39 protein-coding genes and 8 tRNA genes (1 of these 47 running past the window's edge) are annotated in these 57671 nt (G+C 63.4%); 9 read left to right on the top strand and 38 right to left on the bottom strand.

Annotation, left to right across the window (positions count from 1 at the left end):
* On the bottom strand, window positions 1-13364 hold part of the coding region annotated (locus tag CKW37_RS10680) for a non-ribosomal peptide synthetase (protein WP_095155656.1) (this coding region is incomplete at its 3' end). 6913 nt of the annotated region lie to the left of the window's left edge; 13364 of 20277 annotated nt are visible.
* A gap of 96 nt (window positions 13365-13460) precedes the next feature.
* The gene (locus CKW37_RS10675) at window positions 13461-14228 is read right to left on the bottom strand and encodes a thioesterase II family protein (protein ID WP_095155655.1); all 768 of its coding nucleotides are present in this window, start codon (window positions 14226-14228) and stop codon (window positions 13461-13463) included.
* 279 nt (window positions 14229-14507) lie between these two features.
* On the opposite strand from CKW37_RS10675, the gene CKW37_RS10670 reads away from it, so the two are divergent.
* Window positions 14508-15008 (top strand): hypothetical protein, encoded by a 501-nt coding sequence (locus CKW37_RS10670; protein WP_095155654.1) that lies wholly within the window; start codon window positions 14508-14510, stop codon window positions 15006-15008.
* A 484-nt stretch (window positions 15009-15492) separates the two neighbouring features.
* On the opposite strand, the gene CKW37_RS10665 is transcribed toward CKW37_RS10670, so the two are convergent.
* From CKW37_RS10665 to leuC, 19 genes are all read right to left on the bottom strand, one after another.
* Window positions 15493-15569 (bottom strand) — tRNA-Asp (locus CKW37_RS10665).
* A gap of 99 nt (window positions 15570-15668) precedes the next feature.
* Window positions 15669-15745, bottom strand: a tRNA-Asp gene (locus CKW37_RS10660).
* A gap of 79 nt (window positions 15746-15824) precedes the next feature.
* Window positions 15825-15900 (bottom strand) — tRNA-Val (locus tag CKW37_RS10655).
* A gap of 202 nt (window positions 15901-16102) precedes the next feature.
* The gene (locus tag CKW37_RS10650) at window positions 16103-16876 is read right to left on the bottom strand and encodes an SDR family oxidoreductase (RefSeq protein WP_095155653.1); all 774 of its coding nucleotides are present in this window, start codon (window positions 16874-16876) and stop codon (window positions 16103-16105) included.
* Window positions 16873-18084, bottom strand: a complete 1212-nt coding sequence (locus CKW37_RS10645; RefSeq protein ID WP_095155652.1) for an O-succinylhomoserine sulfhydrylase — start codon at window positions 18082-18084, stop codon at window positions 16873-16875. Before CKW37_RS10645 ends, CKW37_RS10650 begins: the two co-directional genes overlap by 4 nt.
* A gap of 16 nt (window positions 18085-18100) precedes the next feature.
* Entirely contained in the window at window positions 18101-19606 is a 1506-nt protein-coding gene (gene purF / locus CKW37_RS10640; protein WP_095155651.1) for an amidophosphoribosyltransferase, read from the bottom strand.
* Window positions 19607-19647: 41 nt separating this feature from the next.
* Window positions 19648-20202 carry a CvpA family protein gene (locus CKW37_RS10635; protein ID WP_095155650.1) on the bottom strand — a complete coding sequence of 185 codons (555 nt, stop codon included), beginning with the start codon at window positions 20200-20202 and terminating at the stop codon, window positions 19648-19650.
* 98 nt (window positions 20203-20300) lie between these two features.
* On the bottom strand, window positions 20301-20978 hold the full coding sequence (locus CKW37_RS10630) for an SPOR domain-containing protein (protein WP_095155649.1): 678 nt from the start codon (window positions 20976-20978) through the stop codon (window positions 20301-20303).
* Entirely contained in the window at window positions 20962-22269 is a 1308-nt protein-coding gene (gene folC, locus CKW37_RS10625) for a bifunctional tetrahydrofolate synthase/dihydrofolate synthase (RefSeq protein ID WP_095155648.1), read from the bottom strand. The genes CKW37_RS10630 and folC overlap by 17 nt, the downstream gene beginning before the upstream one ends.
* Complete coding sequence (accD, locus tag CKW37_RS10620) at window positions 22266-23186, bottom strand: acetyl-CoA carboxylase, carboxyltransferase subunit beta (protein ID WP_095155647.1); 921 nt, start codon at window positions 23184-23186, stop codon at window positions 22266-22268. Before accD ends, folC begins: the two co-directional genes overlap by 4 nt.
* A gap of 275 nt (window positions 23187-23461) precedes the next feature.
* Entirely contained in the window at window positions 23462-24082 is a 621-nt protein-coding gene (locus tag CKW37_RS10615; RefSeq protein WP_095155646.1) for a phosphoribosylanthranilate isomerase, read from the bottom strand.
* A gap of 38 nt (window positions 24083-24120) precedes the next feature.
* Window positions 24121-24963, bottom strand: a complete 843-nt coding sequence (truA, locus tag CKW37_RS10610; RefSeq protein ID WP_095155726.1) for a tRNA pseudouridine(38-40) synthase TruA — start codon at window positions 24961-24963, stop codon at window positions 24121-24123.
* Window positions 24964-25083: 120 nt separating this feature from the next.
* Window positions 25084-28119, bottom strand: coding sequence for a FimV/HubP family polar landmark protein (locus tag CKW37_RS10605; protein ID WP_095155645.1), 3036 nt, complete (start codon window positions 28117-28119; stop codon window positions 25084-25086).
* Window positions 28120-28287: 168 nt separating this feature from the next.
* Window positions 28288-29298 carry an aspartate-semialdehyde dehydrogenase gene (locus CKW37_RS10600; protein WP_095155644.1) on the bottom strand — a complete coding sequence of 337 codons (1011 nt, stop codon included), beginning with the start codon at window positions 29296-29298 and terminating at the stop codon, window positions 28288-28290.
* 219 nt (window positions 29299-29517) lie between these two features.
* Entirely contained in the window at window positions 29518-30630 is a 1113-nt protein-coding gene (gene asd / locus CKW37_RS10595) for an aspartate-semialdehyde dehydrogenase (protein ID WP_095155643.1), read from the bottom strand.
* A gap of 67 nt (window positions 30631-30697) precedes the next feature.
* Window positions 30698-31780, bottom strand: coding sequence for a 3-isopropylmalate dehydrogenase (gene leuB / locus CKW37_RS10590; protein ID WP_095155642.1), 1083 nt, complete (start codon window positions 31778-31780; stop codon window positions 30698-30700).
* 62 nt (window positions 31781-31842) lie between these two features.
* Window positions 31843-32607 (bottom strand): class I SAM-dependent methyltransferase, encoded by a 765-nt coding sequence (locus CKW37_RS10585; RefSeq protein ID WP_095155641.1) that lies wholly within the window; start codon window positions 32605-32607, stop codon window positions 31843-31845.
* 53 nt (window positions 32608-32660) lie between these two features.
* Entirely contained in the window at window positions 32661-33308 is a 648-nt protein-coding gene (gene leuD, locus CKW37_RS10580; protein WP_095155640.1) for a 3-isopropylmalate dehydratase small subunit, read from the bottom strand.
* Complete coding sequence (leuC, locus tag CKW37_RS10575; RefSeq protein WP_095155639.1) at window positions 33305-34738, bottom strand: 3-isopropylmalate dehydratase large subunit; 1434 nt, start codon at window positions 34736-34738, stop codon at window positions 33305-33307. The genes leuD and leuC overlap by 4 nt, the downstream gene beginning before the upstream one ends.
* 130 nt (window positions 34739-34868) lie before the next feature.
* On the opposite strand from leuC, the gene CKW37_RS10570 reads away from it, so the two are divergent.
* Window positions 34869-35747 (top strand): LysR family transcriptional regulator, encoded by an 879-nt coding sequence (locus CKW37_RS10570; RefSeq protein WP_095155638.1) that lies wholly within the window; start codon window positions 34869-34871, stop codon window positions 35745-35747.
* Between the two features lie 62 nt (window positions 35748-35809).
* A complete protein-coding gene (locus tag CKW37_RS10565) occupies window positions 35810-39103 on the top strand; it encodes a PAS domain S-box protein (RefSeq protein WP_095155637.1) in 3294 nt (1097 codons plus the stop codon).
* A 67-nt stretch (window positions 39104-39170) separates the two neighbouring features.
* Here CKW37_RS10565 and CKW37_RS10560 read toward each other — a convergent pair whose 3' ends face one another.
* Both CKW37_RS10560 and CKW37_RS10555 read right to left on the bottom strand, forming a co-directional pair.
* Window positions 39171-39614, bottom strand: a complete 444-nt coding sequence (locus CKW37_RS10560; protein WP_095155636.1) for an Hsp20 family protein — start codon at window positions 39612-39614, stop codon at window positions 39171-39173.
* Between the two features lie 114 nt (window positions 39615-39728).
* Entirely contained in the window at window positions 39729-40691 is a 963-nt protein-coding gene (locus CKW37_RS10555) for a tRNA-dihydrouridine synthase (RefSeq protein WP_095155635.1), read from the bottom strand.
* A gap of 274 nt (window positions 40692-40965) precedes the next feature.
* On the opposite strand from CKW37_RS10555, the gene CKW37_RS32385 reads away from it, so the two are divergent.
* On the top strand, window positions 40966-41175 hold the full coding sequence (locus CKW37_RS32385; protein WP_143501964.1) for a hypothetical protein: 210 nt from the start codon (window positions 40966-40968) through the stop codon (window positions 41173-41175).
* On the opposite strand, the gene CKW37_RS10550 is transcribed toward CKW37_RS32385, so the two are convergent.
* The 9 genes from CKW37_RS10550 to gltX all read right to left on the bottom strand — a co-directional run bounded on the left by CKW37_RS10550 (window position 41153) and on the right by gltX (window position 45898).
* On the bottom strand, window positions 41153-41596 hold the full coding sequence (locus tag CKW37_RS10550) for an N-acetyltransferase (RefSeq protein ID WP_095155634.1): 444 nt from the start codon (window positions 41594-41596) through the stop codon (window positions 41153-41155). The two genes, CKW37_RS32385 and CKW37_RS10550, sit on opposite strands and share 23 nt — an antisense overlap.
* Window positions 41593-42033 (bottom strand): thioesterase family protein, encoded by a 441-nt coding sequence (locus CKW37_RS10545; RefSeq protein WP_095155633.1) that lies wholly within the window; start codon window positions 42031-42033, stop codon window positions 41593-41595. Before CKW37_RS10545 ends, CKW37_RS10550 begins: the two co-directional genes overlap by 4 nt.
* A gap of 43 nt (window positions 42034-42076) precedes the next feature.
* Window positions 42077-42910 (bottom strand): alpha/beta hydrolase, encoded by an 834-nt coding sequence (locus CKW37_RS10540; protein WP_095155632.1) that lies wholly within the window; start codon window positions 42908-42910, stop codon window positions 42077-42079.
* Window positions 42911-42932: 22 nt separating this feature from the next.
* Window positions 42933-43472 carry a TetR/AcrR family transcriptional regulator gene (locus CKW37_RS10535; protein WP_095155631.1) on the bottom strand — a complete coding sequence of 180 codons (540 nt, stop codon included), beginning with the start codon at window positions 43470-43472 and terminating at the stop codon, window positions 42933-42935.
* Between the two features lie 168 nt (window positions 43473-43640).
* A tRNA-Glu gene (locus CKW37_RS10530) sits at window positions 43641-43716 on the bottom strand.
* A gap of 44 nt (window positions 43717-43760) precedes the next feature.
* A tRNA-Ala gene (locus tag CKW37_RS10525) sits at window positions 43761-43836 on the bottom strand.
* A gap of 53 nt (window positions 43837-43889) precedes the next feature.
* Window positions 43890-43965, bottom strand: a tRNA-Glu gene (locus CKW37_RS10520).
* A gap of 77 nt (window positions 43966-44042) precedes the next feature.
* Window positions 44043-44118, bottom strand: a tRNA-Ala gene (locus tag CKW37_RS10515).
* Between the two features lie 298 nt (window positions 44119-44416).
* The gene (gene gltX / locus CKW37_RS10510) at window positions 44417-45898 is read right to left on the bottom strand and encodes a glutamate--tRNA ligase (protein WP_095155630.1); all 1482 of its coding nucleotides are present in this window, start codon (window positions 45896-45898) and stop codon (window positions 44417-44419) included.
* A gap of 143 nt (window positions 45899-46041) precedes the next feature.
* Here gltX and CKW37_RS10505 point away from each other — a divergent pair, with 143 nt between their 5' ends.
* Together CKW37_RS10505 and CKW37_RS10500 are read left to right on the top strand one after the other, a co-directional pair.
* Entirely contained in the window at window positions 46042-47082 is a 1041-nt protein-coding gene (locus CKW37_RS10505; RefSeq protein WP_095155629.1) for an HlyD family secretion protein, read from the top strand.
* Between the two features lie 49 nt (window positions 47083-47131).
* Complete coding sequence (locus CKW37_RS10500) at window positions 47132-48622, top strand: MDR family MFS transporter (RefSeq protein WP_175653738.1); 1491 nt, start codon at window positions 47132-47134, stop codon at window positions 48620-48622.
* A 63-nt stretch (window positions 48623-48685) separates the two neighbouring features.
* On the opposite strand, the gene uvrB is transcribed toward CKW37_RS10500, so the two are convergent.
* Complete coding sequence (uvrB, locus tag CKW37_RS10495; protein WP_095155627.1) at window positions 48686-50701, bottom strand: excinuclease ABC subunit UvrB; 2016 nt, start codon at window positions 50699-50701, stop codon at window positions 48686-48688.
* Between the two features lie 296 nt (window positions 50702-50997).
* Between uvrB and CKW37_RS10490 the strand changes: the two genes are divergently transcribed.
* On the top strand, window positions 50998-52194 hold the full coding sequence (locus CKW37_RS10490) for an amino acid aminotransferase (protein ID WP_095155626.1): 1197 nt from the start codon (window positions 50998-51000) through the stop codon (window positions 52192-52194).
* Between the two features lie 64 nt (window positions 52195-52258).
* Window positions 52259-52334: transfer RNA gene (locus tag CKW37_RS10485), tRNA-Asn, on the top strand.
* Window positions 52335-52441: 107 nt separating this feature from the next.
* On the opposite strand, the gene CKW37_RS10480 is transcribed toward CKW37_RS10485, so the two are convergent.
* The 4 genes from CKW37_RS10480 to CKW37_RS10465 form a co-directional block, all read right to left on the bottom strand.
* Window positions 52442-53002, bottom strand: coding sequence for a DUF1285 domain-containing protein (locus tag CKW37_RS10480; RefSeq protein ID WP_095155625.1), 561 nt, complete (start codon window positions 53000-53002; stop codon window positions 52442-52444).
* A gap of 12 nt (window positions 53003-53014) precedes the next feature.
* Window positions 53015-53617, bottom strand: coding sequence for a DUF4823 domain-containing protein (locus CKW37_RS10475; RefSeq protein WP_095155624.1), 603 nt, complete (start codon window positions 53615-53617; stop codon window positions 53015-53017).
* 73 nt (window positions 53618-53690) lie between these two features.
* Window positions 53691-54659, bottom strand: coding sequence for a GTP 3',8-cyclase MoaA (locus CKW37_RS10470; RefSeq protein WP_095155623.1), 969 nt, complete (start codon window positions 54657-54659; stop codon window positions 53691-53693).
* A gap of 126 nt (window positions 54660-54785) precedes the next feature.
* On the bottom strand, window positions 54786-55424 hold the full coding sequence (locus tag CKW37_RS10465) for a TetR/AcrR family transcriptional regulator (RefSeq protein ID WP_042122274.1): 639 nt from the start codon (window positions 55422-55424) through the stop codon (window positions 54786-54788).
* A gap of 72 nt (window positions 55425-55496) precedes the next feature.
* On the opposite strand from CKW37_RS10465, the gene CKW37_RS10460 reads away from it, so the two are divergent.
* Window positions 55497-56630 carry an aminotransferase class V-fold PLP-dependent enzyme gene (locus CKW37_RS10460; protein WP_095155622.1) on the top strand — a complete coding sequence of 378 codons (1134 nt, stop codon included), beginning with the start codon at window positions 55497-55499 and terminating at the stop codon, window positions 56628-56630.
* A 223-nt stretch (window positions 56631-56853) separates the two neighbouring features.
* Here the strand turns inward: CKW37_RS10460 and CKW37_RS10455 are convergent, their stop codons facing one another.
* The gene (locus CKW37_RS10455; RefSeq protein WP_095155621.1) at window positions 56854-57642 is read right to left on the bottom strand and encodes a TatD family hydrolase; all 789 of its coding nucleotides are present in this window, start codon (window positions 57640-57642) and stop codon (window positions 56854-56856) included.
* Window positions 57643-57671: the final 29 nt, after the last annotated feature.

Below are 57671 nucleotides of genomic sequence, written 5' to 3'. Positions count from 1 at the left end.
TGGTGCTGAACCAGCACCAGCACATGCTCGTTCTCGCCCAGATGCAGCAGGCGCACCCGCAGCAGTGGGCCCTGTTCCAGGTCGAACGGCCGCAGGGTTTCGTCCTCGATAAACAGGCGCACCTGTTCGTCTCGCGGCAGTGGCGAGTCCGGCAGTTGCTCCAGCGCCAGCACGAACGGCGCCACCCCGTGGATGACCTGCACGGCCTGGCTGCCGTCCTGGCGGAAGGTGGTGCGCAGGGTTTCGTGGCGGCCGATCAGGATTTCGAAGGCCAGTTCCAGCGCGGCGATATCCAGCGCGCCCTTCAGGCGCAGCGCCGCCGGCATGTTGTACGCCGCGCTCTGCGGCTCCAGTTGCCAGAGGAACCACTGCCGTTGCTGGGCGTACGAAAGCGCCAGCGGCTGACCGCGGTCGGCCTTGCCGATGGCCTGCAACTTGCTGCTTTCGCCGTGCTCGACCTGGCGGGCAAAGCCGCGCAGGTCCTTGGCTTCGAACAGGCTGCGCAACGACAGCTCGATCTTCAGGGCCTGGCGCACGCGGGAGATGACCTGGGTCGCCAGCAGCGAATGGCCGCCCAGTTCGAAGAAGCTGTCATCGAGACCGACGCGCTCGATCTTCAGCACCTCGGCCCAGATGGCGGCCAGTTGTTGCTCCAGCTCGGAGACCGGGGCGACGTAGGCGGTTTGCGACAGGGTGGTGTCCGGCTGCGGCAGCGCCTTGCGGTCGAGCTTGCCGTTCGGCGTCAAAGGCATCGCCGCCAGCAGCACGAAGTGGGTCGGCACCATGTAGTCCGGCAGGCTGGCCTTCAGTGCGGTTTTCAGTTCTTCACGCAGGGCCTCGGCATCGCTCGCCACTTTCGTAGTCACGTAGGCCGCAAGCTGCTTGCCCTGCGGGCCGTCGATATCCAGCACCACCGCTTCGCGGATCGCCGGATGCTCTTGCAGCCGGGTTTCGATTTCGCCCAGCTCGATGCGGTAGCCGCGGATCTTCACTTGATGGTCGGCGCGGCCGACGTATTCGAGAACACCATCGGCGCGGCGGCGTGCCAGGTCACCGGTGCGGTACAGGCGCTCGCCCGGTGCGCCGAACGGGTTCGGCACGTACACCGGCGTGGTGCGGCGCGGGTCGGCGACATAGCCGCGACCGACGCCTGTACCCGCCACGCACAACTCGCCGACGGCACCCAGCGGCACCAGTTCCAGCGCGTCGTCCAACAGGTAGATCAGGTTGTTGTCGGTCGGCGTGCCGATCGGCAGGTAAGTGCTTTGGGTGGAATCCAGATCGACGCGGAAGAACGCCACGTCATCCGAGCATTCGGCCGGACCGTAGGCGTTGACCAGGCCAATCTGTGGATAACGCAGCAGCCATTGCTTCGCCAGTTCTGGCGGCATGGCTTCGCCGGTCGGCAGCATCCAGCGCAGGCCGTCGAGGGAAACCCGCTCTTCCGCCAACAGGCCCTGAATCAACGACGGCACGCTTTCCAGCACGCTGATGCCTTGCGCTTGAACGTGGGCCAGCAGCGCCTGCGGATCGCGGGCGATGTCGTTCGGCACGATATCCACGCGGGCCCCGAACAGCGGCGCGGCGAGGAACTGCCAGACGGAAATATCGAAGCTCTGCGAGGCGGTCTGCGCGATTACATCGGCGTCGCTCAGATCGAGGTAAGGCACCTTGCTCAACTGGTTGTTGAGCATGCCGCGCTGCTCGACCATCACGCCTTTCGGCAGGCCGGTGGAACCAGAGGTGAAGATCACGTAGGCGAGGTTGTCCGGGGCGCTGTAGCGGCCCGGGTTATCCACAGCGGCGGTGTTTTGCTGGACTTGTTCCCAGACCAGCAATTGCACCGGGCTGTCCAGACCGGCCAACAGTTCACGCGCCTGCGCCTCGCACGCGGCGCTGCACACCAGCACTGGCGCGCCGCTCTGGGCGATCACACCGCTCAGGCGCTGGTTCGGCAATGCCGGGTCCAGCGGCAGGTAGCCGGCGCCAGCCTTGAAGCTGCCGACGATCATGCCCAGCAGGTCCGAGCCACGCTCGGCCAGCAAAGCAATCGGTTGATCGAAGCCAGCGCCCGCCACGATCAGCGCATGACCGAGGCGGTTGGCGGCGGCGTTCAGTTCGGCGTAAGTGTCCTGACGCTCCAGGCACGACACGGCAATGCGCTCGGGATGCGCGGCGACCTGTTCTTCGAACAGCGCCACATAGCTGCGCTCCAGCGGGTAGTCGTGGGCGCTCTGGTTGCAGCCGTTGACCAGGAATTCGCGCTCAGCCTCGCCCAGCAACGGCAGCTCGGCCATATCGCCATGGAAACCTTCCACCAGCGCCAGCAGCAGGCGCTTGAACTCGGCGAGCATGCCGTTGACGGTGGACTCGTCGAAGTAACGCTGGTCGTAGGACAGGTGCAGGCCGAGGTCATCGCCCGGGTAGCAGACGGCGGTCAGCGGGTAGTTGGTGTGGGTCCGGCCCGAGTCCGAGGTGGCATTGAGGCTTTGCGCACGGTCCAGCACCGAGACTTCCACCGGGGCGTTCTCGAACACGAACAGGCTGTCGAACAGCGGCATGCCCTTGGGCAGTTCGCTGTTTTCCTGGATGTTCACCAGCGGCAGGTATTCGTACTCGCGCAGTTCCATGTTGCTGTCCAGCAAGCCGCTCAGCCACTGGCGCACGCTCTGCCGCTGGCCGTCGCGCGGCAGGCCGACGCGCAGGGCAATGGTGTTGATGAACAGGCCGACGGTGCGCTGCATCTGCGGCATGTCCACCGGACGCCCGGCCACGGTGACGCCGAACAGCACGTCACGGTCGCCGCTCATGCGCCGCAGGGTCAGGGCCCACGCTGCCTGGGCGAAGGTGTTGACGGTCAGTTGATGTTGCTGGGCCAGTTCGCGCAGGCGGGCGCCGTCCTTCACCTCGAGGCGGGTGTAGACGTCGCCGACGATCATGCCGCCGTGCTCGCTGGCGTGCTCGCGCAGGTACGGCCGGTCGCTCGGGATCGGCGTCGGCCGCTCGAAGCCGCGCAGGTTGTCGCGCCACCAGGTGCGCGCCTGTTCCAGGCCGCGCTGCTGCAGCCAGCCGATGTAGTCGCGATAGCGCGGCGGCGGCGACAGTTGCGCGTCGCGGCCCTCGCCGAGGGCCATATAGATATCGAAGAAGTCGTTCATCAGCAGCGAACGGCACCAGGCATCGATCAGGATGTGGTGGTTGCTCATCATGAACCAGTAGTTCGCCTCGCCGACGCGGATCAGGCGCAGGTGGAACGGCGCCTGCCGCAGCAGATCGAAACCGGCCTCGCGCTCGCGCTTGTGCAGCGCTTGCAGGCGCGGCTCCTGTTCATCCGCCGGCACCTCGCGCCAGTCGAGGTATTCGACGGCGGTGTCGCCCGGCTTGTGGATAACCTGCAGCATGGTCTGCCCGACGTCCCAGCAGAACGATGCGCGCAACGCTTCATGACGGGCCACCACGGCCTGCCAGGCGTGGGCGAAACGCTCGGGGTCGAGGTCGCTGTTGATGCGGTAGCGGTCCTGCATGTAGTACAGGCCGGTGCCCGGTTCCAGCAGGGTGTGCAGGAGCATGCCCTCCTGCATCGGGGTCAGCGGGTAGACGTCCTCGATCCGCGCCGCCGGCACCGGCAGCGCGTCGAGTTGTGCCTGGGTCAGGCTGGCCAGCGGGAAGTCCGACGGCGTCAGACCGCCATTGCCCTCGGTGACGCAGTGTTCGACCAGCGCCTGCAACTGCGCCAGGTAGGCAGTGGCCAGGTTGTCGATGGTCGCGACCTGATGGCGCTCGCCACTGAAGGTCCAGCGCAGCACCAGTTCGCCGGCGTAGACCTGGGCATCGATGCTCAGTTCGTTGGGCAATGGCGCGTGCGGGTCATGGGCGGTGCCGGCGGATTCTTCCAGCGGACGGAACAGCGCGTCGCTGGCAAAGCTCTGGTCGAACTGGCCGAGGTAGTTGAAGGTGACCGGCGCCAGCGGCAGCGCCTGCATCGCGGCGCGACTGACGTCGTCGCCGAGGTAGCGCAGCACGCCGTAGCCGAGGCCCTTGTGCGGCACCTGCCGCAGTTGTTCCTTGATCGCCTTGATCGACGCGGCGGCGTCGTTCGCCACCGGGGTCAGGCGCAGCGGATAGGCGCTGGTGAACCAGCCGACGCTGCGGGTCAGGTCGATCTCGTCGAACAGGGTTTCACGGCCATGGCCTTCGAGCTGGACCAGCGCCGACGCCTGCCCGGTCCACTGGCACAGCACACGGGCCAGGGCGGTCAGCAGCAGGTCGTTGATCTGCGTGCGATACGCCGCCGGCGCGTCTTGCAGCAACTGGCGGGTGCGCTGGGCATCCAGGCGCACGCTGACGGTGCTGGCGTGCAGGTTCTGCTGGCCGCCGTCGAGGTTAGTGTCCGGCAGTGGCATGGCCCCGCCAGCCAGTTGCCCTTGCCACCAGTCGCGTTCCTCGCGCAGCGATTCGCTTGCCGCATAGGTGTGCAGGCGCGCCGCCCAGTCGCGCATCGCGCTGGTCTTGGCCGGCAGTTGCACGGCCTCGCCGACTTGCAACTGGCGATAGGCGGTTTGCAGGTCTTCCAGCAGCACGCGCCAGGAAACGCCGTCCACCACCAGGTGATGGATCGCCAGCAGCAGGCGTTGCTGCCCTTGCGGGCCGTCCACCAGCAAGGCGCGCAGCAGCGGGCCGTGCGCGAGGTCGAGGCTGCGCTGGGCGTCATCGAAAAGGTCGGCGCACTGCGCCATGTCGGTGACCTGCGCCACCCGCAACAGGCTATCGCCCGCGTTCTCGCTGAACTGCGCCTGCCACTGTCCGTCACGCTCGCTGAAGCGCAGGCGCAGGGCGTCGTGCTGGTGCTGCACGGCGTTCAGTGCCTGTTCCAGCAGCGCGGCGTGCAGGGTGAGGGTCGGTTCCAGCAGTACCGCCTGGTTCCAGTGCTGACGGTTGGCGATCGGGGTCTCGAAGAACCAGTGCTGGATCGGCGTCAGGCCCGAAGTGCCGCTGAGCAGGCCCTGTTCGGCGCTGACCAGTTCTTGCGTGGTGGCCACCGCAGCGAGGCTCTGCACGGTCTGGTGCTGGAACAGGTCGCGAGGACTGAAGTGAATCCCGGCCGCACGGGCACGGCTGACCACCTGGATCGACAGGATCGAGTCGCCGCCCAGTTCGAAGAAGTTGTCGTTGAGGCCGACCTGGGCGACGTTGAGGACTTCGCCCCAGATCCGCGCCAGGGTCAGTTCCAGCTCGCTGCTCGGCGCCACGTAATGCTGACGGTTCAGCTCCGGGTCCGGCGCAGGCAGGGCGCGGCGGTCGAGCTTGCCGTTGGCGGTCAGCGGCATGGCGTCCAGCAGGATCAGGTGGGTCGGCACCATGTAGTCCGGCAGTTGCGCCTTGAGGGCGGTTTTCAGCGCCTCGCGCAGGTGCGCCTGTTGCGCCTCGTCCTGATGGGCGACGTCGCTGACCAGATAACCGGCCAGTTGCTTGCCCGCCGGCGTTTCCAGCGCCAGCACCACCGCTTCGCGGATGGCCGGGTGGTCCAGCAGGCGGGTTTCGATTTCGCCCAGTTCGATACGGAAACCGCGGATCTTCACCTGATGGTCGACCCGGCCGATGTATTCCACCTGACCATCGGCGCGCTGGCGCACCAGGTCACCGGTGCGGTACAGGCGACCGCCATCGGTGGCGAACGGATCGGCGACAAAGCGCTCGGCGGTCAGCCCCGCCCGTTCGTGATAGCCGACCGCGAGGCCGGCGCCGCCGACATACAGCTCACCGGTGGCGCCTTGCGGCACCAGCGCCAGGTCAGTGTCGAGGATATACGCCACCCGCGCGCCCACCACGCTGCCGATCGGCACGCTGGCCTGGCCCTCGTCCAGCTCGGCCGGTGACAGGCAGGCCAGCGGCATGACCACGGTTTCGGTCGGGCCGTAGGCGTTGAAGAACAATGCCGGGGCGAAGGCCGCGCGAATCCGTTGCAGGTGCTCGCCGGTCAGCGCTTCGCCACCAGTGATGCACATGCGTACCGGCAAGCGTTGCTGCTGGGTCGCCAGCCACTGTGCCAACTGGCCGCCGTAGCTCGGCGTGAAGCCGAGAATGGTCACGCCCTGCTCGCGGATCAGCGTGCAGATTTCCTCGGCATCCCATTGGCCCTGGGCGCGCAGCACCAACCGCGAACCGGTCAGCAATGGCACCAGCAGGCGCTCGGTGGCGGCGTCGAAGTTGATCGAATAGAAATGCAGCTCGCAGTCGTCCGGGCGCATGTCGAAGCGCTTGATCACCGCCTGGCAGTGCATGGCGATTTCGCCATGGCTGACCACCACGCCTTTCGGCAGGCCGGTGGAGCCGGAGGTGTAGATCAGGTACGCCTGATGCTGCGGCAGGCTGATGAACGGCGGCTCGCTGTCCGGGTAGCCGGCCAGTTTCGCCAGGTCCTCTTCCAGGCTCCAGCGCGCCACGCCTTCGGGCAGCTCGCCCAAGGCGTCGAGCAAGGTGGCGTCGCTGAGCAGCAGGCGCACGCCGCTGTCTTTGATCATGTATTGCAGGCGTTCCAGCGGGTATTCCGGGTCCAGCGGCACGTAGGCGCCGCCGGCCTTGAGGATCGCCAGCAGGCCGATGACCATTTCCAGCGAACGCTCCAGTGCCAGGCCAACCCGCACCTGCGGGCCGACGCCACGCTCGCGCAGCATCCAGGCCAGGCGGTTGACCTGGGCATCCAGCTCGCCGTAGCTCAGGGTCTGGCCACGGAAGGTCAGCGCGCCGGCCTCGGGGTTGGCGCGCACGCGCTGGCTGAACAGGCTGTGAATGCACTGGTCGAGGCGCTGCTCGCCCGGCTCGGCGCCGAGGCTGTCGAGCAAGCCCTGGCGTTCGCTGTCATCCAGCAGCGGCAACTCGCCGAGGCGTTGTTGCGGGTTATCCAGCAGCGCTTGCAGCAGGTTGCGCCAGTGCCCGGCCATGCGCGCGATGCGCGGCTCATCGAAGAGGTCGGTGCTGTAGGTCAGGCAGCAACCCAGGCGGTGATCCAGCTCGGTGACTTCCAGGTTGAGGTCGAACTTGGTCGCCCGGGCGTCGTTGACCAGGTATTCCACGGTCATGCCCGCCAGCTCGCGGCTCTGCTGGAATTCCCAGCGCTGCACGTTGCACATCACCTGGAACAGCGGGTTCCAGGCGGCGCTGCGCGGCGGTTGCAGGGCTTCCACCAGATGGTCGAATGGCAGGTCCTGGTGCGACTGGCCTTCGATCACGGTGTGGCGAACCTGTTCGAACAGCTCGCCGACGCTCATCTGCCCGTCGAGCTGCACGCGCAGCACCTGGGTGTTGAGGAAGGCGCCGATCAGCCCTTCGCTTTCCGGGCGGATACGGTTGGCCACCGGCGCGCCGATGCGCAGGTCGGTCTGGCCGCTGTAGCGGTAGAGCAGCACCGCCAGGGCGGCGGTCATGGTCATGAACAGGGTCAGGCCATTCTTCGCGTTGAAGGCGCGCACGCGGCCGGCCAGGTCATCGGCGAGGTCGAAGCGGAACAGCTCGCCCTGGTGGCTCTGCACCGCGGGACGCGGACGGTCGCCGGGCAATTCCAGCAGCGGATGTTCCTTGCCCAGTTGCGCGGTCCAGTAGTCCAGTTGGCGCTGGCGCTCGCCGGATTCCAGCCACTGGCGCTGCCACACGCTGTAGTCGAGGTACTGTACCGCCAGTGGTTCCAGCGGCGACGGCTTGCCGTCGAGGAAGGCTTCGTAGAGCAGGCCCAACTCGCGGGCAAAGATGTCCATCGCCCAGCCTTCGGTGACGATGTGGTGCAGGGTCAGGACGAAGTAGTGCTCCTGCTCGCCGGCCTTGACCAGGCAGGCGCGCAGCAGCGGGCCGGTCTCCAGGTCGAACGGCGTGTGCGCTTCGCTGTCGGCGAAAGCGTGCAGGCGCACCTCGCGTTCAGCGGCCGGCAGCGCCGAGAGATCCAGCCATTGCATGGCGACGCCGGTCTCTTCCGAGACCTTCTGGCAGGCCACGCCGTTGACGCTCGGGAAGGTGGTGCGCAGGGTTTCGTGGCGCAGGATCAGCGCCTGCAACGCGGCCTCGAAGCAGCCGATATCGAACGCGCCGCTCAGGCGCGCCATGCCGCCGACGTTGTACGCCGGGCTGTCCGGCTCCATCTGCCAGAGGAACCACATGCGTTGCTGCGAATAGGACAGCGGCACCGCCTGGCGACGATCGACCTGGCCGATCGGCTGCTGGCTGTTGCGCTCGCCGGCGGCATGCAGCGCCGCGACACGGGCGGCGAAATCGCCCAGCTCGCGGTGCTCGAACAGCACCCGCAACGGCAGCTCGACGTCGCAGCTCTGCCGCACGCGGGAAATGATCTGGGTCGCCAGCAGCGAGTGGCCGCCGAGTTCGAAGAAGTCATCGGCAAGACCGATGCGCGGCACGCCCAACACGTCGCGCCAGATCGCGGCGATGCGCTGTTCCAGCTCGGTTTGCGGCTCGATGTGCTCGCGGGATTGCCATTGCGGTTCAGGCAGGGCGCGGCGGTCGAGTTTGCCGCTCGGGCCGAGGGGCATGACGTCGAGGCGCATCAGTTGCGCCGGCACCATGTATTCCGGCAGTTCCAGCGCCAGCTCGGCCTTGAGCCGCGCCACTTGCGCGGCCTCGCCCTCCTCGCTCGCCTCGGCGGTGAAGTAGCCCACCAGTTGCGGGCCGGCGACGGTCTCGCGGACCAGCACCGCGGCCTGGCCAACGCCCGCCAGCGCCAGCAAGCGGGCTTCGATTTCCTGCGGTTCGACGCGGAAACCACGCAGCTTCACCTGATGGTCGAGACGGCCGAAATACTCCAGCGCGCCATCGGCGGCCCAGCGCACACGGTCGCCGGTGCGGTAAAGACGAGCGCCCGGCTCGCCGGCAGCGTCCGGCACGAAGCGCTCGGCGGTCAGCCCGGCGCGACCCAGATAGCCACGAGCCAGACCGATGCCGCCGATGCACAGCTCACCGGCCACGCCATCCGGCTGGGCATTCAGCTCGCCATCCAGCACGCGGCAGATCACGTTGCCCAGCGGGCGGCCAATCGGCGAACGCGCGCCATCGTGGGTCTGGCAGTGCCAGTGGGTGACGTTGATCGCAGTTTCGGTCGGGCCGTAGCGGTTGTGCAATTGCGCGTTGGGCAGCTGCGCCAGCACGCGGTTGCGCAACTCGGCGGGCAGCGCCTCGCCACCGGAGAACACCCGGCGCAGGCTGTCGCAGCCAGCGGTCAGCGGCTCGTCGATGAACAGTTGCAGCAGCGGCGGCACGAAGTGCAGCGTGGTCACGCCGTGCTCGCGCACCAACTGCGCGATGCGGTGCGGATCGCGGTGCTCGCCGGGGCCGGCGATGACCAGTTTGCAACCGGTGATCAGCGGCCAGAAGCATTCCCACACCGACACGTCAAAGCTGATCGGCGCCTTCTGCATCAGCACGTCGGTTTCGTTCAACTGATACGTGGCCTGCATCCATTGCAGGCGCTCGGCCAGGGCCGCGTGCGTATTGCCCACCCCTTTCGGTTGGCCGGTGGAGCCGGAGGTGTAAATCACGTAGGCGAGGTTGTCGCCGTGCACATGCAGGCCCGGCGCGTGGCTCGGCCAGTTGTCCAGCTTGAGGGTGTCCAGGGCGATAGCGCTGACGCCCTCGGCGCTCGGCAGGTCGCCGAGCAGGTGGCTCTGGGTCAGCAGCAACGACACGCCGCTGTCGGCCAGCATGTAGGCCAGGCGCTCGCTCGGGTAATCCGGGTCCAGCGGCACATAGGCGCCACCGGCCTTGATGATCGCCAGCAGGCCGACCAGCAGTTGCGGCGAGCGCTCCACGGCGATCGCCACTTTCACATCCGGACCGACGCCCTTGTCGCGCAGGTAGTTGGCCAGGCGGTTGGCCTGGACGTGCAGACCGGCAAAGTCGAGGCTGCCGCCATCCCACACTAGCGCGGTGCGCTCGGGGCTGCGCAGGGCCTGTTCATTCAGCAGTTCCGGCAGCCAGCGGCTGGCCGGGGCGCAGGGGGCGACGCTCCAGTCTTGCTGACGGGCCACTTCGGCGGCGTCCAGCAGTTGCAGGTCACCGAGGGCGATGTCGGCGTCGGTGCTGACCTGGGTCAGCAGGCGCACGTAATGCGCGGCGAGGCGGACGATGGTCGCGCGCTCGAACAGTTCGTCGGCGTAGTCGAACGACAGGCTGATGCGCCCGTTGCGGTCCTCTTCGCTGTGCAGTTGCAGGTCGAACTTGGCTTCGCGGCTGTGCCACGGCAACTCGTCGGCCAGCAGCCCCGGCAGGCGACGCAGCGCGCTCAGGTCGCGCTGCTGGTGGTTGAACATGACCTGGAACAGACCCTGTTCGCGGGCCTGCGGGAAGGCTTCGACCAGTTGGTCGAACGGCAGGTCCTGATTGGCCTGGGCCTCCAGCGCGGTCTGGCGGGTGCGGGCCAGCAGTTGCGCGAATGGCAGGCGGACTTCCAGTTCCGCGCGCAGCACCAGGGTGTTGATGAAGAAGCCGATCAGGCCCTGGGTTTCCAGGCGCGGACGGTTGGCGCCGGGGACGCCGACGCGGATATCGGTCTGCCCGCTGTAGCGGTGCAGCAGGCTCTGGAAGCCGGCCAGCAACAGCATGAACGGCGTCGATTGATTGTGTTGCGCCGCCGCTTTCACCGCGCTGCTCAGCTCGGCGCTCAGGCGCAGGCTGTAGCGCGCGGCGCTGTGTTGCTGACGGGCGGAACGCGGATGGTCAGTGGCGAGGTTCAGGCTCGGTTGCTCATCGCCCAGTTGCGCTTTCCAGTAATCCAGTTGGCGCTGGGCTTCACCCCGGGCCAGCCATTCGCGCTGCCACTGGCCGTAGTCGGCGTAACGCACCGGCAGCGGTTCCAGCGCCAGCGGCTGGTCCTGCACGGTGGCGGCATAGAGGCGCGAGAACTCGTCGATCAGCACGTTCAGCGACCAGCCGTCGGCGATGATGTGGTGCAGGGTCACCAGCAGTTGGTGCTCCTGCTCGTCCAGGCACACGAGTTGCACCCGGAGCAGCGGGCCGTTTTCCAGGTCGAACGGGAGACGCGCCTGCTCCTCGCGGATCGCCAGGGCACGGGCACGGCGTTCATCGTCATCAAGCTCGCTGAGGTCGATACGCGAGATTGCCAGCGGACTGGCGGCGTCGATCCGCTGCAAGGCCACGCCGTCTTCTTCGTAGAAGCGCGTGCGCAGCGATTCATGGCGTTCCACCAGGCGCTGGAAGGCCGTGCGCAGTGCGTCTTCGTCCAGTTCGCCGCGCAGGTTCAGGCCCGCAGGAATGTTGTAGGCGCTGCTGTGCGGATCGAGTTGCCAGGTGAACCACAGGCGGTTTTGCGCCAGGGATTGCGGCAGCCCTTCGTCGCCGGCCAGGCGGACGATGCCGTCCTGGACCTGGGCGCCGGACTGCACGCCTTCGATGGCGGCAACGAAGCCTTCCAGGGTCGGCGCCTCGAACAGCAGGCGCAGGTTCAGCTCGATGCCCAGCGCTTCGCGCAGGCTGGCGACCACTTGCGTCGCGACGATGGAGTTGCCGCCCAGCAGGAAGAAGTGATCGGCGGCGGCGACGTCCTCGATTTGCAGGTGCTCGCGCCAGGTACGGGCCACCAGTTCCTGCAGGTTGGACGGCGCCAGCAGCGCGTCACTGGCCTTGGCCGCGCCCGCCTGCTGCGGGAACACCGCGTAGCTGTCGAGGCTGCCATCGGCCAGGCGGGTGCGGCAGGCGGAACGTTGCAGCTTGCCGCTGGAGGTCTTCGGCAAGGCGCCGGGATTGAGCAGCACCACCACGCTCGGGGCCTGCTGGAAAGCGTCGGCCACGGCATGACGCAGGCGCTTGATCAATTCGTCGGCGGGCACGCTTTTCTGCACGCTGCGACCGATCTCGGCGGCGATGCCAATACCCTCGACACCGTCCTGGGTGACCGCGAACGCAGCGATGCGGCTCTTGCGCACCACGTCCACTTCACGCTCGATGGTCTGCTCGATGTCCTGTGGATAAATATTCTGGCCGCGGACGATCAGCATGTCTTTCAGGCGGCCGGTGATGTACAGCTCGCCATCGCGGATGAAGCCCAGGTCACCGGTGCGCAGCCAGGTCTGGCCAGCATGCTGGACGAAGGTCTTGGCCGTGGCCTCGGGGTTGCGCCAGTAGCCATGGGCGATGCTCGGGCCACAGGCCCAGACTTCGCCGACCTGGTTTTCGCCCAGTTCCGCCAGGCTTTGCGGATCGGCGATCAGCACGCCGTGCTCCGGTTGGCTGGTGCCGCAGCTCATCACCGGGCTGCCCTGCCCCGGCTCGGCGGTATTGCGCGCCAGCGCCTGCTCGTCCAGACGCAGGTGCGGAATGCCCTGGCCACGCTTGCCGCCCGCGACGAACAGGGTCGCCTCGGCCAGGCCATAGGAAGCGAAGAAGCTGCTGGCGTCGAAACCGCAACCGGCGAATTTCTCGGCGAAGGCGTCCAGGCTGTCCAGGCGGATCGGCTCGGAGCCGGAATACGCCACGCGCCAGCCGCTCAGGTCGAGCCGGGCCAGCGCCGAATCGCTGACCCGCGCGGCGCAGAGCTGGTAGGCGAAGTCCGGGCCACCGCTGATGGTGCCCTTGTAGTCGCTGATCGCTTCCAGCCAGCGCAGTGGCCGGCTGAGGAAGTAGGCCGGGGCCATCAGCACGCACGGCACACCGCTGAAGATCGGTTGCAGCAGGCCGCCGATCAGGCCCATGTCGTGGTACAGCGGCAGCCAGCTGACGATCACGTCGTCCGGGTTGAGGTCGATGCCGAAGCCGTGGCGGATCAGTTTTTCGTTGGCCACCAGGTTGCCGTGGCTGACCTGCACGCCCTTGGGCAGCGCGGTGGAACCCGAGGTGTATTGCAGGAACGCGATATGTTCGCCGGTCAGTTCCGGTGCTTGCCAGGCGTCGGCGCGGGCACTGTCCAGGGTGTCGACGCACAGCAGCGCCGGGGCGCCATCGGCCGCCAGTTCCGCCACTTCCAACAGGCTCTCGCGCAGGGCCGAGGCGGTCAGCACCAGGCTCGGCTCGGCGTCGGCGATGATCGACAGCAGGCGCTCCTGATGGTGACGGCGATTGGACTCCGGCGGATAGGCCGGCACCGCGATCACACCGGCATACAGGCAGCCGAAGAACGCCGCGACATAGTCCGGGCCACTGGGAAACAGCAGGATCGCCCGGTCACCCAGCGCAGCCTGGGACTGCAGGGCGGCCGCGATGGTTCGCGCGCGCAGGTCCAGGTCACGGTAGGTCAGCACGAGGCCCTGGTCCTTTTCGTCGGAAAGAAACCGCAGCGCCAGTTTGTCCGGCGTCTGTGCGGCGCGACGTTGGAGGGACTGGGCCAGGGTGGCTGGAAGTTCAAACGCATCCATGATGGGTTCCTGCTAGATTCGGCTTGGCAAAAAAAGGGTCGGGGTATCGAAAAGAAAACGCGCCCGCAGCGGCCGGCGCGTGTGCAGCAGTGCTGCTCAACCGGCCGCGCGGGCGGGTTGCAGGGCCTTGCGGTTGCGCCAGCGCGCCAGATGCTGGTCGGCGTAGCGGCGCAACTGGCGCAGCAGTTGGGTCTGCTCATCGATCAGGTAGAAGTGGTGGCCTTCGAACATGTCGAGGGAGAAACCGGTGCTGGTCTCCTCCTGCCAGTCGAGCAGTTCCTCGACCTTGACCGTGTCGCGCTTGCCGCCAAACACATGGATCGGCACCGCCAGCGGCTCGCGCCGGCCATAGGTGAAGCTGCCGCAGAGAAGGAAATCGGCGCGCAGGATCGGCAGGATCAGTTCGAGCAGTTCTTCGTTGGCGATCACGCTTTCACTGGTGCCACCCAACTCGCGCAGGCGAGCGATCAGTTCGGCGTCGCTTTTCTCGATGGCGTATTCACTGACATCGCGCCGGGCCGGACCTGCCGTGGCCGAGGCGAACAGCGCCAACGGCGCCGGCAGGCCGCGTTGGCGCAAGACATGGGCCAGCTCGAAGGCCAGCAGGCCGCCGAGGCTGTGGCCGAACAGCGCGTAGGGACGGTCCAGCTCGACGGCGATTTCGTCGGCCAGGTGATTGGCGAGCGCCACCATGTCGGTCTGCAGCGGCTCGTCCATGCGCATGCCACGCCCGGGCAGCTCCAGCGGGCGCACCCGCAGCCAGGCCGGCAGCTTCTGCCGCCAGGGGCTGTAGCACATGGCGCTGGCGCCGGAATAAGGCAGGCAGAACAGGGTCAGGCCGGGTGCTTCGCGATCGATGCCCATTTATCGTTTTCCTGTGGATGCACGCCCCGGCCATGACAACGGCCGGGCTTGTCTCCAAAAAGAACGGATGGGGGGTGGAAATAATTAGTCGCAACTGTGAGGGGTAGATTGGGAGGTGCGCGTGGTTTGCGTTGCCTGCCAGGGATGACCCATTCCACGACCAACGGAAAGCCATGAGCGCACTCCTCGTCGCCACGAAGCCAACCCATACATATCTACGGCTGGATCCGCAGTTGAGCCTGTTTGAATGGAAGCTCAAACACTCATGAGGAAAGGCAAATGGCTATTCGTTATACCCCCTTTCAATCAAGCGGCTCTCCAGTATTGCCGCCCAATCAAACAATGTCGCCGGGGCAACACCTGATATCCCCAAGCGGGCAATTTCGCCTGGTACTGCAGGCGGATGGTAATTTGGTAATTACAGATAACGGTGCAGTAGTGTGGGTTGCAGATGAAAATCAGATTTACAGCAGAACACTGCATCAAAAAAAGATGCGTGAACCTTTGCAATTCGTCATCAGCAATAGCGGCTTTCTTTACGACCCCTCAAGAAAGCGGTTATGGATCGCTTCAAGCACCCACAGCACCGACAAATCGCTTTGGTACAACGCCTGCATGGTTATTCAAGATGACGGCAACCTGGTTATTTATGACCAGCGCACGGGAAGCCTATGCTGGGCTCGCTCTGGATTCGTGCCCGGTCGGATTCCAAAGCCAAAACAAAGGTGGATGAAATCCCTACCGAACGGCATAAAGATTCATGAGTGGAAATTTGACTAGGCACTCTTCACAGCAGTCAATCTCTCTTGCCGCTAAGGTCCGTTGAAGATAGGTGGTGGTTGCAAGCAATCAGGGGCATATGGATTTATCTCGCACTGATAGGCAAGTTCCTGGCGGTAGCCTTTAGGAAATAGCTCTCCGCCCCTACAGCCAGCAAGCGTCATCAACATCAATATCGCGGTTAGTGCTCTCATGTACCCTCCCTGTTTTCAGAAGAGAATACAGTTGAGATTCACACGCCACACACCATTAAGTTCCGATGGGTTCGTGGGAAACATCCTGTACATCACTGAGGCTTACTGAACCAACATCACAAATCATGCGGTGCGCTGAGAGCGCTGGCGTTACGAAGGAAGGCGTCGCGGCACTCACTTTCATCAGCCGGCATTCGCGCCACAGAAAATGAAACGACAGAAACAAAAAAAGCGACCCTAAGGTCGCTTTCTTCGTTGCTTCGAGGAGTTCAAGGGCCTCGAGGCGAGTATGGCGCAGCGGACGGGACTCGAACCCGCGACCCCCGGCGTGACAGGCCGGTATTCTAACCGACTGAACTACCGCTGCGTATCTCACAGACTTTCGTCCGTTTGAAACTGGGATCTGGCCTGAAGGCTTCGATACCTTCGGACCTCAAACCGGTCGTTAAACCGATCTGGAGAAAAATGGCGCAGCGGACGGGACTCGAACCCGCGACCCCCGGCGTGACAGGCCGGTATTCTAACCGACTGAACTACCGCTGCGCAGTGTGGACTTGCGTCCTGTTCCTCTCTGGTAGATCGCTTCTTTCGAGTCGACCCGGGCCAGGAACATCTCAGGAAGTGGTGGGTGATGACGGGATCGAACCGCCGACCCTCTGCTTGTAAGGCAGATGCTCTCCCGGCTGAGCTAATCACCCAATTCGTAACCTGTGTTGCTTTGTTACGTTTGCTTCGCTGAGGCCGCGAAATTTACGCAGGTGCCGAACCTAAGTCAATACCCCCATTGAAGTTTTTTTTCAAAAAGGGCAAAAAACCTGTTCCCCGCTTCACACCCAAACCTGCGGTGCTAGCACACACCTCAACGTCCGCAACATGAAAACAGCCGGCGTTCGCTGACTGTTATTGGTAGATCATTTTCTTGGTCATGCCGCCGTCGACGACGAACTCCTGACCGGTGATGAATCCCGCGTTCTTCGACAACAGCCACGAGACCATCGACGCCACATCTTCCACGGTCCCTACCCGGCCCGCCGGATGCTGCGCATGGTCGGCCTCGCTCAACGGTTCGGCACGGCGCACGGAAGGATCACGGGCATCGATCCAGCCAGGGCTGACGGCGTTGACGCGAATCTCCGGGCCCAGGCTCATGGCCAGCGCATGGGTAAGGGCCAGCAGCCCACCCTTGCTCGCGGCATAGGCCTCGGTATCGGGTTCGGACTGGCCCGCGCGGGTCGACACCAGGTTGACGATGGCCCCGCAATGAGCGCGCAGATACGGCGCACAGTGCTTGGCCAGCAACATCGGGCCGCCCAGGTTGACCGCCAGGACGCGATTCCAGTGATGGAGGCTGAGGCTTTCCAGGGTGGTGTTGTGCGGATCGGCGATCGCCGCGTTGCACACCAGTGCATCGAGGCGGCCGAACTGACCGAGCACTTCGGCAACGCCGACGGTGACCTGGTTTTCGTCGGCGACATCCATGCCGACGAACCAGGCATTGTCGCCCAGCACCTTGGCGACCTTGGCCCCGCGCACGCGGTCAAGGTCGGTCAGGACGACCTGCCAGCCTTCGGCGATCAACCACGCGGCGATGCCCAGGCCGATGCCGCGAGCGGCACCGGTAACCAGCGCCACGCGGCCATTATGGCTGCTCTCGGCAACCGACCAGTCGATCACAGTGCAGCCAGTCCACGGGCGAGGTCGGCCTTGAGGTCGGCCACGTCTTCCAGACCCACGGCGACGCGGATCAGGCTGTCGCGGATACCGGCGGCCTCACGTTCCTGCGGCGACAGACGGCCGTGGGAGGTGGTGCCCGGGTGGGTGATGGTGGTCTTGCTGTCACCGAGGTTGGCGGTGATCGAGATCAACCGGGTAGCGTCGATGAAGCGCCATGCGCCCGCCTTGCCATCCTTGACCTCGAAGCTCACTACCGCACCGAAGCCGGTCATCTGGCGCTTGGCCAGTTCGTGCTGCGGATGGCTTTCCAGCCCGGCGTAATGAACCTTCTCGATGCCGTCCTGCTGCTCCAGCCACTCGGCCAGAGCCTGTGCGTTGGCGCAGTGGGCGCGCATGCGCAGGCTCAGGGTTTCGAGACCCTTGAGGAAGATCCAGGCGTTGAACGGGCTCAGCGACGGACCCGCGGTGCGCAGGAAGCCCACCACTTCTTTCATCTGCTCGCTGCGACCGGCAACCACGCCGCCCATGCAACGGCCCTGGCCGTCGATGAACTTGGTCGCCGAGTGCACGACGATGTCCGCGCCCAGCTTCAACGGCTGTTGCAGCGCCGGGGTGCTGAAGCAGTTGTCCACCACCAGCATGGCACCCTTGGCGTGGGCAACCTCGGCCAGCGCGGCGATATCCACCAGTTCGGCCAGCGGGTTGGACGGCGACTCGACGAACAGCAACTTGGTGTTCGCCTTGATCGCCTGTTCCCAGGCAGACAGGTCCGCCAGCGGCACGTAATCGACCTGCACGCCGAAGCGCTTGAAGTACTTCTCGAACAGGCTGATGGTCGAACCGAACACGCTCTGCGAGACCAGCACATGGTCGCCGGCGCTGCACAGCGCCATTACCGTGGACAGGATCGCGGCCATGCCGGTGGAGGTGGCGACCGCCTGCTCGGCGCTTTCCAGGGCGGCGATGCGCTCCTCGAAGGCCCGGACGGTCGGGTTGGTGTAGCGCGAATAGACGTTGCCTGGAACTTCGCCGGCGAACCGCGCCGCGGCGTCGGCCGCGGTACGGAACACGTAGCTGGAGGTGAAGAACAGCGGATCGCTGTGCTCACCTTCCGGCGTGCGATGCTGGCCGGCGCGTACCGCCAGCGTATCGAAAGCGACCCCTTCGAGGTCGCTGTCCAGGCGCCCGGCATCCCATTCCTGTGTCATGCCGTTGCTCCCTATATCAGTTGTTGTAGAGGTCGATGATCGCGCTGACCGCCTGGGTCTTGACCTTGGCCAGGTCGTTGCGGGCCTGCTCAATCTTGTCCAGGTAGGCCTGGTCGACGTCGCCGGTGACGTACTGGCCGTCGAATACCGCGCAGTCGAAGTGCTCGATCTTGATCTTGCCGCCGCCAACCGCTTCGATCAGGTCAGGCAGGTCCTGGTAGACCAGCCAGTCGGCGCCGATCAGGTCGGCGACATCCTGGGTGCTGCGGTTGTGAGCGATCAGTTCGTGGGCGCTCGGCATGTCGATGCCGTAGACGTTGGGGAAACGCACGGCCGGGGCAGCGGAACAGAAGTACACGTTCTTCGCGCCGGCTTCGCGGGCCATCTGGATGATCTGCTTGCAGGTGGTGCCGCGCACGATGGAGTCGTCCACCAGCATCACGTTCTTGCCACGGAACTCGAGTTCGATGGCGTTGAGCTTCTGGCGCACGGATTTTTTCCGCGCAGCCTGGCCCGGCATGATGAAGGTACGGCCGATGTAGCGGTTCTTGACGAAGCCTTCGCGGAACTTGACGCCCAGGTGGTTCGCCAGCTCGAGGGCGGCGGTACGGCTGGTGTCGGGAATCGGGATGACCACGTCGATGTCGTGATCCGGACGCTCGCGCTGGATCTTCTCGGCCAGCTTCTCGCCCATGCGCAGACGCGCCTTGTACACCGACACACCGTCGATGATCGAGTCAGGACGGGCCAGGTAGACGTGTTCGAAGATGCACGGGGAGAGCTTTGGATTGGTCGCGCACTGACGGGTGTGCAGCTTGCCGTCTTCGGTGATGTACACCGCTTCGCCTGGCGCCAGGTCGCGGATCAAGGTGAAGCCGAGCACGTCCAGGGAGACGCTCTCGGAAGCGATCATGTACTCGACGCCTTCGTCGGTGTGACGCTGGCCGAAGACGATCGGGCGGATGCCGTTCGGGTCGCGGAAGCCGACGATGCCGTAACCGGTGATCATCGCCACCACGGCGTAACCGCCGACGCAACGATTGTGCACGTCGGTGACCGCGGCGAACACGTCTTCTTCGGTCGGCTGCAGCTTGCCACGCACCGCCAGTTCATGGGCGAAGACGTTGAGCAGGACTTCCGAATCGGAGTTGGTGTTGACGTGACGCAGGTCCGACTCGTAGATCTCCTTGGCCAACTGTTCAACGTTGGTCAGGTTGCCGTTGTGCGCCAGGGTGATGCCGTATGGCGAGTTGACGTAGAACGGCTGGGCCTCGGCCGAGGTCGAGCTGCCTGCGGTTGGATAGCGCACATGGCCGATGCCCATGTGACCGACCAGGCGCTGCATATGGCGCTGCTGGAAGACGTCACGGACAAGACCGTTGTCCTTGCGCAGGAATAACCGGCCATCATGGCTGGTAACAATACCGGCAGCGTCCTGGCCGCGGTGCTGGAGGACCGTTAGCGCGTCATACAGCGCCTGATTGACGTTCGACTTACCGACGATACCGACGATGCCACACATGCGACGCAACCCCTACTTAATGAAACTGGACTGAACAGCACTCAAGGCGTTTTAGGGCCGAGGAGCTGCTCCTTGAACGGGAGATCAGCCGGTGCGCTGATCCCGCTGGCTAGCCACTGGCTGGTCAACCCCAGAATGAGGTTCTTCGACCAGTCAGCCACCAATAGAAATTGGGGCAAGAGCCGGGACTCTTGCCACCACGAATCCTGTTGTACCGGTCCCAGGCTCAGCAGCCCGACCGCTACCACCACCAGCAAGGCTCCCCGCGCGGCGCCAAAGGCCATGCCGAGGAAGCGATCGGTCCCGGACAACCCGGTGACGCGAATCAGTTCGCCGATGAGAAAGTTGATCATTGCCCCCACCAGCAGGGTGGCGACGAAAATAATGGCGCACCCGGCAATCACACGGGCGGAGGGCGTCTGGATATAGCTTTCGAGGTACTGCGACGCGGCGCCCCCGAACATCCAGGCGACGGCGCCGGCGATGATCCAGGTGAGCAGTGACAAGGCTTCCTTGACGAAGCCGCGCTTGAGACTGATCAGCGAAGAAATGGCGACGATCGCGAGAATCGCCCAGTCGACCCAGGTAAATGCCACGGTGCGGCCTGCAAACAGTTGAGGCGGCGCATTTTACCAGAGCGGCGGGCCGGGGGTAAGCGGTGATTTGCCGTCCGGACAGGGCCGGACGGCGGAGTTCAGCTTCGTTCTGGCTGGAAGCGCACCACGAAACCCTTGAGTTTCTGCTGGCGACTGATGACATCACGCAGGCGCTCGGCTTCGGCACGCTCGATCACCGGCCCGACGAAGACCCGGTTCATCCCGTCGGACGAGCGGATATAAGCGTTATAGCCCTGGCTACGCAGGGTTTTCTGCAGGCTGTCGGCGCCGGCGCGGTTGGACAGGCTGGCCAGTTGCACCGACCAGCTGACCGGCAAGCCATTGCCGTCGACCTTGTTGGTCGATGCCGGCGCCTGGGCGGCCGGCTTGGCAGGAGCTGGCGCCGTGGCGACGGTTGGCGCGGGCGTTGCCGCCGGTTTGCTGACCGGAGCAGGCGCCGCTGGTTTGGCCGGGGCTTCCGGCGTGGGGGCCGTGACCGTCACTGTCGAAGGCGCTGGCGCGATCGGCGTGGCCGGTGGCGTCTGCGGCTGGGCCGCGACGCTGCTGTCCGGGATCACCTGGGGTTCCGGGACCTGCACCGGCTCCACCTGAACCTGCGGCAAGGCCGGGACCGCCGGGGCTTCCGGCGCTTCGACACGGACCTGACGCAACTCGTCTTCCTTGGTGAACAGCATCGGCAGGAAAATCACCGCCAGTGCCACCAGTACCAGCGCACCGACCATCCGCTGCTTGATGACTTTATCCAGCCCCGCCATTGGCCCCTTCCCCCTGGGTCTGCCGGCTCAGCCACTGCAGGGCCTCGCCAACACAGAAAAATGATCCGAACAGCAGGATTTCATCATCCGCCGTCGCCTGCTCGCACTGCCCTTCCAGAGCCTGTGCAACGCTGGAGTAAGACTGCACCGAAGCGCCAAGGTTCTCCAGTGCAGCCTGCAACTGCGCCGCCGAACGGCTGCGCGGTGTATCCAGGGCGGTTACCGCCCAGTGCGCGACCTGGCGGGACAGCGGCTGGATCACACCCGGCAGGTCCTTGTCGGCCAGCAGGCCGAACACCGCCAGGCGCTTGCCCGCCACCGGCCGCGAGGCCAGGCGTTCGGCCAGGTATTGCGCGGCATGCGGGTTGTGCCCGACATCCAGCAGGATATTCAACGGCTTGCCCTGCCAGACGAACTGGCGACGGTCGAGACGGCCGACGATACGCGCATCGACCAGCGCCTGGGCGATCTGCCCGGCATCCCACGGCAGGTCGAGCAGCAGGTAAGCCTGAAGGGCCAGCGCGGCGTTTTCCATCGGCAAATCAAGCAACGGCAGATCGCGCAGCTCGACCACCTCGCCACGGGCGTCAACGCCCCGCCACTGCCAGTTCTGGTCGGTGTTGGCCAGATCGAAGTCACGGCCGCGCAGGAAGAACGGGCAACTCAGCTCGCGAACCTTGTCCAGCAACGGCTGCGGCGGATTGAGATCGCCGCACAGCGCGGGCTTGCCCTGGCGGAAGATCCCGGCTTTCTCGAAGGCCACTGATTCGCGGGTGTCGCCCAGCCAGTCGGCATGATCGACGCCGATGCTGGTGACCACGGCGAGGTCGGCGTCGATCAGGTTGACCGCATCCAGCCGCCCGCCCAGGCCAACTTCCAGGACCACCGCATCCAGCGCCGAACGGCTGAACAGCCAGAACGCCGCCAGGGTGCCCATTTCGAAGTAGGTCAGGGAGATTTCGCCGCGAGCGGCTTGCACCGCGGCGAAGGCTTCGCAGAGTTGCTCGTCGCTGGCTTCAAGGCCATCGATCTGCACCCGCTCGTTGTAGCGCAGCAGGTGCGGCGAGCTATAGACGCCGACCTTCAGCCCCTGCGCCTTGAGCAGCGCAGCGATGAAGGCGCAGGTGGAACCCTTGCCATTGGTGCCGGTAACGGTCACCACCCGAGGCGCCGGTTTGCCCAGCCCGAGCCGTGCTGCAACCTGCTGGGAACGTTCAAGGCCCATGTCGATGGCCGACGGGTGCAATTGCTCGAGATAGGCGAGCCAGTCGCCAAGGGTACGTTGGGTCATACGGTGGCAGGCGCCGGTGGCACGACAACCGCGTCCATGGCCGAAGGCACGAATTTCGGCGTCGGCAGGCCCATCATCTGCGCCAGCAGGTTACCCAGGCGCGCACGCAGTTCCTGACGGTGAACGATCATGTCGATGGCGCCGTGCTCCAGCAGGAACTCGCTGCGCTGGAAGCCTTCCGGCAGTTTTTCGCGCACGGTCTGCTCGATGACGCGCGGGCCGGCAAAGCCGATCAGGGCTTTCGGCTCACCGACGATAACGTCGCCGAGCATCGCCAGGCTGGCAGAAACGCCGCCGTAGACCGGGTCGGTCAGGACGGAGATGAACGGGATGCCTTCTTCACGCAGGCGCGCCAGGGCGGCGGAGGTCTTGGCCATCTGCATCAGGGAGATCAGCGCTTCCTGCATGCGCGCACCGCCGGAAGCGGAGAAGCAGACCATCGGGCAGCGGTTTTCCAGCGCGTAGTTGGCGGCGCGAACAAAGCGCTCACCGACGATGGCACCCATCGAGCCGCCCATGAAGGAGAACTCGAAGGCGCTGACCACGATCGGCATGCCCAACAGGGTACCGCTCATGGAAATCAGGGCGTCTTTTTCGCCGGTCTGCTTCTGTGCAGCGACCAGGCGGTCCTTGTACTTCTTGCCGTCGCGGAATTTCAGGCGGTCGACTGGTTCCAGGTCGGCGCCCAGCTCGTTACGACCTTCCGGATCGAGGAAGATGTTCAGGCGCGCACGGGCGCCGATACGCATGTGGTGGTTGCACTTGGGGCAGACGTCCAGGGTCTTTTCCAGTTCCGGGCGATACAGCACGGCTTCGCAGGACGGGCACTTGTGCCACAGGCCTTCAGGAACCGAACTCTTCTTCACCTCGGAACGCATGATCGATGGGATCAGTTTGTCTACTAACCAGTTGCTCATGCTTTATTTCTCCAGTAGCGGCGGCCGGCAGGCAATGGGTGCCGGGTCGCGCGTATGCCCTTGAGCTTCAATTCGTGTATGTCGCGAAGATCAGCCGCATCCGGTGGCGCGCATTCAGCGCAAGCCCTCAGGAAGTGCGACTCATCGTCAACCTGTATGGGCGATGCCTACGGCACCGACCGACAATTTCGACCGGCCCGCGGGCCTGGCCAGGCAGCAATAGGCTGCGAAAGCTATGGACGATGCGGCACCGATAGCCGTCACATCGAAGCGCCTCAACCGCGGCGCACCGCGTTGATGAACGCTTCGATGCGCGCCGCATCCTTGATGCCCTTGGACTGCTCTACCCCACCACTGACGTCCACCGCATACGGCCGGACCTGAGCGATGGCCGCAGCGACGTTGTCCGGGGACAGCCCGCCAGCGAGGATGATCGGCTTGCTCAGGCGATCCGGCACCAGCGACCAGTCGAAGGCTTCGCCCGTCCCGCCGGGCACGCCGGCCACGTAGGTGTCGAGGAGAATGCCGCTGGCCTTGGCGTACAGCTTGCAGCTCGCTTCCAGATCATCGCCGGGGCGGACCCGCAGCGCCTTGATCCAGGGACGGTTGTAACCGTCGCAATCGGCCGGGGTTTCATCGCCGTGGAATTGCAGCAGGTCCAGCGGCACGGCTTCGAGGATTTCGCTCAGTTCGCAGCGGCTGGCGTTGACGAACAGGCCCACCGTGGTCACGAACGGCGGCAAGGCGGCAATGATTTCCCGCGCCTGCTGCACGCTCACCGCGCGCGGGCTCTTGGCGTAGAACACCAGGCCAATGGCGTCAGCCCCCGCTTCAGCCGCGGCCAGCGCGTCTTCCACGCGAGTAATACCGCAGATCTTGCTGCGAACGGCAGACATAGCCAGCGAACCTCGACTGAACCCGAAAGTCCCGGATGTTAGCAAATGACCGCCGGGTCGTCAGCCGCCAGTGACTCGAAACCGGTGAGGAAATGCGGACCGATGAAACGCGCGGGCAAGGCGAACTCTTCCGGGTACTCGACCTGCACCAGATACAGGCCGAACGGATGCGCGGTGACGCCGCCAGCACGACGGTCGAGGCTGGTCAGCACCTGCCCTGCCCACTCCGGCGAGCGCTCGCCGGCACCGATGGCCATCAGTACGCCAGCGATGTTGCGCACCATGTGATGGAGAAACGCGCTGGCACGCAGATCCAGCACGATCATCTTGCCGTGGCGAGTAACGCGCAGGTGGTGAAGGGTCTTGATCGGCGACTTGGCCTGGCATTGGCCGGCACGGAAGGCACTGAAATCGTGGGTGCCGACCAATTGAGCGGCGGCTTCGGCCATACGCTCGACATCCAGCGGCCGGTGGTTCCAGGTGACCTGATCACCCAGGTGCGCCGGGCGAATATCGTCGTTGTAGATGACGTAGCGATAGCGCCGCGCACACGCCTTGTAGCGGGCATGGAAATGCGCCGGCATCTCCTTCGCCCAGGAGACGCTGACGTCATGGGGCAGATTGATATTGGCGCCCATGGTCCAGGCTCTGGAACTGCGCACCGCGCGGGTATCGAAATGCACCACCTGACCGCAGGCATGCACGCCGGCATCGGTGCGCCCGGCGCAATGCAGCGCCACCGGCGAATCGGCCACCCTCGACAGCGCTTCTTCAAGGGTCTGCTGCACACTCACAGCATTGCTTTGGCGCTGCCAGCCACGATAGCGGGAGCCTTTGTATTCCACGCCCAGGGCGATTCTGAAAAAGCCTTCGGCCGCCATTTCGGCGGCCGAGTTGTCGATGATTTCCAAGAGGATAAAGCCTGTCGATTTACACAATGGCGGGAATTATAACGACAACGGCAGCCACCCGGGCTGCCGTTGGACTTGCGGGGCGGACGGTCAGGCCAGTTTCGAACGCAGCTCGTTGGCTTCGCGGCGCTGGGCCTGGTCACCCTCCTTGTTGACCTCGTCGAGGATGTCGCGGGCGCCGTCATGGTCACCCATGTCGATGTAGGCACGGGCGAGATCAAGCTTGGTCGCCACTTCGTCGGCACCGGACAGGTAGTCGAACTCCGCATCATCCGGCAACGCCGCTGCATCTTCAGCGGTGAAGTGCGGCTCGAGTGGCGGCTGCTCCAGGCTCTGCGACAGCCTGTCGAGCTCGGCGTTGACGTCATCCAGTTCCGCGGCAAAGTTCTTCGCCGCCGCATCCGACTCGCCCGGCAGGGACAGGTCGAAGTCCTCCGGCAAATCGAGATCCGGCAGGTCGGCTTCCAGGCCCAGGTCGTTGTCGAATGCCGCCAGCTCCGCCTCGATATCCAGCGGTGGCCTGGCTTCAGGCGCAGTCACCGGGGCATCGTCGGTAACGTCAAGATCGAAGTCGGCCAGATCGTCCGGCTGGGCCGCCAGTGCCTTGTCGGCGTCTTCGAACAGGGCATCGAAGTCCATGTCGTCGAGTGCAGCGGAGGTTACCGGCTCGGCTTGTGGTTCGGGTTGCGGCTCAGGTTCGGGTTGCGGCTCTGGCTCTGGCTGCGCCTGCGCTGCAGTGTGCTCCTGCAGCAGGCTGTCGAAGTCCAGGTCATCCAGCGCCGGGGCAGGCTCCGGCTCGACTTGCGCTTCAGGCTGCGCCTGGGCGGCGGTGTGTTCTTGCAGCAGGCTGTCGAAATCCAGATCGTCCAGCGCTGGAGGCTCAGGCTCGACTTCCACTTCAGGCTGCGCCTGGGCTGCGGTGTGCTCCTGCAGCAGGCTGTCGAAATCCAGGTCATCCAACGCCGGAGCGACTTCAGGCTCTGGTTCCGGCTCTGGAGCCGCCTGCGCTGCGGTCTGTTCTTGCAGCAGCGTGTCGAAATCCAGGTCGTCCAGATCAGCAACAGGCTCGGGGGCATCTTGTGGTGCGGGTGCCGGCTGAGCTTCGGGGTTGTCTTGCAGCAGGCTATCGAAATCCAGATCGTCGAGGGACGGCTCCGGCGCAGCAGCTTCGCTGGCCTTGACCGCGGCGATATCCGCCGGCGTTTCCAGCTCCAGCCCGTCCAGGTCGTCCAGGCTCAGGTCAAAAGCGCTGTCCAGCTCGTCATCGCCGGGCAGGTCGGCTTCCGGTTTTGGTTCTTCGGACAGCAGCCCCTGAACGAATTCTTCGTCCAGCGCCGTTGCCGCGACCGCACCGGCAGCGGCCAGTGTGACCATGGCCGGATATTGGCTCTTGAGGCCGTCGACGGCGGCGAGGTTCTGCGGATTGGCCTGCAACTGCCGCTCCTGGCCGACAAACGCGTCGCGGTCACCCTGGCGGGCATAGACATCCATCAGTTTCAGGCGCAGATCGCTACGCTGTGGCGCCTTCTCCACTGCGGGTTCCAGCAGGTTGGCGGCGTGGTTCAGGCGGCCGTTGGCGATGCTCTCATCGACTTCTGCCAGCAGTGGATCGACCGCTGGCTCGGCGACCGGCGCCACACGCGGCTCGCTGACTTGCTCGGCGGCAGTCGCCGCGGCGGCGGAGGCTGCGACCACGGCGGGGGCCAGCTTGACGGTCGGCGGCGCCATGTCCAGGCCTTCGAAGCTGCTCGATGGCAGTTCCAGGTCTGGACCGAGTTCGGTTTCCTCGGCCAGCGCGCGCGCCATGCGCAGGTGTTTTTCCGCTTCCTGCTGGGCCTTGCGCTTGCGCGCCAACAGCAACAGGAGCAGCAGCAACGCCAGGAGTGCAGAACCGGCAATCAGCGCCAGCAGCAGCGGATTGCCGAGAATGCTGTCCAGGCCGCTATCGTTGTTTTCCGGCGCGACTTCGCTGGCGGCCGGGTCAGCCGGCGCGGTATCGACCGCAGCGGGTGCCGGTGCGACCACAGGTTCAGCCGGGGCCGGCTGCAACTGGGCGTCGATAACCGGCGCGGTCGCCACCGCCGCTTCTGCCGGAGCAGGAGCCGGAGCTGGCACAGGAATGCCACTCTGGGCTTCGAGGCGGGCCAGTTGGTCGTTTTTCAGTTCGATCAGCCGCTGCAGTTTGTCCAGTTGGCTCTGCAGATCGGTCATGCGACTTTTCAGTTCGTCGCCTTCGCGGCGGCTGGCGTCGAGGTTTTCCTGGGTCGTCGCCAGTTTGTCGCTCAACGCCTTGTCACCGGCAGCACCCTTGCCTGCGGGAGCGACCAGCTTGAGGTTGTCCTGCTCGGCAACACGCGCCGGCGCGGGCTGCGCCGTGTTGCGCCGGGTGGCATCCAGTTGCCGCGCCTGCGGCCCAAGACGACGGCCCTGACGCCAGGCGGCGTACTGCTCGTTGACTTCTTTTACCGCCTGGCCCTGCGGAATGTTCTGGATCTGTTGCTGGTCCGGCATGCGCAGGACCTGGCCAGTCTTGAGCTGGTTGATGTTGCCGTTGATGAAGGCATCCGGGTTGAGCGCCTGGATCGCCAGCATGGTCTGGTGCACCGAGCCGCCCTGACGCGCGCGCGAGGCAATTTCCCACAAGGTGTCGCGGCGCATGGTGGTGTAGTTGCCCGGCGCGCTGACCGCAGGGGTCACGCCGGCGGCCTTGGCGGCTTCAGGGGAAAACTTGGATGGGTCGATCAGTACGCTGTAGTCGCGCAGCAGACGGCCTTGGGGCCACAGCACCTGGACCAGGAATTTGACCATCGGCTCTGGCAGCGGCTGGCTGGAGGTCACTTTCAGGACACTCTTGCCCGCCGGGTTGATCACCGGGGTGAAGGTCAGGTCATTGAGGAAGGTCTGGCGTGCGACGCCGGCCTTGCTGAATTCTTCTGCCGGCGCCAGGCTCGGCTTGACCTCGGCGGCAGTGAGGTCACGTACATCGAGCAGTTCGATCTCGGCGTCCAACGGCTGGTTCTGCGCCGACTTGAGGGTCAATTCGCCCAACCCGAGGGCATGCGCCATACCGGAAGACAGCGCCGACGCTGCGGCTATTGCTAACACCAGTTTGCGAATTCGAAGCATGACCTCATCCTTTGTTTGAAACTTCCCCGGGCACCGAGAAGAAGTGAAGAACCGCCTTGAGGCTTGGTACCGACATGACCACTGCCATGTTCGAACTGTTGATAAATGCCGGAGCAAAGTTATTTCCGGCATTTAACGCTCAGTGTGCAAAGTGTCGCCAAGTATCTTTTACACAAGGTCTTTTATCAACAATTCAGCCACCTGTACGGCGTTCAAACCCGCGCCTTTGCGCACGTTATCGGTTGTCAGCCAGAGATTGAGTTGTTGCGCCTCGTCGATACCACTGCGAACGCGGCCCACATACACCACATCCTGGCCTACTGCATCACCCACCGGCGTCGGATAATCCCCCGCCTCCACCAGTTCGATACTTTCAGCCGCTTCCAGCGCCGCATTCACGGCAGGCAGATCCACCGCCTCGCGCGTGTTCAAGGTCACAGTGTAGCTATCGCCGAAAAACACCGGGACTTGAATGCAGGTCACTGAAATGCTGAGTAAAGGCAGGTCCAGTAATTCGCGCAACTCGCGCACCAGACGACGCTCCAGCAGGCCATGACCTTGCTCGTCGCTGGCACCGACCTGAGGCAGCAGATTGAAGGCTACTTGCCGGTCGAAGAAGCGCGGTTCCAGCGGACGGGCATTGAGCAGTTCGGCGGTTTGCCGGGCCAGTTCGCTGACGGCTTCGCGGCCCTGGGCGGAGATGGCCTGGCAGGCGGTGACGTGCACACGCTCCAGGCTGATCAGGTTTTTCAACGGCGCCAGCACCACGGCCAGGGCTACCGCGGCGGAACTCGGGCTGTGCAATTGCAGCGGTGCTTTCAGGTTGTCCAGCACCTGCGGGTTGGCTTCCGGCACCACGGCAGGGGCTTGATCGGCAGGCAGCGCGCCGGTGAGGTCGATCACCGCGCAACCGGCGGCTTGCGCACGCGGCGCGAAGCTCAGGGTGACGGCCGGGCCGGCAGCGAAGAAGGCCAGGCGGACCTTGCCGAAGTCGAAATCATCGACATCGCGGGTACGCAGGTTCTTGCCGCGAAAGGCCACGGAACTGCCAGCCGATTCGTTGCTCGCCAACAGGTACAGGGTGCCCACCGGGAAGTCGCGTTCTTCGAGGATCTGCACAAGGGTTTCACCAACGGTGCCGGTGGCGCCGATGACGGCGATATCGATGGGCTGGGTCATTTGGGGTCTCTCTGGCCGGTTGGGTTGCTGGGCAGCTCATCGCGAGCAAGCTCGCTCCTACAGGGATGTCGCTAAAACCGTAGGAGCGAGCTTGCTCGCGATGAACTGCGAAAGCAGTCCCGGATTATGCGGGAGCGGCACTTTACTTGGATTCGATCCCACAAAAAACAAAAAACCCGCGCTGTCTCCAGCGCGGGTTTCGACTTTACCGCGAAGCGATCAACGCTCCAGCAGGATCCGCAGCATGCGGCGCAGCGGCTCGGCCGCGCCCCACAGCAGCTGGTCGCCTACGGTGAAGGCGCCCAGGTACTGCGAACCCATGTTCAGCTTGCGCAGACGACCCACCGGGATGTTCAGGGTGCCGGTCACGTTGGTCGGGGTCAGCTCCTGCATGCTGATCTCGCGCTGGTTCGGTACCAGTTTCACCCAAGGGTTGTGCTGGCTGATCATGCCTTCGATGTCGGCGAGCGGCACATCCTTGTTCAGCTTGATGGTCAGCGCCTGGCTGTGGCAGCGCATGGCGCCGATGCGCACGCAGATGCCATCAACCGGGATCGGGCTCTTGAAGCGACCGAGGATCTTGTTGGTCTCGGCCTGGGCCTTCCACTCTTCGCGGCTCTGGCCGTTCGGCAGTTCCTTGTCGATCCACGGGATCAGGCTGCCGGCCAGCGGTACGCCGAAGTTCTCGGTCGGGTAGCTGTCGCTGCGCATGGCTTCGGCGACCTTGCGGTCGATGTCGAGGATGGCGCTGGCCGGGTTGGCCAGTTCATCGGCAACGGCCGCGTTGGTAGCGCCCATCTGGCGGATCAGCTCGCGCATGTTTTGCGCGCCGGCGCCGGAAGCCGCTTGATAGGTCATGGCGCTCATCCACTCGACCAGGCCGGCTTCGAACAAGCCGCCCAGGCCCATCAGCATCAGGCTGACGGTGCAGTTGCCACCGATGTAATTCTTGGTGCCGGCGTCCAGTTGCTGGTCGATGACCTTGCGGTTGACCGGATCCAGAACGATGACCGCGTCATCCTGCATGCGCAGGGACGAAGCGGCGTCGATCCAGTAACCCTGCCAGCCAGCTTCACGCAGCTTCGGGAAAACCTCGTTGGTGTAGTCGCCACCCTGACAGGTCAGGATCACATCCAGGGTCTTGAGCTCGTCGATGCTGTAGGCATCCTTCAGCGGAGCAATGTCCTTGCCCACTGCCGGGCCTTGGCCACCGACGTTGGAAGTGGTGAAGAACACCGGTTCGATAAGATCGAAATCCTGCTCTTCGAGCATCCGCTGCATGAGCACGGAACCGACCATTCCACGCCAACCGATCAGACCTACACGTTTCATCGCAACTACACCTTCGCTAAAAGTGGGCCGCTGTCTTGGTTGTGATTTCGACAGCGGGCCAGAGAGATTACAGATTCCGCAGCGCTGCGACTACTGCGTCGCCCATTTCCTGCGTTCCCACCTTGCTGCAACCGTCCGACCAGATGTCGCCGGTACGCAGCCCCTGGTCCAGCACGAGGCTGACGGCCTTCTCGATCGCCTCGGCGGCGGCCTGCTGGTTGAAGCTGTAACGCAGCATCATCGACACCGAAAGGATGGTCGCCAACGGGTTGGCGATGCCTTGGCCGGCGATGTCCGGCGCCGAACCGTGGCACGGCTCGTACATGCCCTTGTTGTCGGCATCCAGCGACGCCGACGGCAGCATGCCGATGGAGCCGGTGAGCATGGACGCTTCATCCGACAGGATGTCGCCGAACATGTTGTCGGTGACCATCACGTCGAATTGCTTCGGCGCGCGCACCAGTTGCATCGCGGCGTTGTCGACGTACATGTGGCTCAGTTCGACGTCCGGGTAGTCCTTGGCGACTTCCTCGACCACTTCGCGCCACAGTTGGCTGGACGCCAGTACGTTGGCCTTGTCCACCGAGCAGAGTTTCTTGCCACGCACGCGAGCCATGTCGAAACCGACACGGGCGATGCGGCGGATTTCACTCTCACTGTACGGCAGGGTGTCGTAGGACTGGCGCTCGCCGCCTTCCAGCTCGCGGGTGCCGCGCGGTGCACCGAAATAGATGCCGCCGGTCAGTTCGCGGACGATCAGGATGTCCAGGCCGGAGACGATTTCACGCTTCAGCGAGGAGGCGTCGGCCAGTTGCGGGTAGAGGATCGCCGGACGCAGGTTGGCGAACAGGCCCAGTTGCGAACGGATCTTCAGCAGGCCGCGCTCAGGACGGATGTCACGCTCGATCTTGTCCCATTTCGGACCGCCCACGGCGCCCAGCAGAACAGCGTCAGCCTTGCGCGCACGCTCCAGGGTTTCGTCGGCCAGCGGCACGCCGTGCTTGTCGATGGCGGCGCCGCCGATCACGTCGTGCTCGAGGCTGAAGCCGAGCTGGAACTTGTCGTTGGCCAGTTCCAGCACCTTGACGGCTTCGGCCATGATTTCCGGACCAATGCCATCACCCGGGAGAATCAGAATCTGCTTGCTCATGCTTTCCTCTATTCAATTCAAGCGGCGCGCCCACGTGGCACGCCGGAAAATTCAGTGTGATTTCAGCGCTCGGCCCACAGCACCAGGACATCGGTGCTGAAGGAGCCATCGGCTTCGATCCGGTAATACTGCCGCACTTCTTCGCCCATGGCCTGCTGCAATTGGAGGATGGCGGCGCGCATCGGCTCGGGCGTGCGCATCCGCTCGACCCACGAGGTCCACTCCAGACGCAGGCTCTGGCGGGTGTGGCTGCGGACGAACAGGCCCGCCTCGCTGACCTGGCGCAGCCATTCGGCGGCGGAATAATCGCGCACATGGCTGGTATCGCGCAGCACTTCGACGCTTTGCAGGTAGGTGTCCAGCAGCGGGCTGCCCGGCGACATCACATCGATGAAAGCCGCTACGCCGCCCGGTTTGAGCACCCGGCGAACCTCGCGCAGGGCCAGGCCCAGGTCGCTCCAGTGGTGCGCCGAGTAGCGGCTGAAGACGAAATCGAACGAAGCATCGGCGAACGGCAGGCGTTCGGCGGCACCGCGTTCGGTGACGATATTGCCGAAGCCGCGCTCGGCGGCACTGGCCGCGACCACATCGAGCATCTGCTGCGACAGGTCGTAGGCCACCACTTCGGCGACCAGCGGTGCCACATGGAAACTCACATGACCGGCGCCGCAACCCAGGTCGAGAACACGGGCGTTTTCATGCCCGCCTAGCTCGGCCTGGAGCAAGGCAAATTCGGTGCCCTGGGCATGTACGGCACTGCTCAGGTAGGCGCTGGCCTGTTCGCCGAACTGGCGCTGGACAACGTCCTTGTGGCTGCTGCTGGTCATCTTCTGTCTCCGGAGGCCGCTATCGCTGGCAAGCCAGCGATAGGGTCAACACATTATTTGGCGTCGCGGAACAACCACGGCTGGCTGGCACGATGTTTGGTTTCAAAGGCCGCAATGGCATCGGCGTCCTGCAGGGTCAGGCCGATATCGTCCAGGCCGTTGAGCAGGCAGTGCTTGCGGAACGCATCGATTTCGAAGCCGAGCACTTTGCCATCCGGACGGGTGACGGTCTGTGCCTGCAGATCGATGCTCAGTTGATAACCCGGATCGGCTTCCACTTGCTTGAACAGCTCATCGACTTCTTCGTCGCTGAGGATGATCGGCAGCAGGCCGTTCTTGAAGCTGTTGTTGAAGAAGATGTCGGCGTAGCTCGGCGCGATGATGCTGCGGAAACCGTATTCTTCCAGCGCCCACGGGGCGTGCTCGCGGCTCGAACCGCAACCGAAGTTTTCGCGGGCCAGCAACACGCTGGCGCCTTGATAGCGGTCGTGGTTGAGGACGAAGTCGCGGTTGACCGGACGCTTGCTGTTGTCCTGGTACGGCTGGCCGACATCCAGATAACGCCATTCGTCGAACAGGTTCGGACCGAAACCGGTGCGTTTGATCGACTTCAGGAATTGCTTGGGAATGATCTGGTCGGTGTCGACGTTGGCACGGTCGAGCGGAGCGACAAGGCCGGTGTGTTGGGTAAAGGCTTTCATGCTGCGCTCCCTTGGATCAACTCGCGTACATCGATGAAACGGCCGGTGACGGCGGCGGCGGCGGCCATGGCCGGGCTCACAAGATGGGTACGACCACCGGCGCCCTGACGGCCTTCGAAGTTCCGATTGGAGGTGGACGCGCAATGCTCGCCGCTCTCCAGGCGGTCCGGGTTCATCGCCAGACACATCGAGCAGCCCGGTTCACGCCATTCGAAGCCGGCTTCGAGGAAGATCTTGTCCAGGCCTTCGCGCTCGGCCTGCGCTTTCACCAGGCCAGAGCCCGGCACCACGATGGCTTGCTTGATGGTCGCGGCGACCTTGCGGCCCTTGGCGATTTCCGCGGCGGCGCGCAGGTCTTCGATGCGCGAGTTGGTGCAGGAACCGATAAAGACGCGGTCGAGCTGGATGTCGGTGATCGCCTGGTTGGCGTTCAAGCCCATGTACTTCAAGGCGCGCTCGATGGAGCCACGCTTGACCAGATCGCTCTCGGCAGCCGGATCCGGCACGCGTTGATCGACGGCCAGCACCATTTCCGGCGAGGTGCCCCAGCTGACCTGTGGCTTGATTTCGGCGGCGTCCAGTTCAACCACGGTGTCGAATACGGCGTCGGCGTCGGAGACCAGGTCTTTCCAGGTTTCCACCGCCAGATCCCACTGCTGGCCTTTCGGCGCGTAAGGGCGGCCCTTGACGTAGTCGACGGTCTTGGCGTCGGTGGCCACCAGGCCAACACGGGCGCCGGCTTCGATGGACATGTTGCAGATGGTCATGCGGCCTTCGACGGACAGGTCGCGGATCGCGCTGCCGGCGAATTCCATGGCATGGCCGTTGCCGCCGGCGGTGCCGATCTTGCCGATCACGGCGAGAACGATGTCCTTGGCGGTCACGCCGAACTGCAACTGGCCTTCGACGCGCACCAGCATGTTCTTCATTTTCTTGGCGACCAGGCACTGGGTGGCCAGCACGTGCTCCACTTCGGAGGTACCGATACCGTGGGCCAGCGCGCCGAACGCGCCGTGGGTCGAGGTGTGCGAGTCACCGCAGACCACGGTCATGCCCGGCAAGGTGGCGCCCTGCTCCGGGCTGATGACGTGGACGATGCCCTGACGCACATCATTCATCTTGAATTCGGTGATGCCATACTCGTCACAGTTTTCATCGAGGGTCTGCACCTGCAGACGCGACACCTGGTCAGCGATGGCCTCGATCCCGCCCTTGCGCTCAGGCGTGGTCGGTACGTTGTGGTCCGGGGTGGCGATGTTGGCATCGATACGCCAAGGTTTGCGATCTGCCAGACGCAGGCCTTCGAAGGCTTGCGGCGAGGTCACTTCATGGATGATGTGACGGTCGATGTAGATCAGCGCCGAACCATCGTCGCGCTGTTTGACCAAATGCGAATCCCAGAGCTTGTCGTAGAGCGTTTTGCCGGCCATCAGGCTTTCCTCATCAGCGTCTTTCTATGCCAATAACCACTTGGCTTGTACGGCTGATGCTATGGCGTTAGATTGAATAACTCAAATTCATAATTTTTATGCTTTGGATAACCAAAGGGAATCTGAAAACGTGGATCTGGCAAACCTCAATGCTTTTATCGCCATCGCCGAGACTGGCAGCTTCTCCGGGGCCGGAGAACGACTGCACCTCACCCAGCCCGCCATCAGCAAACGCATCGCCGGCCTCGAACAACAACTCGACGTACGGTTGTTTGACCGCCTCGGTCGCGAAGTCAGCCTGACCGAGGCCGGACGCGCCTTGCTGCCGCGCGCTTATCAGATTCTCAATGTGCTGGACGACACCCGCCGCGCCCTGACCAACCTCACCGGCGAAGTCAGCGGCCGGCTGACTCTGGCCACCAGCCATCACATCGGCCTGCACCGCCTGCCGCCCTTGTTGCGGACGTTCACCCGGCAATATCCGGCCGTCGCCCTGGACATCCAGTTCCTCGATTCGGAAGTAGCCTACGAAGAAATCCTCCATGGTCGCGCTGAAATCGCCGTCATTACCCTGGCGCCAGAACCTCACAGTCTGGTCCGCGCCGTGTCGGTATGGGATGACCCGCTGGATTTCGTGGTGGCGCCGGAGCATCCGCTGGCCTGCAAAGACGCGGTCAACCTCGCCGATATCGCCCACCACCCGGCGGTTTTTCCCGGCGGAAACACGTTTACACACCATATCGTTCAGCGCTTGTTCGAAGCGCAAGGCCTGGTGCCGAACATCGCGATGAGCACCAACTATCTGGAAACCATAAAGATGATGGTTTCCATCGGGCTCGCCTGGAGCGTATTGCCGCGAACAATGCTCGACGACCAGGTCGTTCCCGTCACTCTTCCGGGCATTCAGCTGTCGCGCCAGCTAGGCTACATTCTGCACACGGAACGAACGTTATCGAACGCAGCCAGAGCCTTTATGGCACTGCTCGACAGCCAAGCGAGACAACCCTGAGGCCGCCGGTATCCCTGGAAGGCCTGTACCAAGGAAGCGTATCCGCCAAAGGTCTGGTATCGATGTCCAAATCACACCGTTTTCCACGGCTGCCGCGTATCCACGCGGCGGATCCCCAGGAGTCCGAGCAGACCTGGGAAAATGCGCCGCAATTGCTGGCCGCCCTCAACGGTGCCCGCCTGGGCGCCTGGTTCTGGGATGTCGAGACCGGCAGGATCAGTTGGTCCCGGGGCACCCAGGCGCTGTTCGGCTACGATCCGGACGTGCCGCTGCCCAAGGACCTGGACTACCTCGACCTGCTGCCGGCCGAAGACCGCGACCGCACCCTGCAGGCGTTTCACTCGGTGCTGGCCGGCGAGCCGCTGGAGCAGGCGATGCGCCACCGCATCCGCTGGCCCGACGGCAGCCTGCACTGGCTGGAAATCAACGGCAGCCTGACCAAGGACAAGCACGGCCGTCCGCAGATGATCGGTGTCATTCGCGAAATCACCCGCCAGCGCGAGCGCGAGGCGGCGCTGATCAACTCGGAAAAGCGTTTTGCCACGCTGTTCCAGCTCAGCCCCAACGTGGTGCTGCTGAGCCGTCGGTCCGACGGGCTGATTCACGAGGTCAACCAGCACTTCGAGAAAACCCTGGGCTGGCCGGCGCAGGAGGTCATCGGCAAGACCACCATCGAGCTCGGCCTGTGGGCCCATGCCCCGCAGCGTTACCAGGTGCTGGAGGCAACCCGCGACAACAATGGCCCGGTGATTCTCGAAGTGCAGTTCTGCTCCAGCAGCGGGCAGATTCATGACGGCATCCTCTGTACCCAGACCATCGAACTGGAGGGCGTGGCCTACCTGCTCAGCACCTTTATCGATACCAGCGAGCGCAAACGCGCCGAGCAAGCCCTCAAGGACAGCCAGGAACGCCTGGACCTGGCCCTCGACTCGGCGCAACTGGGCACCTGGGACTGGCATATCCCCAGCGGCATGCTCTATGGCTCGGCCCGCGCCGCGCAGTTGCACGGGCTGGGCCCGGTGCCGTTCCATGAGTCCTTCGACGCATTTTTCGAAGGCGTGCCGGAATCCGACCGCAGCAGCATGCGTCAGGCCTACCGCAGCCTGCGCGAAGGGCCGGCGGGCAATTATCAGATCACCTACCGCATCCAGCTGGAAAATGGCAGCTCGCGCTTCCTCGAAAGCCGGGCCCGCCTGTACCGCGACGAGCATGGCAACCCGCTGCGCATGGCCGGCACCTTGCTGGACATCACTGATCAGGTTGAGCGCGAGCAGCGCCTGATCAGCTCGGAAGAGAAATTCGCCGGCCTGTTCCAGGTCAGCCCCGACCCGATTTGCGTCACCCGCCAGGACAGCGGCCAGTTCATCGAGGTCAACCCGGCTTTCACCCAGACCTTCGGCTGGACCGCCGAACAGGTGCTGGGGCGCAATGCTGCGGAAATCGGCCTGTGGGCCGAGTCGGCCGAGCGCGCCAAACGCATCGAACAGGTGATTCGCGACCAGGCGCTGAACAATGTCGCCGTGGTGGTCAACCACAAGGACGGCCATCCGCTGACCTGCGTGATCTCCAGCCGCCTGATCAAGGTCGAGGAGCAGACCTGCAGCGTCACCACCCTGCGCGACATCACCCAGCAACAGCGCGCCGAAGCGGCGCTCAAGGCCAGCGAAGAGAAATTCGCCAAGGCCTTTCACTCCAGCCCCGACGCCATCACCATCAGCGAGCGCGACAGCGGGCGCTATGTCGAAGTCAACGACGGTTTCTGCCGGCTGACCGGCTACAGCGCGGGCGAAGTACTCGGGCGCAGCGCCCACGAAGTGGGTGTCTGGGCCGATGACAAACAGCACGCGATGCTGGTGGCCGAGGTGCAGGAACGCGGCCGGGTCAACCATCGCGAGATGCTCGGGCGCAGCAAACGCGGCGAACTGTTGACCCTGGAAGTCTCGGTCGAGCCGATCACGCTTAATGAAACCGACTGCTTGCTGCTGACCGCCCGCGACGTCAGCCAGTTGAAGAACGCCCAGGCGCAGATTCGCCACCTGGCCTATCACGACCCGCTCACCAACCTGCCCAACCGCGCGCTGCTGATGGACCGTCTGAGCCAGCAGATCGCCTTGCTCAAGCGCCACAACCTGCGCGGCGCCCTGCTGTTCCTCGACCTCGACCACTTCAAGCACATCAACGACTCCCTCGGCCACCCGGTGGGCGACACGGTGCTGAAGATCATCACCGCGCGCCTCGAAGCCAGCGTGCGCATGGAAGACACCGTGGCGCGCCTTGGCGGCGACGAATTCGTGGTGCTGCTCAGTGGCCTGGAAGGCACCCGCGAGGAAGTTACGGACAAGGTTCGCGAACTGGCCGATACCCTGCGCGAGCTGCTCGCCGAACCGATGTCACTGGACGGCCAGCGCCTGCAGGTGACCCCGAGCATCGGCGTAGCGCTGATTCCCGACCATGGTTCGACCCCGGCCGACCTGCTCAAACGTGCCGACATTGCGCTGTACCGTGCCAAAGACTCTGGCCGCAACACCACGCAACTGTTCCACACCACCATGCAGAAGGCGGCCAGCGAGCGCCTGCGCATGGAAAGCGACCTGCGCATGGCGCTGACCCGCGGCGAGCTGGCGCTGCATTTCCAGCCCCAGGTGGATGCCCGCGACAACCGCATCGTCGGCGCCGAAGTGCTACTGCGCTGGCACCATCCGCTGCTCGGCCAACAACAGCCCAGCCAGTTCATTCAGGTGCTGGAAGAAAGCGGCATGATCCTCGAAGTCGGCAACTGGATCCTCGATGAAGCCTGCGACGCCTGCTCACGCATGCTCCAGGACCGCCTGATCGACGCCGAGGATTTCAGCCTGTGCGTGAACATCAGCCCGCGGCAGTTCCGTCAGAACGACTTCGTCGAGCGGGTCCGCCGCAGCCTTGACGACTATCGCCTGCCCTACCACATGCTCAAGCTGGAGATCACCGAAGGCATCGTCATCCAGAACCTGGAAGACACCATCAGCAAAATGCGCGAACTGAAAGCGCTGGGGGTGAGCTTCGCCATGGACGACTTCGGCACCGGCTATTCCTCGCTGACGTACCTCAAGCGCCTGCCGGTGGACACGCTGAAGATCGATCAGTCGTTTGTGCGCGACGCACCGGTGGACTCCAATGATGCGGAAATCGTCCGCGCGATTGTCGCCATGGCCCGCAGCCTGGAGCTGACGGTGATCGCCGAAGGGGTGGAATTGTCCGAGCAACTGGACTTTCTGCTGCGCCAGGGCTGCTTCCTATATCAGGGCTACCTGCACAGCCGGCCGCTGCCGCTCAGCGCGTTTCGCGCGATGCTGCTGGAAACGCCGGCGGACTACTGATTTTCCGGTTTTCTCGCAGCCACAAAAAAGGGCGCCATTACGGCGCCCTTTTTCACAGCTCACCCACTTAGTTCAGAGCAGGCTTGTCCCCGTTGATCGGGATACGTTTGGCCTTGGCTTCTTCCGGCACGACCCGCAGCAGGTCGACGCTGAGCAGCCCGTTGGCCAGTGCCGCCGACTTGACCTCGATATGGTCAGCCAGACGGAACGACAGCTTGAACGCACGTTGGGCAATGCCCTGGTGCAGGTAGGTGACGCTTTCGTTGCTGCTGTCGCGTTTGCCGCCCGTGACGGTCAGCACGCCTTTCTCCACTTGCAGGTCAAGGTCCTGCTCCTGGAAGCCAGCTGCGGCAACAACGATTCGATAGTGGTCATCGCCATGTTTTTCAACGTTGTAGGGTGGGTAGCTGCTACCCGACTCATTACGCGCCGCGGATTCGAACAGGTCGTTGAAACGGTCGAAACCAACGGAATGACGGAACAGTGGAGCCAGAGAAAAAGCGGTGGTCATGGTACATCTCCTGAAATATCAGCGAGTTGAGATTGACGCGACCCGACTTCGGCATCGCGTACTCCCTAGATATGGACCACCAGAATTATTTCAAGCGCTGTCGAGAAAATTTTCCTACGCCGCAGCGACGGGCGGTGGCACATCGATCAGCAGGCCGACCCGATCACAGTCGGTCTCGCGACGCAGTTCATTGAACAGTGCGACGGCTTCGGGATAGGTCCGGGTCAGCATCGCCACCCACTGCTTGAGACGGCCCGGCGCCTGGCGAGGAGTCATCTCTTCGCGAACCCGCAGCCAGAACACCTGGATCAGCGGCAACAACGACTGCCAGTCCAGCGGCTGGAAATCCACGCCATCGCGCACCGCGGCGATCTGTCGGGCCAGGTCCGGTCGTGACACCAGGCCACGGCCGAGCATGATGTCCTTCACGCCACTGATCTCGCGGCAGCGCCGCCAGTCGTCCAGGGTCCAGACCTCGCCGTTGGCGAACACCGGCACCTTGACCACGTCCTGCACCTTGGCCACCCATTCCCAATGGGCCGGCGGCTTGTAGCCCTCGACCTTGGTCCGCGCGTGCACCACCAGATGCGCCGAGCCACCGTCGGCCAGGGCCCGGCCGCAGTCCAGCGCGCCGTCAGGGCTCTCGAAGCCCAGGCGCATCTTCGAGGTCACCGGAATATGCGCCGGCACCGCCTTGCGCACCTCGCTGACGATGCGGAACAGCAATTCCGGCTCTTTGAGCAGCACCGCCCCACCGCGAGACTTGTTCACCGTCTTGGCCGGGCAGCCGAAGTTCAGGTCAATCACCGGCGCGCCCAGCTCGCAGGCCAGCGCGGCGTTGTCCGCCAGGCAAACCGGATCGGAGCCGAGCAATTGCACACGCATCGGTACCCCTGCGGCCGTCCGCGCGCCCTGCTCCAGCTCCGGTGCCATTTTGTGGAACGTGGCAGCGGGCAGCACCCGGTCGCAGACGCGAATGAACTCGGTGACACACCAGTCGATACCGCCGACCCGGGTCAGAACGTCGCGCAGGATGTTGTCGACCAGCCCCTCCATCGGGGCCAGGGCAATTTGCATGGGGGAAGACCTCGGAAAAATTGCGCACATAGTAAACGGGGATTGGGCAAATGGAAGGGCCGCGGGTCTCGGGTAGACACTTGGTCGAAAAGGGCTGGGTCTTACAGGCTTCGAGGAAAGGGCCTGCGTGACGTCAGCGCTTTCTTGTTTGAGAGTTTCAGCTGCCCGAATCAGCGGGCAATCCTTCCCTATTCGGAGATATCACAAATGTTCACGTTCTTTGAGCCGCTTGCTTGCCGCAACCCTCGACGCGCCGCACAACAAGGAACGGGACATGCACATCAAAAAGAGCAATTACGACATTCTCAACTTCGACCATGAGCGGCGAAGGACGGAAACAGTGAAGGAGCAACCCGTTTCTTCGCTCGCCAGCGACGTGCACGGCCCGCTTGAAGGCAATCGAAACACGCTTGAACGCCCTGGCTTTTTCCGGCGAATACGGTCAGCGCTTTCACGTTGGCTCAAACCAGCCGCTTCTCCATGAACACCCGATTGAAGCCGTGCTCGGCGCCCCGGTGAGTCTCGCGATAGCCCAACCGCTCGTACAGCGCCACATTCGCCTGCATCGCGGCGTTGGTGTAGAGCCGAATCAGGGAAAAACCGGCGTCCAGGGCGCGAGCCTCGGCGAAGTCGATCAGCCGGCGGCCATGACCCTGGCCCTGGAAGGCGGGATTGACCGCGACGTTGGAGAGCAGCATCGCTTCCGCCTCATGGCACAGCACAAGAATGGCGCACACATCGCTCCCCTGTTCCACCAGCCAGACCTGCTGCTGGCGGATCAGGTCGTCGTAATCGTCATCCAGCGGACCAGGGCGCACGCCGATGCTGGCGACGTAAGGCAGATAGGCAGCCTCCACGACGCCGCGAACCGCAACGCCGTCCGCAGCCTCAGCCAGGCGAATCACGTCGGGTTGCTCAGCAGCGCCTGGCCGTAGCCTTCGAGGAATTCAGGTGGCATGCGTTTGGGTCGCCCTGTGGACAACTCGATGCAGACAAAGGTGGTTTGCGCGCGAAGCAGCGTGACGCCGTCGCTGGGGCGAACCAGCTGGAAGCGCCGGGTCATTTTCAGGCGCTGATCCCAGTCGACGATCCAGGTTGCCAACTGCAATTCGTCGTCTTCGTAGGCGCTGGCCAGGTAGTCGATTTCGTGACGAACCACCGCCATGGCCCGGTCCAGCCGACGGTACTCCGTCAAGTCCAGGCCGAGGCGCTGCGAATGACGCCAGGCGCAGCGCTCCAGCCAGGAAACGTAGACGGCATTATTGGCATGCCCCAGTCCGTCGATATCCTCGGCACCGACGCGAAGGTCGATGACGAATGGCGTTGCCAGATCCCAGCTCATGCCCGCTCCCGTATGTGATGAACGGGCAGAGTGTAACGGATGCTTACGCCGATTGGCGCAGCGGCATGTCACTTCGCTTGAGCAGGTCGAGAACGCCGGAAACCACTCGCGGATCGGCCAATACGCGCTGATGCCCCCCTTGCTCCAGCATCAGCAGGCGACTGTCGAACCAGGCGTCGTGGATCACCTGGGCTTCGCTGGCCGGGACCAGCCTGTCGTCCTCGGCGTGCACGATCAGGCCCGGCACTTCCAGTTGGTAACCACTGACATCCAGCTTCGCCACCGGCAAACCGACATCCCGTTCCACCTTGCGAATGAAGGCTGCCCGCGCCCGAGGCGGCAGGTTCAGGTGCCGGGCAAAACCGCGCAATACGCCCAGCAACCGCGCCGGCGCGGCGATGCTGACCACCGCTTCGGCACGCAGGCCCAGTTGCATCGCCAAGAGCACACTGGCGGCGCCCATGGAGTGGCCGATCACCGCCTTGAGCGGCGGCAATTCCGCCGCGGCCTCCAGCACGGCGCGGGCAAAGAGGCCAACGTGCGCCTCGTCACCCGGCGAGCGGCCATGGGCCGGGCCGTCCAGCGCGACCGCGGTGTAACCGGCGTCCACCAGGGTTTCGATGATCTTGGCGAATTGGGTCGGACGCCCTTCCCAGCCGTGCATCAACAGGACAGTCGGCCCTTGGCCCCAGCGCAATGCGGACAGACCGAAACGCAGAGTGATGCGCTCAGCCCGCTCCAGCACGGGCAACTCCCAGTCCCGCGGTGGGCGGGTGTAGGGCGTCAAAAAAGCGCGGTGCATCTTGCTGGCGATATGCCCAGGGACCAGACGCCCCAAGGTGCCGTTCACGCCGCGAATCCAGCTCAAGGTATTCATCGCTTTGCTCCAGAGGGGTCGCTCAAATCACCGCCGTTTTGGCGGCACGCAGGATGCGATCGGACAGATCGCTGGTGCCCAGGGCTCGCGCCAGGGCCAGGCCGCCGACCATCAGCGCAAGGTCGGCGAGGAATTTGTCAGCCTCATCGGGGCTGTCGACCAATTGCGCGGTCATCATCTCGATGTGTTCGGCGAGCACGTCGCGGAAGGCATCGGGCAGTCGGGTCATTTCACTCAGGGACGTAGGCAGCGGACAGGCATCCCCGGTGGAGTCACGGTGCTTGCGCGATAGATAGAACGCGGCAACCAGCGCCCGCCGCGACTGGCCATCCAACGCCGGATCAACCTGGGACAACAAGGCACGACGCTCGCCGAGCAACTGACTGAACGCTTCGAGCATCAAGGCTTCCTTGCTGTCGAAATGGGCGTAGAAACCACCAACAGTCAGGCCGGCAGCACCCATTACCTGATTGACGCTGGGATCGGCGGGCCCTTGCTGGATCAGCGCGTGACGCGCGGCATCGAGGATGCGTTCGCGGGTTCTGGCTTTTTTGTCGTTCATGGCTCGCCTCCAAAATATTATGGTTGAAATATTATGCTCATAATATTTAAAAGCAAGCTTTTTGCCCCGCCGCTTGTCGCGCACGGGGCAAAAACTTTTTTCGAGGGAAAAAACAAAAGGCTCATTCAATAAGCGAATGAGCCTTGAAATCCCGCAAAGCGGGTAAAATGGCGTCCCCTAGGGGACTCGAACCCCTGTTACCGCCGTGAAAGGGCGGTGTCCTAGGCCACTAGACGAAGGGGACTTTAAACCTTCGTAAAGATCCGTTTTCACGAATCCTGGCGGAATTGGTGGAGCTAAGCGGGATCGAACCGCTGACCTCCTGCATGCCATGCAGGCGCTCTCCCAGCTGAGCTATAGCCCCAGATTTCTAGCCTCGCGGCCCAGCGACCTCTTTCGACATCGCTTGTGTAAAACTGGCGTCCCCTAGGGGACTCGAACCCCTGTTACCGCCGTGAAAGGGCGGTGTCCTAGGCCACTAGACGAAGGGGACGCAACCCTTCTACCATCGACCGGTTCTTCGAACCGATCATGCCGGCAGTCGCTGGAATTGACTGCCAAGCTGGAAATTGGTGGAGCTAAGCGGGATCGAACCGCTGACCTCCTGCATGCCATGCAGGCGCTCTCCCAGCTGAGCTATAGCCCCACAATGTCGCTTTGAACTGAATCGCTTGGCTGGGTGCTTCGCGTTTCGTTTTCGTTCATCGCTGTGGACGGGGCGCATATTAAGTTCGGATCAAAGACCTGTCAAATATATTTTCAATAAAATTCAAAAACTTTTTCCTAGATAACAATCACTTACCTTCCTTGAGCGGAAAAAGTCCCGTGTTTTCGGGGGAATGGCGCTTCGCACCAGGGCGCAAAGCATCGCGGGGCGAACCCGCTTCCCCGGCAATACACCGGTGAAAGCAGGTTCGCCCCGCGAAAAAAGGATGCGGCAGCGGTCAGGCGATAGTGCCCAGCAGCTTCTCCCATTCCTTGTTTTCTTTCTTCGAAACGCCGCCCAGCAGTTCCAGCGCCTGGCGCAGGCGATAGCGCGTCAGGTCAGGGCCGAGGATTTCCATGGCGTCGAGCACCGAAACCGAACTGGCCTGGCCGGTGATCGCGGCAAACATCAGTGGCATCGCGTCGCGCAGTTTAAGTTCCAGGGCTTCGACTACCGCCTGGATGCAGCCGGTGATGCGGTCTTTTTCCCACTGACGCAGGCTTTCCAGCTTCCACAGGATCAGTTGCAGCACCTGGCGCACCTGGTCCGGAGACAGCTTCTTGTGCTCGAACAGCTTTGCATCGAGACGCAGCGCGCCTTCGAAGAAAAAGCCACCCAGCGGTGCGACCTGACTGAACGTCTCCACCCTGCCCTGCACGTGCGGCGCGATCTTCATCATGTAGTCGCTGTTGAACGCCCACTTCTGCACCCGCGCGGCGAACTCTTCCACCGGCAGGTCGCGCAGCCACTGGCCGTTGAGCCAGGACAGCTTCTCGATGTCGAAGATCGGCCCGCCCAGCGATACCCGCGACAGGTCGAAGTGCTCGACCATTTCGCTCAGGGAGAACTTCTCGCGCTCGTCGGGCATCGACCAGCCCATGCGGCCCAGGTAGTTGAGCATGGCTTCCGGCATGAAGCCCATGCGCTCGTAGAAGGTGACCGACGTCGGGTTCTTGCGCTTGGACAGCTTGCTCTTGTCCGGGTTACGCAGCAGCGGCATGTAGCAAAGCTTGGGCTGTTCCCAACCGAAGTACTCGTACAGCTTGATCAGTTTGGGCGCCGACGGCAGCCACTCTTCGCCGCGCAGGACGTGGGTGATGCCCATCAGATGGTCGTCGACCACGTTCGCCAGGAAGTAGGTCGGCAGACCGTCGGTCTTCATCAGCACTTGCATGTCCATGCGATCCCACGGGATCTCGACGTCGCCACGGAGCATGTCCGGCACCACGCAGACGCCTTCACTCGGCACCTTCATGCGGATCACGTGTGGCTCGCCCGCCGCCAGGCGGCGCTGGACTTCTTCCTGGGACAGCAGCAGCGCGCGACCGTCGTAGCGCGGGGTCTCGCCGCGGGCCGTCTGCTCGGCGCGCATCTGGTCCAGCTCTTCAGCGGTGCAGAAGCACGGGAACGCGTGCCCCAGGTCGACCAGTTGCTGGGCGTACTGCTTGTAGATATCGCCCCGCTCGCTCTGCCGGTACGGGCCATGCGGGCCACCGACGTCCGGGCCTTCGCTCCACTCGATGCCCAACCAGCGCAGCGCGTCGAAAATCTGTTGTTCGGATTCGCGGGTCGAACGCAGTTGGTCGGTATCTTCGATACGCAGGATGAACTCGCCGCCGTGCTGCTTGGCAAAGCAGTAGTTGAACAGGGCGATGTAAGCGGTGCCGACGTGGGGATCGCCAGTCGGCGAAGGCGCGATGCGCGTGCGAACGGTGGTCATGAGAGTCTCGAACAAGAGATGAAACAAAGCCGCGATGTTAACAGGGAGCAGGCGCCGGGCTCCAGTAATGGGCGTGATCGCCACTTGTGCGGCTGGATCCAAAACTTGTTAAATTTGCTTACATTTTCGGAACGATCGTCCCCATGCCAGCCCAACTCAAGCGCCGCCTGCTGATTTTTCTTCTTCTGGTCCTGCTGATTTCCCTCGCGTTCTTCGCCCAGTGGTATTTCAAAGGCCGCTTCTACGAAAGCACTGACAACGCCTATGTCCAGGGCGAGATCACCCGGGTCTCCAGCCAGCTCGGCGCCCGTATCGACGCCGTCCTGGTACAGGACAACCAGCACGTGAACAAGGGCGACCTGCTGGTTCGCCTGGAAGGCGACGATTTCCAGTTTGCCGTCGAACGCGCCCGCGCCACCCTCGCGACCCGCGAGGCCGAACGCTTGCAGGCCGACAGCCGGCTGACCCAGCAATCCAGCCTGATTGCCGCCGGCCGGGCCCAGGTCTCCGCCAACCAGGCCACCCTGGGCCGCACGCAACTAGACTTGAATCGCGCCCAGGCGCTGCGCAAGCCGGGCTTCGTTTCCGAGGAACGGGTGACCACCCTTTCCGCCGAAAGCAACGTCGCCCGCTCTCAGGTGAGCAAGGCCCAGGCCGATTTGCAGGGCCAGCGCCAGCAGGTCAGCGCACTGGAAGCCGAACTCAAGCGCCTCGATGCGCAGATCGCCACCGCCCGCACCGACCTGGCCCAAGCCGAGCTGAACCTGACCCGCAGCGAAATCCACGCGCCCATCAGCGGCATGGTCGGCCAGCGTTCCGCGCGCGACGGCCAGTACGTGCAGGCCGGCGCCTACCTGCTGTCGATCGTTCCCGACGAAGACATCTGGGTCCAGGCCAACTTCAAGGAAACCCAGATCGGCAGGATGCAGCCCGGCCTTCGCGCCGAACTGGTGTTTGACAGCTACCCGGACACGCCGATCGAAGGCCGCGTGGACAGTCTGTTCGCCGCTTCCGGCGCGCAGTTCAGCCTGCTGCCGCCAGACAACGCCACCGGTAACTTCACCAAGGTCGTACAGCGTATTCCGGTAAAACTGACCTTCGCCGCCGATAACCCGCTGCATGGCCGTATCCGCCCGGGCATGTCGGTCACCGCCACCGTCGATCTGCGTAGCGATGGCCGGTGATCAACTGATCCGTCCCGTCGGCGAGCCGAGCCGACGCGACTGGATCGCGGTGATGAGCGTGATGCTCGGTGCCTTCATGGCGGTGCTGGACATCCAGATCACCAACTCGTCGCTCAAGGACATTCAAGGCGCGCTGTCAGCGACGCTGGAAGAAGGCTCGTGGATTTCGACCTCGTACCTTGTAGCCGAAATCATCATGATTCCGCTCACCGCCTGGCTGGTGCAGTTACTCTCGGCCCGGCGACTGGCGGTGTGGGTGTCCCTCGGCTTCCTGGCTTCCTCGTTGTTGTGCTCGATGGCCTGGAACCTGGAGAGCATGATCATCTTCCGCGCCATGCAGGGCTTTACCGGCGGGGCATTGATCCCGCTGGCCTTCACCCTGACCCTGATCAAGCTGCCCGAGCACCATCGCGCCAAGGGCATGGCGATGTTTGCCATGACCGCGACCTTCGCGCCCTCGATCGGTCCGACACTGGGAGGTTGGCTGACAGAAAACTGGGGCTGGGAGTACATCTTCTACATCAACATCCCACCCGGCCTGATCATGATCGCCGGCTTGCTTTATGGCCTGGAGAAGAAGGAAGCTCACTGGGAGTTGCTGAAAAGCACCGATTACGCCGGCATCGTCACCCTCGGCGTGGGCCTGGGTTGCCTGCAGGTGTTTCTTGAAGAAGGGCATCGCAAGGACTGGCTGGAATCGAGCCTGATTGTCGGCCTGGGCAGTATCGCCGTGGTCAGCCTGATCACCTTCGTGATCCTGCAGTTGTCCAAGCCGAACCCGCTGATCAACCTGCGCATCCTCAAGAACCGTAATTTCGGCCTGTCGAGCATTGCCAGCCTGGGGATGGGCGTAGGGCTGTATGGCTCGATCTATCTGCTGCCGCTGTATCTGGCGCAGATCCAGAACTACAACGCGCTGCAGATCGGCGAAGTGATCATGTGGATGGGCATCCCGCAGTTATTCCTGATTCCGCTGGTGCCGCAATTGATGAAGGTGATTTCGCCGAAGATCCTCTGCGCCCTGGGCTTTGGTCTCTTTGGCCTGGCCAGCTTCAGCTCCGGGGTGCTCAATCCGGATTTCGCCGGCAGCCAGTTCAACCATATCCAGATCATCCGCGCCCTTGGCCAGCCGATGATCATGGTGACCATCTCGCTGATTGCCACGGCGTACATCCAGCCGCAGGACGCCGGCTCGGCGTCGAGCCTGTTCAACATCCTGCGCAACCTGGGCGGCGCCATCGGCATCGCCCTGCTGGCAACCCTGCTGGACGCTCGGGCCAAGACCTATTTCGACTATTTGCGGGAATCGGTGGTGCCGACCAACCCGCAAGTCGCGGAACGGCTGGCATTGCTGACGGAGAAGCTGGGCAGCGAGGCTGCTGCGCTGGGCAAGCTGAGCGAAATCGTCCATCAGCAGGCGCTGATCATGGCCTACAACGATGCCTTCCATTTCGTTGGGATCGGCCTGGCGATCAGCATGGTGGCGGTCGTATTGACCCGGAAATTGCCGCAGGGCTTGAAAGCCGGAGAAGCGCACTGACCTGATCGCTGGCAAGCAGAGCACCGCTTGCCAGCGACTTGGCCGTCATGAGCGACAGAAACGTCACACGGTAAGCAAGCGCTCACGCAACTGGGTGATCTCATCACGCATCTGCGCCGCCGCCTCGAACTCCAAGTCCCGTGCCAACTGGTACATCTTCTCTTCAAGCTGCTTGATTCGCTTGGCGATCTCGCCCGGCGAACGCAGCTCGGCTTCGTAGCGAGCGCTCTCCTCCGCGGCCTTGGCCATGCCTTTGCGCTTCTTGCTGCGCGAGCCCGGCACATTGGCGCCTTCAAGGATGTCTGTGATGTCCTTGACCACGCCTTTGGGCACGATGCCGTTGGCCAGGTTGAAGGCGACCTGCTTCTCGCGGCGGCGCTCCGTCTCATCGATCGCGCGCTGCATCGAGCCGGTCATGCGGTCGGCGTACAGGATCGCCCGGCCATTGAGGTTACGCGCCGCCCGGCCGATGGTCTGGATCAGCGAGCGCTCGGACCGCAGGAAGCCCTCTTTGTCGGCATCAAGGATCGCCACCAGCGACACCTCCGGCATGTCCAGGCCCTCACGCAGCAGGTTGATCCCCACCAGCACGTCGAAGGTGCCCAGGCGCAGGTCGCGGATGATTTCGACGCGCTCCACCGTATCGATATCCGAGTGCAGGTAGCGCACCCGCACATCGTGGTCGGCCAGGTAGTCGGTCAAGTCCTCGGCCATGCGTTTGGTCAGGGTGGTGACCAGCACCCGCTCTTCCACGGCTACCCGCTTGCGGATTTCCGACAGCAGATCGTCGACCTGGGTCAGCGCCGGGCGAATTTCCACTTGCGGGTCGACCAGGCCGGTCGGCCGCACCACCTGCTCCACCACTCGGCCGGCATGCTCGGCCTCGTAAACCCCGGGCGTGGCGGAAACAAAGATGGTCTGTGGGCTGACGCTCTCCCACTCGTCGAAGCGCATGGGCCGGTTGTCCAGCGCCGACGGCAGGCGGAATCCGTACTCAACCAGAGTTTCCTTGCGCGAGCGGTCGCCTTTGTACATCGCCCCGACCTGCGGAACGCTGACGTGGGACTCGTCGATCACCAGCAGCGCATCGGGCGGCAGGTAGTCGTAGAGGGTTGGCGGCGGCGCCCCGGCCGGACGCCCGGAGAGGTAGCGCGAGTAGTTTTCGATGCCGTTGCAGTAGCCCAGTTCGAGGATCATCTCCAGGTCGAAACGGGTCCGCTGCTCCAGGCGCTGGGCTTCCACCAGCTTGTTGGCCTTGTGCAGGTATTCCAGGCGGTCCTTGAGTTCTTCCTTGATCCCCTCCACCGCGCCGAGCAGGGTTTCCCGCGGGGTGACGTAGTGGCTTTTCGGGTAGAAGGTGAATCGCGCCAGCTTGCGGATCACCTCGCCGGTCAACGGATCGAAGGCGGAGAGGCTTTCCACTTCATCGTCGAACAGCTCGATGCGGATCGCCTCCAGATCGGATTCGGCGGGGTACACATCGATCACATCGCCGCGCACCCGGAAGGTCGCACGGGCAAAATCCATCTCGTTGCGGGTGTATTGCAGGTCGGCCAGACGGCGCAACAGGGCGCGCTGGTCGAGTTTGTCGCCACGGTCCACGTGCAGGACCATCTTCAGGTAGGTTTCCGGGCTGCCCAGACCGTAAATGCAGGAAACGGTGGTGACGATGATCGCATCGCGCCGCTCCAGCAACGCCTTGGTCGCTGACAGTCGCATCTGCTCGATGTGATCGTTGATCGAGGCGTCCTTCTCGATGAAGGTGTCGGACGACGGTACGTAGGCTTCCGGCTGGTAGTAGTCGTAGTAGGAAACGAAATACTCGACCGAGTTGTTCGGGAAGAACGCCTTGAACTCGCCGTAGAGCTGCGCTGCCAGGGTCTTGTTCGGCGCCAGCACCAGGGTCGGGCGCTGCACCTGAGCGATCACGTTGGCGATGCTGAAGGTCTTGCCCGAACCGGTCACACCCAGCAGGGTCTGGTGCGCCAGCCCGGCTTCGATGCCCTCGACCATCAGGCGGATGGCTTCCGGCTGGTCGCCGGCCGGCTGGAAACGGGTGACGAGCTGAAACTCGGACATGACGAACCCCTGGTTAAGTGCGAATACAGGTAACTGTATTTTTAGACAGTACTTATACCCAATTGAAGGCGCCCTACGCCAGTTTCAACCCAGCGCGCAGTGCATTTCCTACTGTTGACTGAAGGATTCGACTAACGGTCGAAAAATATTCCCACAAACAGCAGGAAAAGCTGCGGCAGACTGTCGCCGTGACCGGTCGGTATCACTATACTGACTCCCCGTTTGTGCACCGCTCTAGTGCATTCGGCTGGAGCGTGCAAACCCTACTCACCCTCCAATTCAGAGCCAAGGTAATAATGAGCCTGTTTTCCGCTGTCGAGCTGGCACCACGCGATCCCATTCTGGGCCTCAACGAAGCATTCAACGCCGATCCACGTACCAACAAGGTCAACCTGGGCGTAGGCGTCTACTGCAACGAAGAAGGACGCATCCCACTGCTGCGTGCGGTCATCGAAGCCGAAACCCAACGTGCTGCACAGCACGCTTCCCGCGGTTACCTGCCAATCGACGGTATCGCTGCCTACGACCAGGCTGTTCAGAAACTGCTGTTCGGTACCGAGTCTCCACTGCTGGCCGAAGGCCGTGTGGTGACCGTTCAAGCCGTCGGCGGTACTGGCGCACTGAAAATTGGTGCCGACTTCCTCAAGCAACTGTCGCCGAACGCCGTCGTCGCCATCAGCGACCCGAGCTGGGAAAACCACCGCGCCCTGTTCGAAACCGCCGGTTTCCCGGTGCAGAACTATCGCTACTACGACGCGCCGAGCAACGACGTCAACCGCTCCGGCATGCTGGAAGACCTGAACGAGCTGCCAGCCGGTTCGATCATCGTCCTGCACGCTTGCTGCCATAACCCGACCGGTGTGGACCTGAGCCTGGCGGACTGGAAAAACGTCCTGGAAGTCATCAAGGCCAAGGGTCACGTTCCATTCCTGGACATGGCTTACCAGGGCTTTGGCGACGGCATTGCCGAAGACGCCTTCGCGGTACGCCTGTTCGCCGAGTCGGGCCTGGACTTCTTCGTTTCCAGCTCGTTCTCCAAGTCGTTCTCGCTGTATGGCGAGCGTGTCGGTGCCCTGTCGATCGTCACCAGCGCCAAGGAAGAAAGCACTCGCGTGCTGTCCCAGGTCAAACGCGTGATCCGCACCACCTACTCCAACCCGCCAACCCACGGTGCCAGCATCGTCGCCGCGGTACTGAACAGCGCCGAGCTGCGTCAGATGTGGGAAACCGAGCTGGGTGAAATGCGCGGCCGCATCCACGGCATGCGCAAGCAGATGGTCGAACTGCTGGCTGAATACGGCGCCAAGCGTGACTTCAGCTTCGTCGGTCGCCAACGCGGCATGTTCTCCTACTCCGGCCTGAGCGTTGAGCAGGTTACCCGTCTGAAGGACGAGTACGGCATCTACGCGCTGGACACTGGCCGCATCTGCGTTGCCACGCTGAACCAGAGCAATATTCACGTCGTCACCAAGGCGATTGTCGAAGTTCTGTAAAAATCACTGATTGCCAAAGGGAGGCTTGACTTCCCTTTAGCAATCAGTAAGATACGCCACAGATTCCGCGATAGCTCAGTTGGTAGAGCAAATGACTGTTAATCATTGGGTCCCTGGTTCGAGTCCAGGTCGTGGAGCCAAATACTGAAAACCTCCAGATGCGCAAGCACTGGAGGTTTTTTCATTTCCGGCCGAAAAGTTTTATTGGCAGGCCTGGCGCCCGCCACCGCGGACGCCCACCTCAGGTTCACTCCTTGCCGATGGGGTAGAACACCCCTGAACTCCACACACCCAGCCACGCCTCGCCGTCGATCTCCCGGGTGACCGCCAGATCCACCAACTGATAAAACACATTGCGATGGATCAGCGCTTCGAGATTGGCGCGCATGTGCACGTAGGGCGAAGGCTCCTGAGTTACAGGATCGATGACGAAGCGCAACGGATGCTCGGGGCCGGCCTCGACCCGGTCCTCGACATTGCTGGTGAAACACAGCACCTGCTGCTCCCCGCGGCCTTGCACCTCGAGACTTACCGCGACGAACGGCGCGTCATCCACCGTGATGCCCACCTTTTCCACCGGCGTCACCAGGAAATAATCATCACCGTCCCGGCGAATGATGGTGGAAAACAGCCGCACCATGGGTTTGCGACCAATCGGCGTACCCAGATAGAACCAGGTGCCGTCACGGGCGATGCGCATGTCGATATCGCCGCAGAAGTCCGGATTCCACAGGTGGACGGGCGGCAAGCCCTTTTCCGCCTTGGGAATCTGCGCCAACAGGTCGTTGGCCTTACCCGTTTCAGCCATTGTTCGTAGTCCTCAGCGACCCAGACCCAGGAGCGAGCGAGCGTAGTTCTCGAGCGGCGGGCCGAGCAAATCTTCCGGCTTGTTGTCGTGGAACGTCAGCAATCCGCCACGACTGCGAATTCTCGCGGTATCGATCAGGTAGCGGGTGCTGGTCTCGATAAGCATCATCTGCACAACACCGGTATCGACACCGAGGCGGTCGACCGCCTGCTCGTCATACCATTCGTCGCCGTTGCCGATACGGTTGTCTGCCTTGGCGAAGCGGGTGTAGAGCAGATAATGCGCTCCCACCGCACGCGCCTCTGTCAGCGCCTGTTCGAGGCCGATCGGCCCCTGGGCACGACGCACCAGCGGGAAGTATTCGATGAAGCCCTTGAAGGCCTCCTCCGCCACCACGTTTGGCCGCGGATAGGCACCACCCGGCGGGACGAATGCGCCCTGGGCGATGAAAATGAACGAGTCAGGCTGCAAACGCAGCGACATCGAACGCTGGGTATCGCTGTGATCAAGCAGACCGGCGTCGCTCATGTGGTAACGGGCGCCCTCACCCATGTCGCTGACATTCATGCAGCCACCCAGCGCCATCAGCGCTATCAGCAGAACCAGGCTACGCATCTTTCCTCCAGGAGCCGGCGACGGAAAACCGGCGAACAGCCCGCTGATGCAGATTTTGCGCCAGCTTGCCGAGCTAGCCGCCGATGATTTTCATCACTGTGGCGCCACCGGAGAAGGCAACGCTCTGCTTGTCGCCCAGCGCCTTGACCAACAGCCCTTGCAACGCCGGCAGGGCCTGATGGCGCGGCTGGTCGAGCAGGTCGCCAATGAAATGTCGATTGCTCGACGACAGGCAACCATGAAGCCAGCCGGTGGAGGACAGACGCAGCCGTGAGCAGGTCCGGCAGAAAGGCACGCTTTCATTGGCGATCACACCGAAGACGCCCCGCCCCGGAACCCGATAACGCAGCGCGGTGGCATCGATCGGCGCCTCGGCCTGGGCGTACTCGTAGCGCTCGCCGATGATTTGCAGCAGTTGCTCAAGGCCGACGAACTGCTGCAGGAACATATTGTTGTCCTTGGCCAGGTGGCCCATTCGCATCAGCTCGATGAAGCGCAACTCGTAGCCATGCTCCAGGCAGAAATCCAGCAGCGGCAAGACCTGATCGAGGTTCTGTCCGCGCAGCGGCACCATGTTGACCTTGATCTTCATGCCTGTCGCCGCCGCTTGGGCCATGCCATCCAGCACACTGGCCAGGTCGCCACCACGGGAGATGCTCCGGAAGGCGCTAGCGTCGAGGGTATCGAGGGAGACATTGAGTCGGCGGATGCCGGTTTCGCAAAGCAGGGGAAGCTTGCGCGCCAGGAGTTGGCCGTTTGTGGTGAGGCTGATGTCGTCCAGGCCGAATCCGGCGACCGTCTTGAGGAAGGCTTCCAGCTTGGGGCTGACCAGTGGCTCGCCACCGGTTACCCGCAGACGCTCGATGCCAGCGGCCTCGATCAGGTAAGCCACGCCGCGAGCCAAGGCCTCGGCAGACAGCTCGTCCTGGGCGGCGACCAGTCGTTTCCCATCAGGCACGCAATAAGTGCACGCGTAATTGCAGGCGGCGGTAAGGCTGACACGCAAATTGCGAAAACGCCTGCCTTGACGGTCGACGATCATGGAAAACTCCGGCATGGATGAATCGGGCTCGCGAAACCTGACTCATAAATCAGGTTTTTGCAAGCCTCACACCCAAAGTATATTCCCGCCCTGTCGCGCCCAGTAGCGTTGTGTCGCAAACGGCTATCAGCTAGCAGAAGGCTCCGGATCGCGTTTGCGCTTGTTGCCCATGCGCACGCCGATATCCATGAGGAACTGGAAGAAACCTTCCTGATCTTCCAGGACGTTGCTCCAGAACGGCGAGTGGTAGAGCGCCACGGCACCGTGCACCAGCGCCCAGGCGGCGCAGTAGTGGAAGTACGGCGGTACATCTTCCAGCTTGCCTTCGCTGATGCGCCCCTTGATCAGCAGGGTCAGGCGATCGAAGTTCGAGGCACGGATCTTGTGCAACTCCTCGACCATGTCCGGAACCTGATGCCCCTTGACCACCTTTTCTTCAAGGCGATCGAACAACCGGTAGCGCTGTGGATCACGCATGCGGAATTCGAAATAGGCACGCGACAAGGCTTCCTTGTCACGGTCGACGTCGGCGGAGTGCAGCAATTGGTTCAAATCGCGCTCATAGTCGAGCATCAGGCGCAGGTAGATCTCCGCCTTGGATTTGAAGTGCTTGTAGATCGTGCCTTTGCCGATACCCACTGCATCAGCGATCATCTCGACGGTGACGCTGTCTTCACCCTGTTCGAGAAACAGCTTGAGTGCGGTATCGAGAATTTCTTGCTCACGGCGACGAAACTCACGGACCTTACGAGGTTCTTTCTGCATAAGAAGGACTGGATCAAAATCGAAGCCAAGTATTATGCCTAACTTGCGCCAAAATGCACGGATCATCCAACCATGTCTACGTTTCCTGAAGAGTTCGAACAGGCCCCGGGCCTGCGTTACCTGAATCACGCGGCCGTCGCACCCTGGCCGAAACGCGCCAGCGAGGCGGTCAGCCGCTTCGCCCGGGAAAACGTTTGGCTGGGCGCCCGCGACTACCCGGAGTGGATGCTCATGGAGCAGCGTCTGCGCGAGCGCCTGCAGCGCCTGATCAATGCCCCCTCCACCGACGACATCGCACTGGTCAAGAACACGTCCGAGGCGTTGTCCTTCGTGGCCTTTGGACTGGATTGGCAGTCAGGCGACCAGATCGTCATCAGCAACGAAGAATTCCCGTCCAACCGCATCGTCTGGGAGGCCTTGGCGAGCCAAGGCGTCGAAGTGGTCCAGGCCGATCTCAAGGGTGACGATCCGGAAGCCGCACTGCTGGCCGCCTGCGGACCACGAACCCGACTGATGTCGATCAGCTCGGTGCAGTTCGCCAGCGGTCTGCGCATGGACCTGGTGCGCCTCGGCCAGGGCTGCCGCGAGCGCGGCGTGCTGTTTTGTGTCGACGCCATCCAGCAGATCGGCGCCCTGCCCTTCGATGCGCAGGCCTGCCAGTGCGACTTCGCCATGGCCGATGGCCACAAATGGATGCTCGGCCCGGAAGGCCTGGGGATGTTCTACTGCCGTGCCGAGGTTCGCCCGCAACTGAAGCTCAGCGAATATGGCTGGCACATGCTGGAACACATGGGCGACTACAACCGCACCACCTGGGAACCCGCTCAAAGCGCCCGGCGTTTCGAATGCGGCAGTCCGAACATGCTCGGCGCCGCAGCGCTCGAAGCCAGCCTATCATTGCTTGAAGAAGTGGGGATGGAACAGGTCGCTGCCGCTATCGCAGAACGCGTGCGCTGGCTGCACGACGGACTCGGCGCTATCCCCGGCGTGCGCTTGCACAGCCCACAGGATCCGGCTCGCCGCGCCGGCATCGTGTCTTTCAGCATCGATGGCGTGGACAACGCGGAGGTTCATCGGCAATTGAAGGAAAATCAGGTGGTATGTATCCCGCGCGGCATGGGGGTGCGTTTTTCCCCACATTTCTACACCGAACGCCGCGTAATCGACGAAACATTGGCAATAGTTCGAGAAATTGCAGAGCGATGAGTGCTCAGCAGCGACGGGCGTATTCCAAATCTGTTTAAAAAACGAGCAGTTGCTGCTGGAAGCCTATCAATCCTGATTAATACTTGAAATGTCGGTGTGGCACATCCCCCCAAGTGTCGCACCGATAAAGGTGATCATGGAGTGTTCGCCTTTGTTTACTCCTAATGGTCTTAACCCGGATTCCCCCCCCAGAACCCGGGTTTTTTTTGCCCGCGCGCCGGGCTCAGCCCTGCCGCACCCGGGCCAGCGGGAACAGCCGACGGAAATTCTCGGTGGTCTGGGCGGCCAATTGCTCATAACGCTCACCGCGAACCAGGGCGATAAACTCGGCAACATCCCGGACGTATTCCGGCAGATTTGGCTTGCCGCGATGCGGAATGGGCGCCAGGTAGGGCGAGTCGGTTTCCACCAGCAGGCGATCGGCAGGAACCTGGCGAGCAACATCCCGCAAGGCGTCGGCATTACGGAACGTGACAATCCCCGACAACGAGATGTAATAGCCCAGGTCCAGCGCCGCACGCGCCATCTCCCAATCCTCGGTGAAACAGTGCAGCACTCCGGCCTGTGGCAGTGCCGCCTCGCGCAGCAGTGCCAGGGTGTCCGCCCGCGCTGCACGGGTGTGGATAACTACAGGTTTGCCGGTGATGCGTGCGGCGTCCAGATGCAGTCGGAACGACGCTTGCTGCAACTCTGCCGCCTCCGGCTCGTAGTGATAATCCAGCCCGGTCTCGCCAATCGCGACGACATTGGGATGGTTCAGCTCCTGCAACAGCCAGTCCAGTGCCGGCGCCTCCCCCGGCGCCAGGTCCAGCGGATGGATACCCACCGAACAATCGACATCTTCGTAGCGCTCTGCCAGCGCCTTGACCTGGGCCGCGTTGTCGGCACTCACCCCGATGCAGAGAAAATGCCCCACCCCACGGGCCCGCGCGGCGGCCAGCGCGGCATCCAGGGAGCCGTCATGGGCGGAAAGGTCAAGGCGATCGAGGTGACAATGGGAATCTACGAGCATGGCGAAATGACAACACTGAAAGGGATTGG

The organism is Pseudomonas sp. Irchel 3E13, assembly GCF_900187455.1.
Lineage (GTDB): Bacteria > Pseudomonadota > Gammaproteobacteria > Pseudomonadales > Pseudomonadaceae > Aquipseudomonas.
This window is presented reverse-complemented; position numbering and strand designations above follow the sequence as displayed.

Excerpts from the sequence above, each read along its gene's own strand:
- CKW37_RS10675 (WP_095155655.1), bottom strand. The coding sequence starts at position 14,228 with ATGGGCATCGATCGCGAAGCACCCGGCCTGACCCTGTTCTGCCTGCCT.
- CKW37_RS10670 (WP_095155654.1), top strand. The coding sequence starts at position 14,508 with ATGGCTATTCGTTATACCCCCTTTCAATCAAGCGGCTCTCCAGTATTG.
- CKW37_RS10645 (WP_095155652.1), bottom strand. The coding sequence starts at position 18,084 with ATGACACAGGAATGGGATGCCGGGCGCCTGGACAGCGACCTCGAAGGG.
- purF (WP_095155651.1), bottom strand. The coding sequence starts at position 19,606 with ATGTGTGGCATCGTCGGTATCGTCGGTAAGTCGAACGTCAATCAGGCG.
- CKW37_RS10630 (WP_095155649.1), bottom strand. The coding sequence starts at position 20,978 with ATGGCGGGGCTGGATAAAGTCATCAAGCAGCGGATGGTCGGTGCGCTG.
- folC (WP_095155648.1), bottom strand. The coding sequence starts at position 22,269 with ATGACCCAACGTACCCTTGGCGACTGGCTCGCCTATCTCGAGCAATTG.
- accD (WP_095155647.1), bottom strand. The coding sequence starts at position 23,186 with ATGAGCAACTGGTTAGTAGACAAACTGATCCCATCGATCATGCGTTCC.
- CKW37_RS10615 (WP_095155646.1), bottom strand. The coding sequence starts at position 24,082 with ATGTCTGCCGTTCGCAGCAAGATCTGCGGTATTACTCGCGTGGAAGAC.
- truA (WP_095155726.1), bottom strand. The coding sequence starts at position 24,963 with ATGGCGGCCGAAGGCTTTTTCAGAATCGCCCTGGGCGTGGAATACAAA.
- CKW37_RS10605 (WP_095155645.1), bottom strand. The coding sequence starts at position 28,119 with ATGCTTCGAATTCGCAAACTGGTGTTAGCAATAGCCGCAGCGTCGGCG.
- CKW37_RS10600 (WP_095155644.1), bottom strand. The coding sequence starts at position 29,298 with ATGACCCAGCCCATCGATATCGCCGTCATCGGCGCCACCGGCACCGTT.
- asd (WP_095155643.1), bottom strand. The coding sequence starts at position 30,630 with ATGAAACGTGTAGGTCTGATCGGTTGGCGTGGAATGGTCGGTTCCGTG.
- leuB (WP_095155642.1), bottom strand. The coding sequence starts at position 31,780 with ATGAGCAAGCAGATTCTGATTCTCCCGGGTGATGGCATTGGTCCGGAA.
- CKW37_RS10585 (WP_095155641.1), bottom strand. The coding sequence starts at position 32,607 with ATGACCAGCAGCAGCCACAAGGACGTTGTCCAGCGCCAGTTCGGCGAA.
- leuD (WP_095155640.1), bottom strand. The coding sequence starts at position 33,308 with ATGAAAGCCTTTACCCAACACACCGGCCTTGTCGCTCCGCTCGACCGT.
- leuC (WP_095155639.1), bottom strand. The coding sequence starts at position 34,738 with ATGGCCGGCAAAACGCTCTACGACAAGCTCTGGGATTCGCATTTGGTC.
- CKW37_RS10565 (WP_095155637.1), top strand. The coding sequence starts at position 35,810 with ATGTCCAAATCACACCGTTTTCCACGGCTGCCGCGTATCCACGCGGCG.
- CKW37_RS10560 (WP_095155636.1), bottom strand. The coding sequence starts at position 39,614 with ATGACCACCGCTTTTTCTCTGGCTCCACTGTTCCGTCATTCCGTTGGT.
- CKW37_RS10555 (WP_095155635.1), bottom strand. The coding sequence starts at position 40,691 with ATGCAAATTGCCCTGGCCCCGATGGAGGGGCTGGTCGACAACATCCTG.
- CKW37_RS32385 (WP_143501964.1), top strand. The coding sequence starts at position 40,966 with ATGCACATCAAAAAGAGCAATTACGACATTCTCAACTTCGACCATGAG.
- CKW37_RS10545 (WP_095155633.1), bottom strand. The coding sequence starts at position 42,033 with ATGAGCTGGGATCTGGCAACGCCATTCGTCATCGACCTTCGCGTCGGT.
- CKW37_RS10540 (WP_095155632.1), bottom strand. The coding sequence starts at position 42,910 with ATGAATACCTTGAGCTGGATTCGCGGCGTGAACGGCACCTTGGGGCGT.
- CKW37_RS10535 (WP_095155631.1), bottom strand. The coding sequence starts at position 43,472 with ATGAACGACAAAAAAGCCAGAACCCGCGAACGCATCCTCGATGCCGCG.
- gltX (WP_095155630.1), bottom strand. The coding sequence starts at position 45,898 with ATGACCACCGTTCGCACGCGCATCGCGCCTTCGCCGACTGGCGATCCC.
- CKW37_RS10505 (WP_095155629.1), top strand. The coding sequence starts at position 46,042 with ATGCCAGCCCAACTCAAGCGCCGCCTGCTGATTTTTCTTCTTCTGGTC.
- uvrB (WP_095155627.1), bottom strand. The coding sequence starts at position 50,701 with ATGTCCGAGTTTCAGCTCGTCACCCGTTTCCAGCCGGCCGGCGACCAG.
- CKW37_RS10490 (WP_095155626.1), top strand. The coding sequence starts at position 50,998 with ATGAGCCTGTTTTCCGCTGTCGAGCTGGCACCACGCGATCCCATTCTG.
- CKW37_RS10480 (WP_095155625.1), bottom strand. The coding sequence starts at position 53,002 with ATGGCTGAAACGGGTAAGGCCAACGACCTGTTGGCGCAGATTCCCAAG.
- CKW37_RS10475 (WP_095155624.1), bottom strand. The coding sequence starts at position 53,617 with ATGCGTAGCCTGGTTCTGCTGATAGCGCTGATGGCGCTGGGTGGCTGC.
- CKW37_RS10470 (WP_095155623.1), bottom strand. The coding sequence starts at position 54,659 with ATGATCGTCGACCGTCAAGGCAGGCGTTTTCGCAATTTGCGTGTCAGC.
- CKW37_RS10465 (WP_042122274.1), bottom strand. The coding sequence starts at position 55,424 with ATGCAGAAAGAACCTCGTAAGGTCCGTGAGTTTCGTCGCCGTGAGCAA.
- CKW37_RS10460 (WP_095155622.1), top strand. The coding sequence starts at position 55,497 with ATGTCTACGTTTCCTGAAGAGTTCGAACAGGCCCCGGGCCTGCGTTAC.
- CKW37_RS10455 (WP_095155621.1), bottom strand. The coding sequence starts at position 57,642 with ATGCTCGTAGATTCCCATTGTCACCTCGATCGCCTTGACCTTTCCGCC.